Source organism: Microbispora sp. NPDC046933 (assembly GCF_040644635.1).
Lineage (GTDB): Bacteria > Actinomycetota > Actinomycetes > Streptosporangiales > Streptosporangiaceae > Microbispora.
The window spans coordinates 108,435-163,601 of the sequence record NZ_JBEYWW010000006.1 but is presented as its reverse complement, the minus strand read 5'-3'; the positions used below and the strand labels follow the sequence as shown (position 1 = coordinate 163,601).

Sequence of the window (55,167 nt, the reverse complement as noted above, 5' to 3'; positions counted from 1 at the left end):
GGTCACCACCGAGCGCCTGGGCGTGGACCGCGACTACGCCGCCTTCGCGGTGCCTTTCGGGGCAACCACCAAGATGGACGGCTGCGCCGCCATCTATCCCGCGCTCGCGGCGATCTTCGTGGCCCAGGTGTTCGGCGTTCATCTCGGCGTGGGCCACTACCTGCTGATCGCGTTCGTCTCCGTGGTCGGCTCGGCCGCGACCGCCGGCTTGACCGGCGCGATCGTCATGCTCACCCTGACCCTGAGCACGCTGGGCCTGCCCCTGGAGGGCGTCGGGCTGCTCCTGGCGATCGACCCCATCCTCGACATGATTCGTACCGCTACCAACGTCGCGGGGCAGATGGTGGTGCCTGTCCTGGTTGCCCGTTCCGAGGGCCGTCTCGACGAGGCATTGTTCAACGCTCCACCGCAGCCTCTGGACGAAGCCCCCGCCGCGGTTCGTCCCGCGTCGGGTCCCGAACCCGCTCTCACCTGAGCCTCCGTCCCGTCTGCCCGTGGCGATGACCTCGCCCACGACTCCGAGCCGTGGGCGGGGTTGGAACGCGTCCTTGTCCATGGAACGCCGAGAAGCCTCCCGCGATTATCCGATTGACAGGTCGTCGGCGTGGGGGAGATCGATGGAAGTGCTGCTCGGCAACAGACCCGTCTTCGCCAGCACCGACCTCGACGAGGTCCGTGACGAGGTAGCGAGGGTCTTCTGCCCGCATCGGCTGGACCTGACCGGGGCGGCGTCCCTGCTGTCGGCCCGGTTCAACTCCGTCCGGCTCGGCTCGGTCCGGATCAGCTATCTCGACTACGGGGCCGACGTCCGCATCGAACCCGGCGACCTCGGCACCTTCTTCCTGGTGCTGATCCCGCTGGCCGGGCGCAGCCTGATCCGCAGCGGGAGCCAGGAAATCGTCTCGACCCCGACGACGGCCGCCCTCCCCTCTCCGACGCAGCATCTCGACATGCGGTGGGCGGCGGGCACCCCCAAGCTGATCGTCAAGTTCGAGCGCACGGCGGTCGAGCGCTCGCTGGAGCAGATGCTCGGCGAGCCGCTGGACCGGCCGGTCGTCTTCGACCTGGGCGTGGACCTGACCGCGGGATGGACGCGCGCCTGGCGGGGGATGGCCGACCTGATCGTCCGCGAGGCCGAGCACGACGACGGGCTGACCGCGCAGCCGCTGGCCGTCGCCCACCTGGAGAACGCGCTGCTCACCTCCCTGCTCACGATGCAGCCCTCCAACTACCGGGAGCGGCTGGCGGCGCCTCGGCCGCCCGTGCTTCCCAAGGTGGTGCGCCGGGCACTGGAGTTCATCGAGCAGCACGCCCACCTCCCGATCACCACCGAGGACGTCGCGCGGGCCGTGGCGGTCAGCGGCCGCTCGCTCCAGGAAGGCTTCCGCGTCCACGTGGGACGCACGCCGATGGCGCAGCTCAGGGAGGTACGGCTGACCAAGGTGCACGAGGAACTCGCCGCCGGGGATCCCGCCCGCTACACCGTCACGAGCGTCGCCGCCCGCTGGGGCTTCCTCCACCAGGGCCGGTTCGCCGCGCTCTATCGCCAGAAGTACGGCCGGCACCCGTCGGAGACCCTGAGACGCGGCTGAGGCGGATCCCGCGCCAGATGGACGGAATCCGCGCTGAGCGGATGGTTCACCGGGCCGCTTCAGCCGTAGTTTCTGCTGAAACTCTCAACTTTCAGCGAAAGGGAACACCCTCATGCGCAGAGTCCTCGTCGTCGGTGCCGGTCAGGCGGGTCTGCACCTGGCCATCGGCCTGCTGCAGAACGGCTATGACGTCACCGTGGTCTCCAACCGCACCCCGGAATCGATTCGCGACGGCCGGGTGATGTCGGGCCAGTGCATGTTCGGCACCGCCCGGGCACACGAGCGCGCGCTCGGCCTGGACTGGTGGGCGGACGTCTGCCCGCCCATCGAGGGCATCGAGTTATCCGTCTCGAGCCCCGCGGGTGGCAAGGCTCTCGGCTGGGCGGCCCGGCTGAGGACTCCCGCCCTCTCGGTCGACCAGCGGGTGAAGATGCCGGCCTGGCTGGACGAGGTCGAACGGCTCGGCGGCAAGCTCGTCATCCACGACGCCACTCCGGAGGATCTGGAGACCTACGCGGCCCAGCACGACCTGATCCTGGTCGCCGCGGGGAAGGGGGAGATCGCCTCGCTGTTCGAGCGGGACGCGGCGCGCTCGGCATACAGCACCCCGCAGCGGGCGCTGGCGCTCACCTACGTCAACGGTCTCACCCCCCGGCCCGAGCACTCCGCGGTCTGCTTCAACCTGCTGCCCGGCGTCGGCGAGTACTTCGTCTTCCCCGCTCTGACGCACAGCGGCCCGTGCGAGATCATGGTGTTCGAGGGTGTGCCGGGCGGGCCGATGGACTGCTGGGGCGACGTGCGCGGCCCCGCCGAGCACCTGGCGCGCAGCCGCCGGATCCTGGAGAGCTTCTTCCCCTGGGAGGCGGAGCGCTGCTCCGGGATCGAGCTCACCGACGCCAACGGGGTGCTGACCGGGCGCTTCAGCCCCACCGTGCGCCGCCCGGTCGCCGTCCTGCCGTCGGGCGCACCGGTGCTCGGGGTCGCCGACGTGGTGGTGCTCAACGACCCGATCACCGGGCAGGGCAGCAACAACGCCGCCAAGTGCGCCGCCACCTACCTCCAGGCCATCCTGGAGCGCGGCGAGCAGCCGTTCGACGCGGCCTGGATGCGGCAGACCTTCGATCGCTTCTGGGCGCAGGCCCAGCACGTCACCCGCTGGACCAACGCGCTGCTGGCCCCGGCCGAACCGCACCACCTGGCGATCCTGGGCGCCGCCGGCCAGGTGCCGGAGATCGCCTCCCGCTTCGTCAACGGTTTCGACGACCCCGCCGACTACGCCGAGTGGTTCATGGACGCCGACAAGGCCCAGGCCTACCTCGACCGGGTCGCGTCATGAGATCGCTGCGCGAGGCGTTGGGGCAGTTCGCCACCGGGGTCGCGGTGGTGACCACCGCGACCGCGAGCGGGGAGCGGGCAGGGGTGACGGTGAACTCCTTCAGCTCGGTCTCGCTCAATCCGCCGCTGGTGCTGTGGTGCCTGTCGGACCGCGCTCCCAGCGCGCCCGTCTTCCTGCGCGCGGGGCGTTTCGCGGTCAACATCCTGGCCGCAGGCCAGGACGAGCTGTCGCGGCGGTTCGCGACGCCGGCGCCGGACAAGTTCGCCGGCGTGGACGTGCTCGCCACTCCCACCGGGCTGCCCATGCTCGCCGGAACCCTGGCCACCTTCTCCTGCCGTACGGTGACCGTCCACGCCGGCGGCGACCACCACATCTTCGTCGGCGAGGTGGAGCACCACCAGCGGTCAGGAGGGGAGCCGCTGCTCTTCCACTCCGGCCGCTACCGCGAGTTCGCCTCCTCCATCGCTCGGTGAGCCACCGGTCGTCGTAGTCGCGCCAAGCGTAGATCGAATCAAGCTGTGTCCGAGGGTGGGTGTAGCGTTCGCGGCGCTGACGAGCTCACCGACCTGGCCGGCAGCCCGTCGTGCGCGCCTCTCGATGAGCCTCCGGTTCGATGAGCCTCAGTTCCGGATCGCCCGCCCTGCGCTCCCTGGAACGCGTCCCCGGGACGAGCGAGCGGCGGAGCACCGATGTGCTCCGCCGCTCGCCCTGCCGGGTGACCTGGATCTATAGAGAACCGTGCAGACTCATATGGGCCTGTGCGGGGCGGCCTTGCATGGGTGCCGGGACCGTCAGAAGCGCTGCCAGGTGTTCTTGGTGCGCTGCTGGGACACCCCGGGCTTGGAGTAGTCGCACACCCCCCGAGGGAAAATCTTCCGCAGCCGTTCCCACTGCTCGTCCGTCCACTGCACCCCGTAACCGTCACGCTTCGGCTCGGTCAGCCGGCACGTGATGATGTCGGCGGTGACGTCTTCCCCCGCCACCTCCCGGGGGAAGGACGCGGTCGGGTACAGCCGCTCGCACTCGCTCGCCGGATCGCGCTCGAGCGTCTCGGCCACGAACCGCGGCTTCTCGTCGCGGGTGTTGCAGCCCTCGACCAGGGTGTTCGGCCGCGCGGTGGTGATCCGCTGAATCGGCTTGCCCCCGGGGCGGAGGCCGGCGAGGTTCGTCAGCCAGTGGTCCATCTGGGTCACCGCGTGCCGCACCAGCGAGCTCTCGGTGCTGAACAGCCCGTATCGGGCGTCCTCCAGCAGGCTGACGTGGTTGGCCGCCGTCCCGTTGGCCTCCTTCAGCCGTTCCCGCATGGAGAAGGTGTGGTAGCGGACGTGGATGTCGCCCCAGGACACGTCGTCCCAGTACGAGCGGTAGTCGATGATCGGCGTCCGGGCCAGCCCGCGACCGCCGCTGATAACCCGCCCGGTGCGGTAGGCGATCTTGGTGGCCGCCGGGTCGGCCTTGGTCCGCTGCGGCACGACGTTCGCGTCGGCGTCGAGGCCGCCGATGTGCTCGTTGAGGTCGAGGAACTGCTCCGGCGTGATGCCGCCGTCCTTCAGGGCGCCGAGCCCGTACTGGATGCCGACGTTGTCCAGCGGCCTGCGGGCGAAGCCGGTGGCCGGATCGGTGCCGTAGATGTTGATCATGTGGTCGTAGACGCCGCAGCGAACGCCGGTCGGGTTGGAGGCCGGGTTGTAGCGCTGCTGCTCGGGGACGACGTCGCAGTCCAGCCGCGGGTCGATCCGGTTGGCGCCCCGCGACATGGCGGACACCATGGCCGCGGTCGCGAAGCCGGAGGCCCGGCGCTTCTGCTCGTCCGTCCACGGAACCGTCGTACCGGAGGTGAAGTAGGTGTCGAGCAGCCGCGCGTCGGTGAGGAAGTTGACCGTGCTGATGCCGACCTCGGGGAAGGAGCAGCCGACGACGATGCCGTCGAAGATGCCCGGATAGTTGTCCGCGATCTGGTGGGCCTGGTACGACCCGCCCGAGCAGCCGTAGCCGATCGTGTGCTCGACCGGCCCGTGCCTCTCGACGAACAGTTCCTTCGTCATCATCGCCGTCTCGGCCGCCGTGACGTCGTTGCAGTTGTTGCCGAAGACGTTCAGCGAGGACGACATCAGCGCGAACCCGCGGCCGAGCATGAACGCGTCGGTGACGGTGCCGGTGCCGCTGCCCGACCGGTACCACCCGCCCGCGCAGCCGCCGCCGAGGGTGAACACGGCCCGGCCGTTCCAGCCGGCGGGACGCACCGTGGGGGATGGCACGGGCTCGGCCAGCGGGTCGTGCAGCATGCTCATCTGGACCACCGCACGGTTCACGGTGGCCGTCTCCATCCGGACGATGAACTTGACCGAGACGCCGAGCGAGTTCGTCGTTGTGGCCAGGTCGGAGGGGTAGGCGGTGGCGCCGGCCGGCCAGCGCTTGAACGCGTCGGCGGTGGTCCGGTAGAAGTAGTCGACCCGGGGGGCGATCGTGCAGTCCGCGTCGAGCGGCTCGCCGAGCCTGCCGCCGATCACCGGGATCGCGAACGCCGTGGTCTCGCAGGCGAACGGCCGCTCGTGCGGGCCGGAGAACACCGGGCCCTGCGCCGGGTAGTTGACCAGCGTTGTCGAGGCGTGCGGCCCGTCGGGCGTCCGCGTCGTGACCTCGACCGTGTTCTCGCCCTCACGCAGTCCGGTCACCAGCCCGAGGAGCTCGCCGGTGCCCGGCCCGGGTCGGAAGGCCGGCGTGACGTCGGTCTGGCCGTTCAACGTCACCTGGAGGCTCTCGCGCGAGACGGCGCGGGGCAGCTCGATCCGGAGCAGCGAGTCGCCTCCGGTCACCATGTCGGGCCTGCCGGAGATCGCGGAGATCCGGAGCTCGTCCGGCCTCGACTCGTCCGGCTTGGCGGTCACGGTGACCGTGACGGTCGCGGTTGAGCGCTCGGACTCGTCGCCGATCCCGTAGGTGAACGTGTCGACGCCGACGTACCCGCGGTCGGGCTTGTAGCGGAACGACCCGTCCGCGGACGTCGTCAGGGTGCCGTGGGCCGGCTCGGACCACGCCGCCACCGCGGGTGTGACGTCGTCGGGGAAGCTGTCGTTGCCGAGCACGCCGGGCGCGTCGGCCACCAGCTCGGTCCCCTCTGTGACGGTGCGGAAGTCGTCGGTGGCGATGGGACGCGGCGTGGGCGGTCCCTCGCCGGGTGCCCGGACGACCATCTCGTACAGGCGGGCCACGTTCGTGCTGTGCCGCGACTTCTTTGTGATCACCAACCGGAGCGTGTCGGTCACGAGGTCGGTGCCGAACGTGACCACCGGCTTGGTGTTGTCGACCGCGGTCCCGACGGTCACCCAGCCGTCGTCGGTCCGGGCCTCGACGGTGAAGTCCACCAGGACCGTGTCGGCGAACGGGTTGGGCCAGCCGGAACCGCTGTAGATCCCGACCGTGCCGACCCGGGTCCTGACCGGGAACTTGATCGTCAGCGTGGGAGTGGCGTCCGTCGCCGACGACATCCAGCGGGAGGACTCCGCGCACAGGCCGTCGATGGCGTTCTTCGCGCCGTAACTGGAGCTGAAGGTCGAGGACGCCGTGACGGTCGCCCCCATCGCCCGATGGCCGGTGCATTCGATGTCCGATGCCTGGGCGGAGTTCTGGATGGTGGTCTCGGCCGACAGCGGTGGGGCGGTCAGATTGCCCGCTGCCAGCAGGGCGGTGGTCAGCAGCGCGATGACCGAGGACCTCAGGTGCATCCTCGCGGACACGACGTCTCCTCGTCTCAGGGGGGTGGGGATGAGGGGCCCGCCGGCCGCGTGGGCCGGCGGGCCTGCGATCGCTCAGGGGCCGTCGGGGTAGACGAGGTGGACCCGGATGTTGGTCCAGTTCTGCGGGCAGTTCGCCGCCTGGCAGGTGCTGGGGTCGTGCACTCCGGTGAACTCCGGGGTCACCTGCCAGGTCTTGCCGTAGTCGTAGGAGACCTCGAAGTACGTGGACTCGCCGAGGTTGGCCGGGTCGAACGTGGTCCGGGCGTACATGCCGAACACCGGCGCGATCGCCTCCCAGCCGGGGGAGAACGAGGTCTTGCCGTCGATGATGTACCGCTTGTCGAACAGCCGCTTCGGGTCGGCGCCGACCGGGCCGACGATGAGCCACTGGGGCCGGCCCATGAACGAGTTCTGGCCGAGGTCGTTGCTGAGGAACTTCACGTGGTTCGCCGGGACGATCTGGAAGCCGCCGCGGACGTTCTCGTTCCAGCTGAAGCCGACGTACGGCGAGGTCGAGAAGGTCATCGCGCCGGGGTGGTTGGTGTCCATCTGGCCGATGTGGGCGAACTCCGTGCCGCCGAAGCGCCCGGTGCCCTGGACCCGCTGGACGACGTCGGCGACCCGGCGCTTCGCACCCTGGGCGTAGCCGACGTAGATCCCGCCGTTCTCCTCGTGGGTCTTCCCCGCGACCGTGTCGCCCGCGGCCCAGTTCTCGAACTCGAGGTAGGTCGGCGAGGCGTTGCGCACCAGGGGCCGGTAGGCGGTGAAGCGCAGCTTACGCGGGGGCGCCGCGTCCGGGTTGGCGCGGAAATGCTCGGCGATGGGGCGCCAGGCCTGCTTCGCCTCGTCGAAGTACGACAGCGGCGCGCCGGTGGGCAGCGAGCTCTTCCCCCCGAAGATGCCCGAGCCGCCCGGGATGTCGGTGTAGATGGTGTCGGCCAGCCAGTTGCCCCAGTCCGCGCCGATGTACCGGTCGGGCCGGATGTTGAGCAGGCTGGTGGTCCAGTCGCGCTCGCCGGTGGCCGGGTCGAAGTTCTCGTAGCGCAGCGGGTCGTAGCTCTCCTCCGGCCAGACCTTGGAGCGCAGCACGTAGACCGACGTGGCGAGCAGGTGTCCCGCGGTGCCGTCGATGGCGCGCGAGTACTTCGACGCCCAGAAACCGTCGTTGGCCTTGACGGTGGCGGTCGCCGGCCGCTGCACGTGCCCGAGCACGGTACGCGTGCCGTCCAGCGCGACGTGCTCGATGGCGCCGCCGGTGGAGTTGTCGATCTCGACGTGGAACTGCGCGACGAAGCGCGGGTTGTTCTCCGGCGTGGCGTGCGGGGGGATCGGCGTTCCCACCATGTTGCTGATGCCCACGGGGGGGCCGCCGAGGTTGTCCCCGACGGGCGACGCGCCGGCCGCGGTGGCGGGGGCGAGCAGTGCCACCGTCGCGAGGCTCACCCACCACAGCCGGGCGCTACCGCGTCGGAGGTTTGTCGTGACGTGGGGGATGGCGTGCGTTTTGTCCGAGCGAGCTGCTCGGCGAGCGGGAACCATGGGTTGGTCCCTCCTCTTCTGGTTTTGCGCATTATCGCGGCTGCAAGTGCGGTCAGTGTTGCGACCCGATTCAGCCTCTGTCAAGGTCTGGTATTGACTGATAATGCGTATCACCATCATGATGATGCGCATTATCGACCCGGGGGCAGCCCCTGAGGAGGTACGGATGATCACAAAATGGCGTGGTGCATCGCGCCTGGCGGCGGGTCTCATCGCGGTGATGGTTCTGAGCGGATGCGGCGGCGGCACCGCCGCCGGCAGCGGTGGCTCCGGCGACGGCGCGAGCACTCTGCGGGTCTGGTTCCCCGGCAATCTCGCCGAGGAGGTCTCCTGGGTGAACGAGAAACTGGTCCCCGCGTTCGAGGCGGAGCACAAGGTCGACGTCCAGGTCGAGTTCGTCGACTGGGCCAACCTGGCCACGCGGCTGTCGACCGCCTTCGCCGGCGGCACCGCGCCCGACGTCTTCGGGCACGGCAACGCCGCGGCGGCCGGATACGCCGCCAACGGCCGCGTGATCGCGCTGGACGACTACCTCGCCAAGATGCCCGCTTCGGACGTGGCGGATTTGACGTTCCTCGACCAGGGCAAGGTGGGCGGCAAGCAGATCATCATGCCGCTGCGCGGATTCGGCCACCTGCTCGCCTACCGCACCGACCTGTTCCAGGAGGCGGGCCTCGACCCGGCCTCCCCGCCCTCGACGTGGCAGGAGTTGCGTTCAGCGGCGGACCGGCTTGTCGTCCGCGACGGCGACACCATCACCCGCTCCGGTGTGATCTTCCCCGCAGACGACGCGACCAGCATGTCGCAGGCGTTCGGCAGCTTCCTGTTCCAGGCCGGCGGGACCTTCGTCGACGAGAGCGGCACGAAGATCACCTGGAACTCCGAGGCGGGCAAGCGCGCGCTCGGGTTCCTCGCCGACTTCTACAACGGCCCGAAGGCGGTGTCCACCGGCCTGGGCGAGGCGACGAGCGGGGCGGGGGCACAGCACCCGCTGGTCACCGGACGTGCGGCCATGGCCGTGATCGACGAGGCGACGTTCAAGAGCATCTACGAGCAGGCTCCCGACGTCGCCGCGAAGATCAAGCTGGCCCCGCCGCTGAAGGACACCACCGCGGCGTCGTTCGGCGGAGCCGGCAACGGGCTGTTCGTCAGCGCCGACTCCCGCCACAAGGATCAGGCGTGGGAGTTCATCGAGTTCATGCTCACGCCGGCGAACGCCAAGGCGTACGTCCAGGCCGTCGGAGGCATCCCGGCGCGCACCTCCCTGGCCGCCGATTCCGAGCTCTCCGCCCAGCCGTACATCAAGCCCTACATGGACGCCGCCGACCAGTTCCGCGGGAACCCCAACATCGAGACGTGGACGCAGCAGCGCGAGGTGCTGGCCAAGGAGATCGAGGCCGTGCTGCGCGGCAAGACGTCCGCCGGTGAGGCGCTCGACCGCGCGGCGTCGGAGGCCGCGAGCCTGGCGAAGCACAACTGATCGGCCGATGCGAACGGAACTCGAACGGATGAAGCTCCATCATGGTGACTGAGACCCGGCCGCCGGGAACCTCCCCCGGGCCCGATCTCGTGGCGGTAGGCCGGCCGAGGCGGAGCCCGCTCCGCTCGGCCCAGCGCAGGGCGGGCTGGATCCTGGTCCTGCCCGCCGCCCTCGCGCTGTCGCTGGTCACGATCGTCCCGATCGGATACGGCTTCTACCTGAGCCTGACCTCGTACAACCCCGTCGAACGCGGCGGGCCCAGGTTCCACGGCCTGGACGGCTACCTCGCCGTGCTCCAGTCCGGCGAGTTCTGGCACGCCATCTGGATCACCGTCCAGTACTCCTTCGGCACGCTGATCCTGGCCGTGCCGGCGGCCCTCGCCCTGGCGCTCCTGGTGAACGGCCGGTTTCCGGGTGTGGCTCTGTTCCGTGCGGTGCTCTACCTGCCGCGTGTGGTGCCCCTGGTGGCGGTGAGCATGATCTGGCTGTGGCTGTACTCCCACGACGGGCTGTTCAACTACGTGCTGGATCTGGTCGGGCTGCCACCGGTGGACTTCCTCACCGACGAGGACACCGCCCTGGTGTCGCTGATCGGGATGCGAGCCTGGAAGGCGCTCGGAGGCAGTATGATCATCTTCCTGGCGGGGCTCCAGGCAGTGCCGGTCTCGTTGCTGGAGGCAGCGTCCGTGGACGGCTGCGGGCGCTGGCGGACGCTGCGGCACGTGATCCTGCCGCTGCTCGTGCCGATCACGACGTATGTGGTCGTGGTCGACCTCATCTACCTCGCCCAGTCCTTCTCCGAGATCTACGTCCTGACCTCCGGAGGTCCGCTGTCCTCCACGACCGTCCTGAACATGCTGATCTACAACGAGGCCTTCGAGCACTACCGGCTCGGCAACGCGAGCGCCATGGCGTTCCTGCTGTTCTGCCTGATCTTCGGCCTCGCCTACCTCAGCATCCGCACGATGGCGAGAGGAGGCCGGCGGTGAACGTGCAAACGGCCCGGACGGCACAACCCGGCTGGCGCAGGACGCTCCTCGCCGGGGTGGTCACCCTGCTGGTGGCGATGCCGTTCGTCTGGATGGTATCCCTGGCCTTCAAACCGAAGACAGAGGCGTTCAGCTACCCGCCGAAGCTGCTGCCTGACCAGCCGACGCTGAGCAACTTCGCGTACGTCTGGAACTCCACGAACATCCCCGGGGCGATGGCCAACAGCCTGATCGTGTCGACGCTCACGGTCGTGGGGAACTGCGTCGCGGCGACGGCGGCGGGCTATGCCCTGGCGCGGATCGACTTCCGCGGGTCGCGCCTGCTGTTCACCACGGTGCTGGGCAGCGCCATGGTGCCGTCCATCGTGCAGCTGATCCCGCTGTTCCTCATCGTCAAGGGCTTCCCGCTGGCCGGCGGCAACGACCTGTTCGGCCAGGGCGGCACCGGGCTGCTGGACTCGCACATCGGGCTCGTGCTGCCGATGCTGGTGCAGCCGCTGAACATCTACCTCGCCCGGCAGTACTTCCTCGACATGCCGGGCGAGCTGGCGGAGGCCGGCCGGCTGGACGGCGCCGGAGAACTGCGCATCTTCTGGCAGATCTACATGCCGCTGGCCCGGCCGATCGTCGCCACCATCGCCATCCTCTCCTTCACCGGCGCCTGGGAGGACTTCCTGTGGCCGCTGGTGGCGGTGTCGTCGCCGCAGATGCAGACGCTGCCGCTGGCGCTCAGCTCGTTCGCGGGCAGCGGCGTGACCCAGTACGGCCCCCTGATGGCCGGGACGTTCATCGCGATCGTGCCCGTCCTGGTGATCTTCGTCGCAGGTCAGCGGCACTTCGTGCAGGGGCTGGGAGCGGGAGGGGTGAAGGGATGAGTCACAACAGACCGGTCGTGACGCTGCTCCCGCTCGACGACCGGCCGGTGAACACCGGTCACGTCGCCGGGCTGGCCGCCACCGCGGGAACCTGGCTGCGGCTCCCACCGGCCGGGCTCCTGCCGGCACGTGGCGTACCCGCGGACATGGACGGCACGGCCCGGTGGCTGGAGGATGCGGCCGGCGACAGCGACGCCGTCGTGGTCAGCGTCAACCAGCTCGTCCACGGCGGGTTCGTCGCCTCGCGGCGCACCACCGAGCGGCTGGCCCGGACGCTGGCCCGCCTGGACGTGCTGCGCCGGATCCGGGCGGGCCGGCCAGATCTCTCCGTTCATGCCTTCGTGACCCTGATGCGGACCAAGAAGTCCGACGGCGCCGGGGCCGAGCCGGAGTACTGGGACCGGTACGGGCGGCGGTTCTTCGCCCTGTCCGAGGAGCTCTACCGGGCCGAACACGGAGGCACGGACGCGGCGGCGCACGCCAGGGCGAAGATCCCCGAGCCGTTCGTCGCGGACTTCTTCACCCGGCGCATGCGCCTGCACGCCATGCAACTGGCCTGCGTCGAGCTGGTGGCGGAGGGGGTCGTCGACACGCTGTCCATCCTGGTGGAGGACAGCACGGTCGAGAGCGTGTCCACGAGCGAGCGGGAGTGGCTGGAGGCCTGGATCGGCCGTCTCGGCCTGGGCGACCGGATCAGCTGCCTCCCGGGCGCCGACGAGGCCGGCGCCGTGCTGACCGCGCGGGCCGCGCTGGAGCACGCCGGCCTGCGCCCGAGGGTGGCCGTCGCCTGCCTCGACCCGGACGCCCTCGGACGGATCGCGGCGTACGAGGACGTGCCCGTCCGCGACACGATCACCGACCAGGTCGCCGCCATCGGCGCGGTCCTGGTCGAGGACGCCGCCCAGGCCGACCTGGTGCTCGCGGTGCACCCCCCGGGCCTGCCGCCGCGCGACTGGTGCTCCGGGCCGGACCAGCCGGAGCGGCCGGGCGATGACGCGGTGCGCCTCGCCGGACGGGTGCGCGACCTGCTGGACGCAGGGCACCCGGTCGCCGTGGCGGACGTCGCCGACGCGAACGGCGCCGATCCCGCGCTGGTCATGGCGTTGCGCGACGCCGGCTTGCTCCGGCGCCTCGCCGGGTACGCGGCGTGGAACACCGCGGGCAACACGATCGGCAGCGCGCTGGCCCAGGGGTGCAGCCGTCTGCTGGCCACCGGCGACCGGCAACTGGCCGAGCACGCCCGCACCCTCACCCATCGTCTGCTCGACGACTGGGGGTACCAGACCTCCGTGCGGTGCCGGGTTCTCGCCGCCGGGACGGCCGTCCGGCCGGACCTGGTAGAGCGGGAACTGGGCGATCTGCTCGCGGATCTCGGCCCGCCGGCCGACAAGTTCCGCCTTGTGCCCGGCAGCGTGTGCTTCCCGTGGGATCGTCCGTTCGAGATTTCCTTTGAGTTGGAGCACCTCCTGGAAGGGAATGATCACCGGTGAAGGATGCACCAGCACCCCGCCGCAGGCCCCGCCAGTCCGACATCGCCAAGCTGGCCGGCGTCTCGCAGACCACGGTCTCCATAGTGATCAACGGCAGGGAGTCGGACACCATACGGATCCCCCCGGAGACCAGGCAGCACGTCTTGGAGGTGGCCCGATCCCTGGGCTACGTCGTCGATCCGGTGGCACGCAGCCTGGCCGGCGGGATGAACCGCCTGATCGGTGTCTACACGTTCGAGTCGCTGTTCCCGATGGACCATCACGACTTCTACTACCCGTTCCTGGTGGGCATCGAGGCCGCGGCCGAGGAGCTCGGCTACGACATGCTGATGTTCACCAGTGCCACCGGCTCGGACGGCGGCAGGTCGATCTACCGCGACGGCGTCAACCGGCTGGGGCTCGCCGACGGGTGCGTGCTGCTCGGCAAGGAGACCAACCGGGACGACATCGTCCGGCTGCGGGACGAGGGGTTCAACTTCGCGCTGATCGGCCGTCGTGACGTGCCCGGCCCCATCACCTACGTCACCGCGGACTACGCGACCGCGACCGGGGAGGTCGTCAACCACCTGGTGGGCCTCGGGCACAAGCGCATCGCCTACCTGACGGCGGCCGATCCGAGCGAACCGTCCGCCGACCGTGACGCCGGGTTCCAGGCCGCCCGGAGCAGGCACGGGCTCGACACCGGCGGGCTCGTCCTGTCGGTACGCAAGGAGGAGGGACCGTCGGCCGAGGAGGTACGGCGGCTGCTGAAGGCCGGAGCCACCGCGTTCATCGCCCACGAGTCGGTGGTCGCGCTCCGGCTGCTCGACCTCCTCGGCGGGATGGGCGTCGACGTGCCCGGCGCGTGCTCGGTGGCCGCGCTCAGCGACCCGCCGGACGACGTACCCGGTCCTGAGCTCACCTGCTTCCGGATACCGCGGCGCGAGATGGGGATGCGCGCGGTCGAGCTGCTGGTCCAGCAGCTCGAGTCGGAGGAAGAGGTCGAGCCGCAGGCCGTCGTCCTGCCATGCGCCTTCGTCGCTGGACAGACCAGCGGCCCGAATCGAAAGGAATCGTGAGTGACCGAGTTCCGCGCAGACGTACTGGTGGTCGGCGGGGGGTTGGGCGGCGTCGCGGCCGCTCTGGCCGCGGCCAGAAACGGCGCGCAGGTGGTGCTCACCGAGGAGTCGGCCTGGCTGGGCGGGCAGCTCACGACGCAGCTCGTCCCGCCCGACGAACATCCCTGGATCGAGGCCTTCGGAAGCACCGCGAGCTATCGGCGGCTACGCGACGGCATCCGTGAGTACTACCGGCGCGAGTACCCGCTGCGGTCCGAGTCAAGGTCGCTGCCGCACCTGAACCCCGGCGCGGGCCGGGTCGGCCCGCTGTGCCACGAGCCGCGGGTGGCCCTGGCGGTGATCGACGCCATGCTCGCTCCGTGGCAGGCGGGTGGGCGGATCACCGTGCTGCGCCGGCACGTCCCGGCGACCGCCCAGATCGAGGGCGACCACGTGACGGCGATGGGCTTCCACGACCTGGAGACGGGCGGCGACGTCACCGTCACGGCCAGGTTCGTCCTGGACGCCACGGAGACCGGCGACGTGCTGCCGATCACCGGCACCGAGTTCGCTGCCGGCGCCGAGTCGCGGGCCGACACGGGCGAGCCGCACGCCGCGGCGATCGCGCGGCCGGACAACATGCAGGCGGTTTCGGTGTGCTTCGCCCTCTCGCACCATGCAGGGGAGAACCACACGATCGACAAGCCGGACGACTACGCCGCATGGCGGGCGCTGGCTCCCGAGTGGTGGCATGGCCCCCAGTTCGGCTGGGTCGCCCCGCACCCGCACACGCTGGAACCCCGGCGCTATCGCTTCACCCCCAACCCGGATGACGACCCGACGGGCATCATCGCCGACCAGAGCAAGGATCCGGGGTCGGACGAGCTCTGGACGTTCCGGCGGATCCTGGCCCGAAACCACTTCCGGCCGGGCGCGTTCGACAGTGACATCACCATCGTGAACTGGCCGATGATCGACTACCTGGGCGGGCCGGTCATCGGCGGCACCGCCGAGCAGAACGCGGCCCACACCGCCGCGGCGCGGGCGCAGAGCCTGAGCTTCCTCTACTGGCTGCAGACCGAGGCGCCCCGGCCCGACGGCGGCACCGGCTGGCCCGGCCTGCGGCTGCGTCCCGACGTCACCGGCACCGCCGACGGCCTGGCGATGCGTCCGTACATCAGGGAGTCGCGGCGGATCCGCGGGCAGTACCGGATCGTGGAGCAGGACCTTGCGGTGGCCGTACGCCCCGAGGGGGCTGTCTCCTATCACGACAGCGTCGGGATCGGCTCGTACCGGATCGACCTGCACCCATCGACCGGCGGGGACAACTACATCGACGTACCGGCCTGGCCGTTCCAGATCCCGATGCGAGCGCTGGTTCCCGAGCGCGTGCGGAACGTGATCGCCGCAGGCAAGAACATCAGCACCACGCACATCACCAACGGGTGCTACCGGGTCCACCCGGTCGAGTGGAGCGTGGGCGAGGCGGCCGGTCACCTGGCGTCGTTCTGCGTGGCCCGGGACACCGAGCCGCACCAGGTCACCGCGACGCCGGGCTTGCTGGCCGAGGTCCAGGAATCGATGGCCGCCCAAGGCATGGAGCTGGGCTGGCCGAATGTCACCTACTACTGATGCGGGGTTCTCAAATGCGTTTGCCCGAATCGCGGCTGGCCGTCCTGGTCAGTCTGCCGCGCAATGAGACCGCTCTCGCGCAGGCGGCGTTGCGTGCGGGAGCCGACGGCCTGAAGGTGCACACCAACGTGCGGCACCGGGCCTCGGGGACGGCTTTCGGCCCGCTGGACGCCGAGCGTGAGCGGCTGCGCGGCATCCTCGCGCTCGGCATCCCGACGGGCCTCGTCGTCGGCGCGGCCGGATCAGTGTCGATCGCGGAGATGGTCGCGGCGCGGGAGATGGGGTTCGACTACTTCGACGTCTACGCCGCCGACGCGCCCGCACGCTACGTCGAGGCGTGCGGGCCGGTGACGCCCATGGTGGCGCTGGGGCCGGGCGACGGCCCATCCCAGGCGCGGGCCCTGGCGCGGCGAGGGAGCCGGGCGCTCGAACTGTCCACGCTCGAACCCGAGAGGTACGGCACGCCGCTGACGCTGGCGACCCTGGCGAGGCTGGAGGCGGTGGCATCGGCGGTCGACATCCCCGTCATCGTGCCGACCCAGCACGCGCTGCTGCCGGACGACCTCGCGCTCCTCCGGGAGGCGGGCGCGGCCGCGGTGTTGCTGGGAGCCGTGGTGACGGGCGCCGACACGGCGGAGTTCGGTGCGCGAATCGCGCCGTACGTCGCCGCCGCCCTCTAGTACTACAGCCTGATTTCGTGATGTTGGAGCCAGCTTTTCAGTAGTGGCTGGCTCGGGCTGCGGGCTTGGTGGTGTCGTCGGTGTCGGGACCAGGCGAGGGCGTGGCTGAGGGGAAGGGTGATCGTGGCGGTCAGGCGTGCCAGCAGACGGCGGATTTCTGCTGGTGTGAGGGGGACCAGGCCGCTTGGGCTTTTTGGGGCGGGCGCGGCGGTGACGGCGAGATAGGCGTGGGCGAGCATCGCCAAGGTGATGTGGCGGTGCCAGGCGTCGAACCGCCGGACCTGATAGTGGTCCAGTCCGGTCTCGTTCTTGGCGGACTGGAAACACTCCTCGATCGCCCAGCGGGAACCGGCGACGGCGATGAGGTCCTCCAAGGTGGTGCCGACCGGTGCGTAACACAGGTAGTAGGCCAGCTCAAGCTCGCCCTTGGCATTGGGAGTGAGGCTGCGCCGGACGAGCAGCCACCGCTGGTAGCCGGGCTCGGCCTCGAAGGTCACCGTGGCCAGCGCCCAGTCATACAGACGCTCGCCCTTGGCGCCGTCGCCGCAGGAGCGGCGCTTCCACGCCTCGGGCGGAGCTTGTGCGGTCGCGGTGTCGGCCCGGATTTCCCCGCCCCATCCCGTGCCGATCCATTGGCTCTTGGGCACCGCCACCACATAGCTCAGGCGGTGCTCTTCCAGGAAGCGCCGGAACTTGTTGTCCATGCCATAGGCCTCATCATCGCTCACCCAGGACGCCGGCACCCCCCGCCTGCACGGCCCGGGCCAGCATCGCCTGGGCCAGCACCGGTTTGGTGGCGAACGCCACCTCCTCCCCGATGCCGGCCCGGACGCACCGCTCCCGGTCTTCAGTCCAGGACTTCGGCAGATACAGCTCGGCGTCGATCAGCGTCCGGCCCAGCGGCGAGGCGTAGGCGAGGAACACACCCAGCTGGCAGTTCTCAATGCGACCCGCCGTGCCGGAGTACTGGCGCTGCACCCCGGCCGACTTGTCGCCCTTCTTCAGGAAGCCGGTGTCATCCACGATCAATACGCCATCGCGGTGACCGAGGTTGTCCATCACGTAATCGCGCAGGTCGACCCGCACCTGGCGGGGTCCCAGCGGGCACTGTTCAACAAGCGCTGCATGCGATCAGGAGCCGCATCCCCGGCCGCCTCCGCCAGCTGCCAACCGTTCTTACGCTCGATCGGAGCCAGCAGCCCCAGCAGATAGGCCCGCGCCTGCATGCGCGGTTCCACCCGCCCGAACCGTCCCGCCACTCCTGAAGGTCGCCCGCGGTCAGCTCATCGGACATGATCCAGAACTATAGATCACAAAACCTGGCTGTAGTTCTAGAGCCTGTCTGTTGAGTGATCACGTGGAGCCAGCTACCGGTGAGAGGCCGACCCGCCGATCCCCCGAGCGCGAAGGGCCCGTCGCCGGTGGGCCTATCTTGGGCGGACGCCCACAATCGTCTCTCCAGTGCCGGCCCGAGTCGGATCGGCCACGATCGTGTACGTGCCGGTCGCCGGCAGCGAACGCAGGTCGTAGGAGGTGTCGTAGGTCACCACTTGATTGGCGATATAGCCGCCGTCGGGCCTGAGAACGCTGACCTTGAGCGCACGTTCCGGGAAGGAGGTCACGCCGGAGATGGGCACGCGCACGTTCTCGCCCGCCGTGGCGGAGAAGGTGTAAACGCTGTTCTGACCGGGGCGGTCGATCCGCACGGACACGGACGGCTCGCCGGAAGTGAGGTGGCCGCCGGACACGCGTTCGGAGAGGGTGACCGTCACGGCGCCCGTCCCGGAGCGATCCGGCGCAACGATCAGCCGGTACGCCCCCGTCTGCGGTAGCCGGTCAATGTCGATGTCTCCCGGTGTGCCCGGCGCCAGGTAGGAATCGAACATCGGGACCTGGACGCCGTTGGGCCCGTATAGCGTGACCCGCGCGGCCTGGTTCAGGGAGTTGGGCGCGAATCCCAGGCTGATCGGGGTGTCCGCGACGCCGGTGAAGGTGAACTCGGCGTTCTGGCCCGGCCGGTCGACGCTGACCGGGATGCCCGGGTCTGTGGGGGTGAGGGTGCCGCCTTGGAGTGCGGTGGAGAGCGTGGCGCGCAACGTACCGGTAACCGGATTGACGGGATCGACGATGACCCGGTAAGTGCCGGTGGAGGTCAGCCTGGCGATGTTGAGTTCCGTGGTGTTCTGGTCGATGGTGCCGGTCACGCCGTCGGCCGGGCCCTGGACGGTGACCTTGCTGCCGGAGGGCAGGGTGGAGTCGCTGAAGCCGATGGTGACGGGGTTGCCGGCCGTGCCCTTGAAGGTGAAGGCGGCATCCTGGCCCGGGCGGTCGATGGTGAGGACGGCGCCGTCACCGGTGGTCGTGATCGTGCCGACGTCGTTCACCTGGGACAGGGTGAGGGTCAGCGAGCCGGTGCCCGCCCGTTGCGGGTCCACGATGACGCGGTATGTGGATGCGGTCGGAGACCTCGTGTCAAGCTCGGCGCTCTGTCCGGCGGCGATGTCCACGGGGGCCGTGATGCCGAGGTCGACTCCCGCGAAGAGCATGATCCGCACCGGAACGGTGAACGAGTTGCCGGTCACGCCGAGGGAGAAGTGCCCGGAGACGGGGAAGGTGAAGTCGGCGATCTGCCGGTGCGCGCGATGGTGATCGTCTCGCCCGGGCCGGTGGATGCGAGGGTTCCGGTGATCGGCACGGACAGGGTCGCGGTGGCCGAGCCGATGGCTCCCTGCTCTGGGTCGAAGACGACCCGGTATGCGCCCGTCTGGGGAAGCTTGAGGATGTCGGTGCCGTCGGTGCTTGCCCCACCGACCGGGTGGTTGGCGATGAGCGTGTTGTCGGGAGTGAAGATCTGCGTGTACGTCATCTCCGGGAAGGTGTTGTCGCCGAGGGCAAGCGAGATGGCGGCCCCTGCGGTGCCCGTGAATGTGGCGGTGGCGGTCTGGCCGGGCCGGGTGACGGTGAAGGGGAGTTCGGAGGTCGTTGTGAGTACGCCGAGGTCCAGCGGTGTTGACGCCACGTTCACGCCGCGTCCGCGGCATGGCCCTCGCGCCAAGGCAGAGGGACGGGGCGCGAGCCGCACCCACGTGCCGCGCCCCGGCGGTCCTGAAGGCACGGGGGCGCCTACCTGCGAATGCGGAACCTAGTAGCGCTCGTCGAACGAATCGAAGATCGTGACGACATCGAACTGGTCGGGATTGTCGGCGGGTCGTCCGTCCACATCCGCACCAGGACGAACAATCCCTGGCATACGGCGCGAGGGGTGCTTACTTGGCTTGGACCGCCCCGTGCACCTGACATAGGCGCGGTCCGCCGATTGCTGGTGGTCAAGACCAAGCCTATGCGCCCGGCTGTCTCCGCGGCGATAGGGATTTACCCCGCTCGGGCGGATCATGCGCAGTGACGCCGGGCGGTTGTGGGCGACGCGCGAGCGGCCGGTCCCTCGGCGGTGGAGGAGGCGGGCGCGCACCGTACGGTCGACGCCGACGACCTGGTGGAGCTGTGCCAGGTGATCGCAGATATCTGAGAAATTTGAAATCCGGAGACACGGCTCCGTTTCGGGGGATGCCGACTCTGCCATAGTTTCCCCCGTTCGTCCGCACGTTTGCGCTGTTTCCTGTAATCCAAAGTAACGCGTAGCCTGTCATCTGGGGTAGAGCACTGCCGTACCCTGGAAAGAGCAAGAGCCGGTGGGACCGCACGCCCGACACGGGCGGTGTGATCAGAATTCCGTCGAGGTCGACCCTGCTCGGCCCCGCGCCTTGGCGTCTGCAGGGTTTGTCGCGGATCGGGCTCCCGGGCGGCCAGGACATCCAGCCTTTTGAACCTCGGATGTTCCGTCACCTTAGGCGTGTGCTACCATTCATGCAGTTGCAGTTGTGGTACCCATAAAACTTGTGTGCGCCTGGCGGGATGTGACCTTCAGGCGCATTTTGTTTTTCCGGCCATCTCCGGAGGGGCCTCATCCGGCGACGCGGAATCTGTGCAGTGCGGATTCCGGTTCGGCCCCTGCTTAAGGAGATTCAACATGGCTGTCGGAACCGTGAAGTGGTTCAACGCGGAAAAGGGCTTCGGCTTCATCGAGCAGGAGGGTGGCGGCCCCGACGTCTTCGCCCACTACTCGAACATCGCCGCCCGGGGGTTCCGCGAGCTGCACGAGGGCCAGAAGGTGTCGTTCGACATCACCCAGGGCCAGAAGGGTCCCCAGGCCGAGAACATCGTTCTCGTCTGACCCAGGTCCGCATCGTGATTCGGGGTCCGCGCTCGACAAGCGCGGGCCCCGGCTCATGTCCGGACAGGCGCTCCCTCATGCCGCACCTCGTCGATCCTGCAAGCGCCGCTGCCCGGCCTGGGCAGGTGAGCTTCTGACGAGGGCGGATGAAGATCCAGGTCCTGCCCGCGCGGGAGGGCGCCGGCGCGTGGACGCCCGCCGAGGTGGCCGCCGACGGAGCTGGACTCGCGCGACGCGCTTCCCCTACGGGACATCTGTCTCAGAGTTTGTGCAGCTTCTTGTATGGGGTCGTGATTCGTTCCTGCTGTGATCCGAAGTCGACGATCACACCAACCCCATCCTCTACAGCCAAGACCACGCCGAGACCGTACCGATCATGGGTTACCTGGTCGTTCACACTGAACTGCTCGACAGGCGGGGCGGGAGGCGGAGGCTTGAAGGGACTGGTGGGCAGGTGACGGCGGGACGCGCCGCTGGCTGGCTTCATTCCCTCCAGTATGCGCTGCTCGCCGAGCCGCTCACAACCAACCTGTGGCCTTGAGACGCTGTCTTCGTCCCGTGCAACGGTCTGCTTCGGTGACCTGTGGTGGCGCGAGGAAGCTCACCGCAGGTGCCGGCGAAGCGATCCAAACTCCCCACCGGCCCGCGGGGAAGCCCCTGAAAACATTTGCCCCTCGCGGACGGCTGCGGTCGGCATGCGCTCGCTGCTCACGCTCGCCCGAGCGGCGGGCGGACCAGGAGATCGGCCGTCACTCAGGGCTGCCGGTCGTGCTGGTAGTCGGCGACGTTCGTCCAGGAGTTCGGCCTTGATCGTGGCGAAGAACGACTCGGCCAGCGCGTTGTCCCAGCACTGACCCCGGCGGCCGGCCGACAACCGGACTCCGAGCCGCTCCGCCAGGCGGGTGTAGGCGGTGCTGGTGTATTGGCAGCCGCGGTCCGAGTGCAAAATCACCGGCGTGGTGGGGCGGCGGTTGCGCCACGCCTGCTGTAAAGCGTCCGCGACGAGCTCGGTGCGCAGGTGGTCGGCGGTGGCCCAGCCGACCACCCGGCGTGAGGCGATGCCGATGACCGTGGCCAGATACAACCAGCCCGCATAAGTGGCGATATACGTGATGTCGCCACACCAGCGAGTGTCGACCCCGTCAGGTTCCGGCTGGAAGTCGCGACTGATCAGGTCCGGCCGCTTGGCGGCGTCCGGATCCGGGGATCGTGGTGGTCTGCCGGCGGCGCCGATACCGGCCCTCTAATCCCAGCGTGCGCATCAGCCGGGCGACGCGACGGCGTCCGCATCGTTCGCCTTCGTGCTGAAGGGCCGCGTGGATGCGTGGCGCGCCGTAGGTTCCACGCGATTCACGGTGGACGCCGCCGATGCGTTCTCAACTGTTTGTCGCGGACAGCGCGGGGGCCGGGTGTGGGGTTGCGGCGAGCGTAGAAGGCGGCGCGGGAGACTTCCAGCAGTTCACACGCCCGTTTGACGTTGTGACCGCTCTGCTTCTCCGCCTCGGTGAACGGGTCCACGCTCACCGGGTCTCCTTCGCGAAGAAGGCCGTCTTAGATTCAGACGATCAACGCAACGCTGCTGGCCCGTCGCTGAACACCGCCTGCTCGCCCCGGTTGTCGACGACCGTGGCCGCGTCGGTGTCCGCGAGTCCGCCCGCGAAAACCCAGTAGCCCTCGGCGATGAGTCGTTCGTTGAACGCGCTGATGGCAGGCTGCCTGTCCGTGCTGCCGGGATTGCTCTTGTCATCGATCACGGAAACCAGGTACCGCATCTGAAGATCATCTCCTGTGGTGTCAAGACGTGGTTCGGTGGTCAGGGACTTCAAGCCGTTGGCGCATACTGCGGGCGCCCGGCCGGGCGGTAGACCTGGATCGTCACGCCCTTGGAGTCGACGCGCGACTCGACCAGGTCGAGCGCAAGATCCGGGCCCGCATCGGGAAACAGCCGCGCCCCCTGGCCGACGACCACCGGGACGGTGATCAGAGTCATCTCGTCGACCAGATTGTTCTCCAGCAGCCACCGGGTCAGGGTGCCACTGCCGTGCACCTGCAGCTCACCCCCCGGCGTGGCCTTCAGCTCACTGATGGCCGCCGTGAGGTCGCCGCCGTGGAGAACGGTCGTGTCCTCCCAACGCGGCGCGGTGAGCGTGGTCGAGGCAACGTACTTGGGGGCCTCGTTCAAGGCCACGCCGATGGGATGTGCGCGCATCTGGTCGATTGATCCCCAGGAACCGGCGAACAGCTCGTAGGTGTGCCGGCCGAACAGGAACGCCTCTGCGCGCTGGTAGGTCTGCGTGATGAACGTCCTGGTCTCGTCGTCGCCCTTCCCGCGGGCCCATCCACCGCGCTCGAATCCGTTCCTGCGGTCATCCGACGCGGCGCCGTTTCCCTGCATCACTCCATCTATGGTGATCTGAGTCATGGTCGTCAGCTTCATGATCGCGTTCCTTCACCTTGGCGCCGCCCCTTGTGGACGGCCTCACCCCTGCTACGAACACCACCACCCCGATCCGACACCCCCTCCGGACTTCTTCGAAGAAATTTCCGGGACGCCGGTCGTCCGCGATCACGACAGTTTCGCGGCGACTGCGCTCCGCCTCCTCCTCGTCCGGACCGAAGGCGTCGCCGAAGGGTTCCGCCCGGCCAAGGGGGTGCTGTTCTTCGAGGACCCGGCGATTACCTCCAAGATCCTGGCGCTGGAGCGGCCGGCGTTCGCGCATCCCGGCGACGTCCTGACAGTGTCGGAGCTGTTCCGGCTGCGCCGCGACCTAGTTGTATGTACTCCCCAGGGATGTTGGTGACGCGGCTGATGGGTGGCTGGCCTTTCAGGGCGGTGTGTCCGCGGTGATGGTTGTACATGTGTAGCCAGGGATCAAGCGCGGCGCGGCGTTCGGCCTGTGAGGTGTACGGGCGGGCGTAGGCCCATTCGTCGGCCAGGGTGCGGTGGAAGCGTTCGACCTTGCCGTTGGTCTGCGGCCGGTAGGGGCGGGTGCGCTTATGGGTGATGCCCAGCTCGATGCAGGTCGCAGCTCACGGCGCCGAGCGGTAGCAGGCGCCGTTGTCGGTGAGCACGCGCTGGATGGTCATGTTGTGGGCGGCGAACCAGGCGGTGGCGCGGGCCAGGAAGCCGGCCGCGGTGTCTTTGCGCTCGTCGCCCAGGATCTCGATGTAGGCCAGGGCGGGAGTGGTCGTCCAGGGCGGTGTGCAGGTAGCTGTAGCCGATCACGGGTTTGCTGTTGCGCCGCCGGGTCGTGGTGGCCTGCTTGTTCTTGTCGCCCTGGGCGCGGCCGACGACGCGGTGGCCGCCGCCGTCGGGGATGTTGCCCAGCTTCTTGACGTCGATGTGCACCAGCTCGCCTGGGCGCTCACGCTCGTAGCGGCGGATCGGCCGTCCGCTGGCCCGGTCCAGATGGGCCAGCGGGGGCACCCTGTACCGGCGTAGTACGGCGTAGGCGGTGGAGGGGGCGATGCCCAGACGGGCGGCGATCCGGGTTGGCCCCCACCGGCGGGTCACCCGCAGCTTCACGATCCGCCGCTCGGTGTGCTGGTCGGTGCGGTGGGGCTGTGGTGGGGTCGGCTGGGCCGGTCGGCCATCCCGGCTGCGCCGTGGGTGCGGTAGCGGTGCGCCCAGCGGGCGGCGGTGGTGTGGGAGACCTGGAAGCGCTCGGCTGCGCGGCGGATGCTCCAGCCGTCCTCGACGATGCAGCGGGCCAGGCGAAGTCGGCCGATCTCGGTCAGTGGGACGTTACGGTGGGGCATTGAGGGCTTTCTGGTCGGCGCTGCGGTTTGGTCGCTACACACCGAGCCATGAAAGCCCTCACCCACGGGAGACGGGCTCCGCGATTCGTCCACAGGGAAGAGATCAGACAGAGCGCACCAGCGTCGCCACATAGGACGGACCTTCGGACGGCAGCACCTCCTCGACACGCCAGCCCGCGGTTTCCGCGAGCTCTCCCAGCTCAGCGGGTGAGCAGTACAGGTAGTCGAACCACGGCGTCGTCATTGTCTTGTGGCGCACGCGCATGCGCGCCTGCCCGGGCATGCGCCCGCGCCGCCGGTTGAGCTCGGCGTAAGCGGCGTGGGTGGGGTCGAGCCGACCGAGCACGTCCGGGTCCAGGCTGTCGGCGATGATCCGGGCGCCCTGCGCGGACATCGCCGCGAGCGCGCCGAGGAGCTCCGGGGCGTGCTCGCGGCCCTGGAGCAGGCCGACGTTCCCGCCGAGCAACAGGAAGGTGTCGTACCGGGCGCCGCCGCCGTCCGCGGCCGTGTGGTCGGCGACCGTGGCGAGCAGCACCGAGCGCAACCCGCGCCGTCGGCACAGCCGTACGGCGCCGGGCGAGGTGTCCAGGCCGGTGACCTCGGCCCCCCGCTCCTGCAGCGGCAGCGCGTGGCGCCCGGCTCCGCACCCCACGTCGAGCACCCGCCCGCGTGCCTTGTCCACCCCGGCCGCGACGTGCGCAGGCCAGCGGGCGGGCGGCTCGAACCAGTACGTCCCCGGCATGACCAGGAAGTCACCGTCGTCCCGTTCGACGATGTCGTAGGTCCAGCGCGCGTCAGGGTCGATGGTCATCTCGTAGAAGGCGGCCTGCAGCATCTCCCCGAACGCGTCGCCGACCCGCAGCGCGGCCTCGGCCAGCAGCGTGTCCCGCGTCATGCGGCTCACCGGTCCTTCAGCGCGACTATGCAGGTGTCGTGCTCGCCGAGCGGGAAGGAGGAGACCGATTGGAATCCCGCGTCGTGCAGCCAGCCCCGGCATTCGGCCAGGGTGTACTCCGAGCCGCCGGGCGAGAGCAACTGCATGTTCAGGCTGATGATCTCGTTCCACGGGTCGTCGTGGCCCTGCCCGGTGAGCTGGTCGTAGATGAGCAGCGCGCCGCCCGGCTGGACGGCGGAGTACGCCTTCTTGATGAGCCGTGCCCGCTCGCCGGGCGCCCAGTCGTGCAGCACATGCCCGATGATCAGCACGTCGCCCTGGGGGAGGGCGTCCTTGAAGAAGTCGCCGCCGACGAAGCGGGCCCGGTCCTTCAGGCCGAGCGCCTCCATGTGCGCGCCGAAGGCCGACTCGATGCCCTGCAGGTCGAAGACGTACCCGCTCAGGTGCCCGTGGGCACCGAGGATCTGGGAGAGCAGGTTGCCGCGGGCCCCTCCGATGTCCCCGGGGAGTTGGCGTAGCGGCCGTCGTGGACCTCGATCAGCCCGAGCGCGGCCAGCGCGGCCAGGAAATCCGGCACGGCGCGTGGGTGCATGCCCAGCCGAGCGCACAGCTCGGGCGCGGTCGCGGCCCCCTTGCCGAGTTCGGTGAACAATCCCAGCTCGATCGCGCTGAGGACGGCCTTCGCGCGGCAGAAGGCCGTGCCCAGGCGGTTGATGTCTGCCAGCGTCGCGATCTCGCGGCTCGGCGCTGCGGTTTTCGTCACGTCGGGCGTCCTTCGCTGTGGGGGTCGACGGGAGTCCTCTCCGGACGCTGACAGCAGCTCCTCGAGATCCGCTCGAGTACGGCTTCCCCACGTCGCCGGCACCCGGGTCCAGCGGGGTTCGAGTGGGGTCCGAGCGGGCGGCGGCAGGCTCCGGGCATGACGATCGAGATCCCGCGACCGCGGTCCGCCGCCCCGGCGGAGACGACGGCGCTGCGTGACTACGGGCGCCTGGGGTGGTTCAGGACGTTGTTCCTGACCGACATCTGGGAGCGTTTCAGCTTCTTCGGGATGGCCGAGCGGTTCGGCGATGGGCGGGTGTTCCTGGCGGGCGACGCCGCCCACGTCCATCCGCCCGCGGGCGGGTTGGGCGCCAACACCGGCATCCACGACGCCCACAACCTGGCCTGGTAACTCGCGGCCGTCCTCAACGGCTGGGCAGGGCCGGGGCTGCTGGACACCTACGACGCCGAGCGGCGGCCCCTCGGCACCGCCATGGCCGAGCAGGCCATGATCCGCTTCCGCGCCCGGCACGGCCAGGCCGCCCCCGGGGACCGGCTGGTGGACGACATCATCGTCACGCTGGGGTATCGCTACGCCTCCACCGCCGTGCCCGGAGGCGTCGAGACCGACCCGCTGCCGGCGCGCCTGGAGCTGAACGGCGAGCCGGGCACCCGCGCCCCGCACGTGTGGCTACGCCGGGGCGAGCGGCCCGCTTCCACGCTCGACCTGTTCACCGGCGGGTTCGTCCTGCTGACCGCGCCCGGCGGGGAGTCCTGGGCGGACGCGGCGGAGTGGCACACCGGGCAGTGGCCGCAGGTGCCCCTGCGCGCCGTGCCGGTGAGCGCGGAGGTCGCCGCGGCCTACGGCCTAGGGGACGGGGGCGCGGCACTGGTCAGGCCGGACGCCTTCGTGGCCTGGCGCTCGGCGGGTCGCACCGGGGATCCCCGCAGCGTACTCGTGGACATCATCGGGAGGACGCTGTCACGGGTGGGCTACGCTCGGCCGGGGCTCTCGTCCCATCCCGCTCACCTCTGACAGGAGTGCGCGCACATGTCCGATACGCCGTTACAGGTGGTCATCGTCGGTGGTGGGCTCGGAGGCCTGTGCACGGCCCACGGCCTGCGTGCAGCCGGCATCGGCGTCACCGTCTACGAGCGTGATCCGTCACTGGAGCACCGGCCGCAGGGCTACCGGATCCACCTCGACTCCCGGGGCGCGGGCGCGCTGCGCGAGTGCCTGCCCGTCCGGCTGTACGAGCTGTTCACCGCCACCTCCGGGCAGCCGAGCAGGCGGGTCACCATAGTGGACGAGCGGCTCCGGGAGTTGCACGCCGTCGAGTTCGACGGCGTGTCGGCGGACGGGGACCCGGCGTCGTTCAGCGCCTCGGTCGACCGCATGACGCTGCGCCGGATCCTGCTGGCCGGCCTGGAGGACGTGGTGCGCTTCGGTGCGGAGTTCACCCGCTACGAGCCCGAGGGCGAGCGGGTGCGCGCCTGGTTCGCCGACGGCACGAGTGCCGGGTGCGATCTGCTCGTGGGCGCCGACGGCGTCGGCTCACGGGTGCGCCGCGAGCTGCTCCCGCACGCGCGGATCAAGGACCTCGGCACCCGATGCGTCTATGGGAAGACACCGCTGACCGAGGACGTCGCCGAGCTGCTGCCACCTCGGCTCTCCGAGGGGTTCATGTCCGTGCGGGCGGGCCGGCTGGGCCTGGCGCTCGGGCTGATGCGCCCGCGAGAGGACCCGGCGCGGGCGGCGGCCCGGTTGTGGCCGGATCTGGACCCACGCTGGCGGGGCGACTACGTGATGTGGTCCCTGGCCGTGCCCGCCGCCCTGCTGCCCGGCTCCGACGCCGAGTTGTCGTCCTGCGGCGCCGAACACCTGCACCGGTTGGTGGCCGAGCGCGTCGCAGGCTGGCACCCGGCTCTGGTGCGGCTGATCGAGGCCGCCGACGTGGACCAGACCTCCTACGTCCCGATCAGGAGCTCGGTGCCCGTCCCGTCGTGGGAGCCGTCCGCCGTCACGGTGCTCGGCGACGCCATCCACGCGATGAGCCCCGCCCAGGGCTCCGGGGCGAACTGCGCGCTGCTGGACGCGGCGCTGCTCTGCCGGACGCTCTCCGCAGCCGTGGCCTCGGGCGGGTCGCTGACGGCCGCGATCGGGGAGTACGAGCGGCGGATGACCGAGTACGGCTTCGCCGCGGTGCGCGCTTCCGAGCAGGCGGCGTCGTCCTTCGGCGGAGGCCCGCTCGGCCGCGTTCTCCAATGGATCGGTCGGCTGTCGCCCTAGCCGTATTCAAGTGGAATTCCATGCGGCATTCGCACCATGGGGTCATGTTTGACACGCCGGTCACGGCCGATGCCACCGGAATTCCGAAATCGATGACGATCGCATTCTCCGGAACTCCTTTCCGGGAATGGTTCGAAGAACGGTGCGGGGCGCACGACTTCCGGGTCTCGCGCATTCCGCTCGCGGAGCTGCGGCACTGGGGCTTCGAGACGGGGACGGGCAACATCGTCCACGACAGCGGGCGGTTCTTCCGGATCGAGGGGCTGCGCGTGCGCTCGGACTACGGCGCCTTCCCCACCTGGGACCAGCCGATCATCAACCAGCCCGAGATCGGCCTGCTCGGCATCATCGTCCGGAGAGTCGACGGGGTGCTGCACTGCCTGATGCAGGCGAAGATGGAGCCCGGCAACGTCAACACGCTGCAGCTCTCGCCGACCGTGCAGGCCACGCGCAGCAACTACACCCGCGTCCACCGGGGCACCGGCATCCGCTACCTGGAGTATTTCGCCCCGGCGCGGACGCGTCCTGGTGGACGTCCTGCAGTCCGAGCACGGCGCCTGGTTCCTGCGCAAGCGCAACCGCAACATGGTCGTCGAGGTGGACGAGGACGTCCCCGTCGGCGACGACTTCTGCTGGCTGTCCCTGGACGACACCCGCGCGCTGCTGGCCGCCGACAACATCGTCAACATGGACGCCCGTTCCGTGCTGTCGTGCCTGCCGGGCCGGCCGGCGCCGACGGGGACGGTTTCCAGGCGGCGCTGGCGCGCTCCTACGGGCGCGGGGCGGCGCTGCACGAGCTCGGCGACGTCCTGAGCTGGTTCACCGAGACCAAGGCGCTGCACGACGTCACCACCAGGACCGTGCCGCTGCGCGAGGTGGCCGGGTGGTGCGTCTCGGCCGCCGAGATCGCCCACCGGGACGGCAGATACTTCAGCGTCGTCGGGGTGGAGGTCGAGGCCACCAGCAGGGAGGTGAGCCACTGGACCCAGCCGCTGATCGCCCCGCACGGCCTCGGCGTGGTCGCGTTCCTGCTCAAGCGGATCCGCGGCGTGCTGCACCTGCTGGTGCACGCCCGGGTGGAGGCCGGCTACCTGGACGTGGTGGAGCTCGGCCCGACCGTGCAGTGCGTGCCGGGCAACTATCCCGATGCGGCGACCCGCCCGCTCTTCCTGGACTACGTGGAGGCCGCCGGCGCGGCGCAGGTGCGCTACTCGGCGATCCTCTCGGAGGAGGGGGGCCGGTTCTACCAGGCGCAGAGCCGCTATTCCCTGATCGAGACCGGTGAGGAGTTCCCGCTGGAGGTGCCGCCCGGCTACCGGTGGATGACCGCGGACCAGCTGGAGGGGCTGCTCAAGCACAACAACTACCTCAACGTGCAGGCGCGCACTCTCCTCGTGGCGCTCGCCGCGCTCGGATCCCGGCGATAGGAGAGACCGATGGAGATCGTCGGACACGGGTTCCTCGCCCGCAACCTCCGCCCGGTGGCCGAGCGGCATCCGGACGTCGTCGCCGTCGCCAGTGGGGTCTCCTCCACCGCCACCGTCTCGGACGCGGAGTTCCTGCGGGAGGCCACGCAGCTGTACGAGATCGTCCAGCGGTGCCGAAGCGCGCAGCGCAAGGTGGTGTTCTTCTCCACCGCCGCGGCGGCGATGTACGGCGCGCCCGGCGTGGACGGGCGCGAGGACGGCCCCGTGTACCCGTACTCGCCCTACGGGCGGCACAAGCTCGCGCTGGAGGCGGTGCTCGCCGCCTCGGGCGTGGACTACCTGGTGTTGCGGCTGTCGCACGTCGTCGGCGCCGACCAGCCTCCGCATCAGTTGCTGCCCGCGCTGGTCAGGCAGATCATGTCCGGCGCCGTCCGCCTCTACCGCGGCGCCCGCCGGGACCTGGTCGACGTCGAGGACGTCGTCGCCGTCCTGGACGGCCTGCTGGCCGCCGGGGTGTCCCGGGAGGTCGTCAACGTGGCCTCCGGCATGGCCACCCCCGTGGAGCTCGTCGCCGAGCACATCGAACGGCGGCTCGGCCGCGTCGCCCGCAAGGAGCTTGTCGAGATCGGCGGCAACCACTCGGCCGCCCCCATTTCGATCGAGAAGATCAGCCGCCTGGCGCCGGGGGCCCCGAGCGCCCGGGACTTCCGCGCCGTCCTGGACAAGTACATTCCCGCCACGGTCGGCGCGGCCACCTGAGCCGTGCGTCCACCACAACCAAGGGATCGAACATGGTGCGAAAAGTTGTCGTCGTCGGCGGTGGCACCGCAGGGTGGATGACCGCCACCTATCTTCAGGCCACTCTGCGGGACAAGATCTCCATCACCGTCGTGGAGTCCGATCGCGTGCCCACCGTGGGGGTGGGGGAGGCCACCTTCAGCACGGTCCGCGGCTTCTTCAGGAGCATCGGCCTGGAGGAACAGGAGTGGAATGCCCGCCTGCAACGCGACCTACAAGCTCGCCATCCGCTTCGAGAACTGGCGCGAGCCCGGCCACCACTTCTACCACCCCTTCGAGCGGCTGCGCGTCGCCGACGGCTTCACCCTTGCCGAGTGGTGGCAGCGGCTCGGCAGCACCGGGCGCTTCGACCGGGAGCGCTTCCTGACCCCCCGCCCTCTGCGAAGCCAAGCGCTCGCCCCGCTTCCTGGACGGAACCCTGTTCGAGGACGCCGAACGCGACGCGGGCGAGGGCCGCGCGACGCTGAGCGAGCAGGTCACCCAGTTCCCCTACGCCTACCACTTCGACGCCGCCCTGCTGGCCGATCACCTCATGCGGGTCGGCATCGGGCGCGGCGTCACGCGCGTCGTTGACGACGTCCTCGAGACCCGCCTCGACGAGCGAGGCTGGATCAGCCACCTCGTCACCCGTGAGCACGGGGACGTCCACGGCGACCTGTTCGTCGACTGCACCGGCTTCCGGGGCCTGCTGATCAACCAGGCGCTCGGCGAGCCATTCGTCTCCTACGCCCGTGACCTGCCCAACGACCGCGCCGTGGCGCTGCGCGTCCCCACCGACATCGAACGCGAGGGCATCAGGCCGTACACGACCGCCACCGCGATGGTCGCCGGCTGGATCTGGACCATCCCGCTGTACGGCAGGCTGGGGATGGGTTACGTCTACGCGAGCGACCACGCCTCGCCAGAGGAGGCGGAGCGGACGCTGCGGGCGTTCGCCGGCCCGGCGGCGGCCGACCTGGAGGCCAACCACATCCGGATGCGCATCGGCAGGAACCGGAACTCCTGGGTCGGCAACTGCGTCGCCATCGGCCTGTCCAGCGGTTTCGTCGAGCCGCTGGAGTCGACCGGGATCTTCTTCATCCAGCACGGCGTCGAGCAGCTGGTCAAGCACTTCCCCGCCGAGGGGCACAGCGAGGAGCTGCGGCGCGACTACAACCGTCTCGTCGCGCGGTGCATGGACGGAGTGCGGGAGTTCCTGTTCCTGCACTACTACTGGGCGGCGCGGGCCGACACGCCGTACTGGAAGGCCGCCAAGACCCGAGACCTGCCGGACGGCTTGGCCGAGCGGCTGGAGGCCTGGCGGCACCGGCTTCCCGACAGCGAGAGCACCTGGCCGTACTACCACGGCTTCGAGCCGTACTCCTGGGCGTCGATGATGCTCGGCCTCGGCGGTGTCGTCCCCCGTCCGCGGCCCGTCCTGGACCTGCTGGAGCCCGCGGCCGCCCAGCGGGAGTTCGCCGAGCTGCGGCGGCGGGCGGAGCGGCTGGTCGCAAAACTTCCCAGCCAGTACGAGTACTTCGCGGCCCGGCACTGAGGATGGGGGGCGACATGTCAGCCGACCAGATCGTCGAGCATCTGTGCGTCGCCCTCGTGGCCATCTGGGTGGCGGCGGCGGTTCTCGCCCGGGTCGCCGCCCGCCTGGGTCAGCCGCCGGTGCTCGGCGAGATCGTCGCCGGGATCCTGCTCGGGCCGGTGGCCCTCGGCCGGTTCGCGCCCGGCCTGCACGCGTGGCTCCTGCCCGCGGACGTCATGCCCTACCTGTCGGTGCTCGCCTCGATCGGTCTGGCGCTCTACCTCGGCGCTCTGGCCTACGGCATGGATCCGAGCCCGCTCGTGGGCCGGGCCGGGCTGGTGGCCAAGGTCGCGGTGGGCGCGTTCGGGCTGCCGCTGCTCCTGGGGTTCGGAACGGGCGCCGCGCTGCTGGCCTGGGGCCCGGTCACCGAGGCGGCGAGCGGGCACCCGGCCGCGTTCGTCGTGTTCATCGGAGTCGCCCTCGCCACCACCGCGATCCCCGTGCTGGTCCGCGTCCTGGCCGACCTGCGCCTCACGGAGACCGTCCCCGCCATGATCGGCATCGCCGGGGCGACGGCCACCGACGTGCCGGCCTGGGTGCTGCTCGGCGTGGCCTGCGCACTCGCCCAGCCCGGTGCGTCCTCGTGGGCGGCGGCTGTGGTCGGCACCCTGCCCCTGCTGATCGGCCTGCTGCTGGTGCGCAGGGTGGTGCGCGGACGCGTCGGCCGGTTCCTGCGCGACTTCGACACCGGGCCGGCCGCCGCGCTGGTGCTGGTCGGCGCGGCCGGCAGCCTGGCGGTCGGCCTGCACGTGGTGTTCGGCGCGCTGTGCGCGGGGGCGATCCTGCCAAGACGCGATGACGGAAGCTGCGACCCGCGCATCCTCGCTCCCATGCGCACGGTCGGCAACGCGCTCATCCCGATCTTCTTCGTCGTGTCGGGGGCCTCGGTCGATTTTTCCGGGCTGCCGCCCAGCGCGTTGCTCTGGCTCGCGCCGATCCTGGTGGCGGCCGTCGCAGGGAAGATCGGCGGCGGCTACCTGGGGTCCCGCCTGGCCGGTCTGCACGGCAACGACGCGCTCATCGTCGGAGTCCTGCTGAACACGCGCGGCCTGACGGAGATCGTGGTGCTCACCGTCGGCCTGCGGGCCGGGCTGCTCGGCACGCAGATGTACTCCGTGTTCGTCCTGATGGCGCTGGTCACCACCGCCATGACCGGTCCGCTGCTCGGGCGGCTCAACCGCGCGGCGCCACGCGAGCCCGCGCCGGCCGAGCCGCCCGCGGCCGTGTCGGAGGTCCAGGCGCTGAAGGACATGATGAGCATGTTCCCGACCGGCGTCTCCGTCGTCACCACCCTCGACGGCAAGGGCGTCCCGCACGGCCTGACCTGCTCGTCGCTGTGCAGCCTCTCGCTGGACCCGCCGTTGCTGCTCGTCTGCGTGCACAACCGCAGCGGCACCCTGGCGGCGATCCGCGCCGGCGGCGCCTTCGCGGTCAACCTGCTCCACGACGAGGGATCGCGAGGACGTTCCCGGCCTGCACGAGGCGGCGGTGTGTGGGCTGGTCCGCGCGGCGCGGTCCGAGAGCCCGGACCGTTTCCTGATCGTCGACCTCGACGGCGCGCGGACGCCCGCCGGTCTCCTGACGGCGGCCGCCGCGACCGGCGAACCGGAGCTGGCCGTACGCGATGGCCAGCTGCTCGTGCCCCGCCTGGTCAGGACCTCGCCGGCGTCCGGGACGGAGCCGGGCGGAGCGGACCCGGTCGGGCGGCGGGCGTTCGGGCCGGAGGGAACGGTGATGATCACGGGTGGGAGCGGAGCCCTGGCCCGGGTGATCGCGCGGCATCTGGTCCGCATGCACGGGGTGCGGCACCTCCTCCTCGTCAGCCGTTCCGGGCGGGACGGCCGCGGCGCCGGGGAACTGGAGGCCGAGCTGGCCGGCCTGGGCGCCCGGGTGGCCCACGCGGCATGCGACGTGGCCGACCGGCGGCGGCTCGCCGCACTGCTGGCGGACCTCCCCGCCGGCCGTCCGCTCACCGCCCTCGTCCACGCGGCGGGGGTCCTCGCCGACGGCACACTGGGGTCGCTCGACCAGGAGCGGCTGGACGCCGTCCTGCGGCCGAAGGTGGACGGCGCCTGGAACCTGCACCTGCTCACCCGGCACCTCGATCTGTCGGCGTTCGTGCTGTTCTCCTCCGTGGCGGGGATCACCGGCAATCCCGGCCAGGCGAACTACGCCGCGGCCAACACCTTCCTGGACGCGCTGGCGCACCACCGCAGGGCGCGCGGGCTGGCCGCCACCTCGCTGGCCTGGGGCCTGTGGGAGCTGGACACGGGAATGACCGGGCACCTCGGCAGGGCCGACCGGGCGAGGCTGGCTCGCGGGGGGCTCGCGCCGTTGCCCACCGATGTGGGCCTCGCGCTCTTCGACGCCGCGCTCGGGCTCGGCTCGCCGCTGGTCGTGCCCGCCCGGCTGGACCCGGCGGCGCTGCGCGGGCCGGCGGCCGGCCGGGGGTCCCCGCTGTTCGACGCCCTGGTCCGTCCGCTGCCGCCCACGCCGCGCGCGGCGTCCTCGTCGTCCCCGCGCACCGGCCTGCCCGATGTACGTGACGAGCAGGCGCTGAGGGAACTGGTCCGCGGCGCCGTGGCGGCAGTGCTCGGGTATTCCACGGGCCACCGGCTCGACCTTGGCCGGGCGTTCCGCGAGCTGGGCGTGGATTCGCTGACCGGGCTGGAACTGCGCAACCGGCTGAGTGACGAGACGGGGGTGCGCCTGGCGGCCACGGCGGTGTTCGACCACCCCACTCCCGAGGCGCTGGCGCGGCACCTGTCCCTGCGGCTCTGGGGCGAGCCGGCCACGGACGCGCCGGCCGACCGGGAGCTGGCCGCCGCCTCCGACAGCGAGCTGTTCGCCATCATCGACGGAATTCTCGGACGGCCTGGCGAGTCGTGACGCAGGCGGCGGGCAAAACGGCAGGTCATCGCCGTACTGGAGCCGTCAGCACATGGCACATTGCCGTGGCCTGTCAGTGAGGGATACGCGGCAATCCACGCGCGGGCTGGCGGTCGAAGCCCACCAACACCGACGTCATCACCTGTGTGGACCCGTGCACGGGGACGATGACGCGGCCAGGCGCGTACCGTGACTCCAGCTCGCGATCGGGGCTATGACCTGCGTAAACGGTCTACAAGCGACGGAGGAGCAACACCACGGCGCACCCTTCAGCAGCTGATCTTGCTGACACCTCATGGCACATCCACTGACCACTCACGGCAAAAGCCAGGACAACTTGGTGGCAATTCGCAAGCTGGCGACGCGGAGGGTCGACACGGACCAGGCTGCGGCGACACCTCTTCGATAGCTTGCGAGAATTATCCATCTCCCAAGTTATCCGAGCGGTGACGTGACGCAACGGATGAATATTTTCTATTTTCTATTTCCAGAAATTCAGAAATTCGGTACGCTGGGCCGCCGTGACGACCTCCGTGACCATCACCGCGTGCAAGCACTGCGGCGCTCCCATCGAGCAGCCGGTACGGCGGGGCAGGCCGCGGGAGTACTGCCCGGACGGCGACTGCCAGGCGGCGGCCAAGCGGGAGCGGGAGCTCCGCCGCGCCACACCGGGTCTGGAGGGCGCGCTGGCACGCGTGGAGGACCTGTACGAACGCATGGAGAAGGGCCTCGCGGCGGCGATCGAGCCGCTGGCGCAGGTGCTCGCCCAGGAGCTGAGCCCGGCGGGAGTCGAGGCGAAGCTGAGCGCGATCCAGGCCGAGGCGCACACGAGCGTCGCCATCGCCCGCGCCGAGCGCGAGCAGGCGCTCGAGCAGGTACGGCTGGCCCGCGAGGCCGCCGAGGAGGCCCGCCGGGAGGCGGAGGAGGCCCGCCACCGGACGGAGGAGGCCTACGCCGAGCGGGACACGGCCTTCGCCGACGCGGAAACCGCCCGCGAGCAGGCCCTGGCCGCGCTCCGGGAGGCGGCGAGCACCGAACGCCGGGCCCGGCAGGAGGCCGACCAGGCCGTCCGCCGGGCCGAGATCGCCGAGGCCGCCCGCGAGCAGGCCGTACGCGAACTGGCCGACCGAGTGGATCGGGCCGCGGCCGAGGTCCGCCTGGCGCGGGAGGAGGCGGAGCTTGCCGTTCGGGAACGCGACGAGGCGCAGGCCGACGCGCGGGCGGCGCGGGCGGAGGCGGAGCTGGCCCGCCGAGCGCATCGTGAGGCCGAGCAGTCCAGCGCCGCCGCGCTGGCCCGCGCCCAGGCGGCCGAGGCCGAACGCGACCGCGCGGTCGCCCGTGCGGAGGCCGAGCGGGACCGCGCGGTGGCGCAGGCCCACGACGAGCGTGACCGGGCGCTGGCCCGGGCCGAGGCGGCGGAGGCGGCCCGCGAGCAGGCCGTCGCGGACGCCGCCCGGCTGCGGGCCGAAACGGCGCAGGCCGAGGCGCGCGCCGGCGCCGCGGACGCGGAGGCCGCCCGGGCGGAGCAGGACGCCCGGGCCGCCGCCGCGGAGCGGGAGCGGATCCAGGCGGAGCTGTCCCTGGAACGGGCCCGGCTGGCCGACCTGCGCGCACAGCTCGACGTGGCCCGGGCCGAGGCGGCCCAGTTGCGCGAACGCGCGGTCGCCGCCGAGCTGCGGCTGCGCCAGGGGACCGCCGGGCCCCCGCCGGCGTCGTGACGACGCCCGGTCATCTCCTCCGGTGGCCTGGAACGGCGATCACCGGGAGCCGATCCGTGGGGCGGGCGTGAGCAGCGGGCAGGCCGGCGACGGAGGCACGGCCGGAGTAGGCCAGAAGCATGCCGGTGTTGGCGCCGTTCTCGGCGGCGTGGGTGAGGGCGGAGTGCCGCAGGTCGTGCAGGGTCCACCCGGGCGCGGCCGCTCTCGCGGGCCAGGTCCACGGCCCGCGAGAGTTCGGGCCGCCTGGTGACGCGGCTGGAGATCTTCTCGGAGAAGATCCGGGTCGCCCCGGCACCCTTGAGGGAGTCGAGCTGGATGTCCAGCGGCTGTCGCGGCGTCGAGGCGCGGGCGTAGCCGATCTTGGCGTGCCCGGTCGTCTGGGTGCCGCTGGCGGGGCGGGGCAGTTCCATCCAAGCCGAGCCCGGTTTGCGCAGCGCCGGGATCGGCACGTTGAGCACCTTGGCCAGGGCAGGCACGAGCCGGAAGCGGGCGGTGTGGCACTGGGCGGCGACCTTGCCCTTGCCGGTGCGGCAGGGGGAGCCGGCCGGGACGGCGGGCAGGAGGACATCGGGCAGTCGTGCACGCGGACGAAGTCGTCGTCGTGCACTCCGAGGTCGTTTCATGGGTGCGTTTCACCGCCCAGGTTTTGCACCGACCTATGAAACAGCGGAAGTCCAGCACGTTCCCGGCCGGAGTGGCTGTTTCACAGGCGAGGGCCTGTGAAACAGCGATGATGTCGGCTTGCTGTTGCTGGGCGACTCGGGGCGCTCATGCCAGGGCTCACTCGCCTGCGGAGCGGCTGACCGCTCAGGACATGGGGCCGGACTGCGCCGCAGGACCATAGATGATCTGTTCCAGACAATCGCGGAACAGATCGTCGACGGTGCGGCCAGACTGGAAGTACTCGGTCACACCGGCCATCACGGTGGGGTACGCCGCGGCGTAGGCGGCCATGTCGAAGCCGTCCAGGGCGTCCGCGTCGGGACGGCCGGCCTGTTCCTCCAGGACGTAGCCGACGGTGAAGCGCAACACCGTCAGCACGATCAGGCGAGCCTGCCGCAAGGGAATGCCCCGCCCGACCAGTGTGCTCATTGCCAGTTCGGAGATGGCGGCCATCTTGAGGGACAGCTGGGAGGCCGCGATGATCCGGGCTCCGTCCGGGTGGGCCAGCAACGCGCGCCGCAGCCGCCCGGCCAGGCCGATCAGCCAGTCCTGCCAGCACTCCTCCGGCGCGGGCGACGCCGGCTCGGGGAACTGCTGCTCAAGAATCGCCTCGGCGATCGCGGTGACCAACGCCGCCTTGTTCGGGATGTGCCAGTAAAGGGTCGGCGACTGTACGCCGAGCCGGGCGGCCAGTTTGCGCGTGGTCACGCCGTCGAGACCCTCGGCGTCTAGTAGCGCGACGGCCTCGGTGACGATCCGCTGCTTGTCCAGAGCCAATTTACGGCACCTCCCTTCCGGACTCTATCAGTGATAGAGTTCTCTATCGGTGATAGAGGCTTATGTGCCAGAGGAGGCAACGATGAGACACCGGCACTCGCGCCGCGACCTGCTCCACTGGGCGACCCATCGCATTCCGGGGGTTCCCGCGCACACCGAGAGGACGGCCGGACACCAGGGCCAGGCCCACCACGGCCATGGGTGGCGGCACTCGCTCACGCACTACCGTTCGCACCACCACGGGTTCAACCACTCGCCGGCCCGTCCACCTCGCGTCCTGGTGGCGTGGCAGACGCGGATCGCCCGCTTGTTCGGCCAGGAGCTGGGATGAAGGCAGCAGTGCTCCACGAGGCCGGCGGCATCCCACGCTATGAGGACTTCCCCGATCCGGTGGCCGGCGCCGGCGAGGTGATCATCGAGGTCAAGGCGGTCGCCGTCGAGAACGTCGACAAGGCGATCGCGGCCGGTACGCACTACGCCAGCGAGAGGTACATCGGCCGGTTTCCGGTGATCCCCGCCTTCGACGGCATCGGCGCCCTCCCGGACGGCAGGCTCGTCGGGTTCGGCAATATCCGCCTGCCCTACGGCGCGCTCGCCGAGAAGGCCGTGGTGCCCCAGGGGTCCTACGTGCCGATCCCTGACGGCATCGACCCGGCCGTGGTGACCGTGATGGCCTCGGCCATCACCGCAATGTCGATGAAAGCGGCCGCGGGGTTCGTTCCGGGGGAGACGGTGCTGGTGCAGGGCGCCACCGGGGTGGCCGGGCGGCTCGCGGTCAAGGTGGCCCGGCTGCTGGGCGCCGGGCGGATCGTCGCCACGGGCCGCGACGACAACCAGTTGCGCGAGGTGCAGGCCATCGGGGCCGACACGGTGATCAACACAGCGGTCTCCGACGAGGCGCTGGCGCAGGCGTACCTCGACGCCAGGGGGGACGGCTACGACGTTGTAGTGGACTACCTGTGGGGCAGGCCCAGCGAGATCCTGCTGCGCGCGCTGGTGCCGCGGTCGTTCGCGTTTGGCAAGCCGACCCGGGTGGTCCAGATCGGCGAGTCGGCCGGCGCTGAGCTCGCCCTCGCCGGGTCGAGCCTGCGCACCTCCGGCGTGGAGATCTACGGTGCGGCCAAGGGGCTCGACCCGCAAACCATGGACGAGGTGTACCAGCAGATCGTGACGTGGACGCGGTCCGGCGAGCTCACCTTCGACGTGGAGAAGGTCCCGCTGAGCGACATCGAGACCGCCTGGCAGCGAACCGACCTCAAAGGCAGGCGACTCGTCGTGATGCCATGACCGGCCCGCGCCCACGACACACCAGCGGCGAGGGGTAATCCTGCTTTCCTGAATCAGCGTGCACAGCGCCGGCAGCAGCGACAGTCGCCGGAGCGCACCTCGCAGCGCAGCCCCGCGGCCTCCGGCCCGCTCGTATGCCGCAGCGCGGCGCCCAGCGGCCCGGCGTCCAGGGGGTTGAGCCGGTCCATCCCTCGCCCGACGCTGATGACCTGTCCGCCCAGATGCGCGACCAGCGGGTTTAGTCGGGTTTGGTGCCGCCGAGAATCAACGCCGTGGAGCCGAACGCGACCGCGCCGACGACCATGCGCTTGACGAGGGTGGATTTTCCGGTGCCGGGCTGGCCGAGCACGAACACGCCGGGGTTGGTTTACCAGGCGGCGCGCAGCCAGGTGAGCAGGTCCAGGCAGACGACCTCACCGGACAGCTGATGCCGCCCGATCGGCGCGCCGATCGACGGGGCTCCCGCGCCGACGACGAACGGGTACAGCCCGCACACCTGCGTGGTCGTCGCCTGATACTCCACCCCCGACGCGACATGCACCGCCGCCGTACGGCCTGCGCCATCCCCGCGCAGGCGCCACCAAGCGCCTCCTCCCCGGGCTATGCATTTGGCATGGCTCTCGCCTCTTCGAGGCCACCAGGACTGGTCGCCGACAGTAGGAGTTCGCTGCGAGGACGAAGCTGCACCGCGGTCACGACATGCCTCCCCATGGGTCGATGGCCGCAGTACGTCACACGAGGGTTGCTCACGCCGTGACGTGGCTCGGTCCTACCGCGACGGCTCTCGCGGGCGAGCGCCGACCTCACCCTCGCCCACTTCTTCGGGGCCGACCCGGACGTGGACCAGGACCTGACCCGCCAGCCGGCTTCCGGCTTCTACGGCGTCAGGCTCACCGCTGCCGTCGCGTTGGCCTTCAGGCTGGACGACCACCTGCCGGAGGCCGCGCTGCAACCTCTCGCCGAGGCGCGCGACCGTGCTTCCGAGATCTCCGCGGACGTCCTCGCGCTGTCCTGGGACCGGTCCGTGCTCGGCTTCGCCTCGCTGGCGTTGGGCTGGATCGGGCTCGCCCCGTGCCCGGCATTACTGGTCCTGGTTGTTCTCCGCCTGACGCTGCTGCTCGCGGTAGGCGCGGCGCTGTTCCTCGGCCCGCTCCCGGCAGCGGCGGAGGAACTCCTCGTCGTCGTCCGGATTGGAGGGGACGAACCGGCCCGGCCGGTCGTACTCGGGGAAGCGCCCGGTGTTGCCCTTGTACGGCAGCCCCCCGGCCCGCGTCACGGTCTGCGGCCGGCCCGCGACCAGCCAAAGGATCGACCCGACCTCGGGGAGGAACAGGACGATCAGGATCCACAACCCCTTGGGCAGGTTGCGGCAGTCCTCCTCCGCCGTGACGATCACATCGAACAGGCAGAAGATCCATAAGGCGAGCAGAACCAGACCGAACCCGCCGTAGATGAGGGGCATCGCCAATCCTCCCAGTTTCAGACGCGCAGAGCGTAGTGGATCCGATCTTCGTCTGACGGGATTTTCCCGGTAGGCGATCTTTCCCCATCGGCGGCCGCCGACTCCGGCGGCTCCCAGCCCGAGGGGGAATCCCGGGATGCCGTGGCGGTAGTCCGCCTCGCTCGCCCAGTGCACGATGTCGTACACCCGGGTCCCGTCGGTGCTCACATGGAAACGAGCCGAGCGATAGCCGGGATAGAAGCGCACCCAGCGCTCCTGGATCTCCGCGAACGCCTCCGGGTGTGAGTAGTTGGCGTACAGGAAATCCAGGTGAGATTGATCTTGGTCAACCAGCACACCGTCCGGGGGCTTCGCTGAGGTTCACGGGAAGATCGTCGAGCGGGTGCCGGCGCTCGCTACGGTCCGGTCGTGCCGGTGGAGTTTCTGACCGATGAGCAGGCCGAGGCGTACGGGACGTTCACCGAGGTGCCCACGCGCCCGGAGCTGGAGCGGTTCTTCTTCCTCGACGATGACGATCGTGATCTGATCGCGCTGCGTCGTACGGACGCGCACCGGCTCGGAATGGCGGTGCAGATCTGCACGGTCCGCTATGTCGGCCGGTTCTTGGGCGAGGACCCGCTCGCGGTGCCGCGGGAGGCCGTGGAGTACCTGGCCGGGCAGCTCGGCATCGTGGACGCCTCGTGCGTGAAGCGGTACGCCGAGCGGCGCTCGACGGTGTACGAGCACGCTGACGAGATCCAGAAGCGTTTCCAGTACCGCGACTTCACCGACCGGAAGTGGGGGCGGGAGTTCCGTAGCTTCCTGTACGGGCGGGCGTGGACGCACGCCGAGGGGCCGGTGGCGCTGTTCAACCACGCGGTGACGTGGCTACGCAAGAACCGGGTGCTGCTGCCCGGTGTCTCGGTGCTGGCCCGGCAGGTGTCGGAGGCCCGGACGGCGGCCGAGCGGCGCCTGTACGAGGCGGGTGGCCAGGGTGCTGTCCGCGCTGGCCCGGTACGGGCAGCTGAGCAAGGCGCAGACGATCGAGCGGGCGCCGGAGCCGCGGCGGACTGCGCTGCTGACGGCGGTGGTGCGTCAGCTGGAGGCGCAGGCAATCGACGACGCCCTGATCTGTTCGCGGTGCTGATGGCGAACCGGCTACAGCCCGGCCCGCCGGGCGTCGGACCGGGAGCGGCTGGCGATGCTGCCGCAGTCGGAGAAGGCGGCCCGGATCCTGGCGAAGGCATCGAAGATCCTCATCGAGGAGCTGGACCTGGTCGCCGAGCACGAGGCGGACCTGGACGCGGCCGCGCTGTGGGCCGCGGTGGAGGAGGCCGTGCCGCGTACGGCGGTGGCCGGGGCGGTCGCTACCGTCGAGGTCCTGGTGCCGGAGGACGACGCGTCGGCCGAGGCGGTGATGCGCGAGAAGCTGGCCCTGCGCTACAACACCGTGCGCCCGCTCCTGTCACTGCTCGGCGAGTCGGACGCGCTGGGCGCCCGGCCGGGCGCGCATCCTCAAGGCCGTGCGTCGCCTGCCCGCGCTCTCCCGGCGCCGGGTCAAGGACCTGCCGCTGCTGCCCCGCGAGGTCGACGCCGAGCTGGTGCCGGCGATGTGGAAGCGCGCGGTGTTCTCCAACGCCAAGCTGCCGCAGGGCGCGGTCGACCGCGACGCGTACGTGGTGTGCATCCTGGAGCAGTTGCATCGGGCCTTGAACCGGCGCGACGTGTTCGCCTCCCTGTCGAATCGGTGGGCGGACCGCGCGCGAGGCTACTGGACGGTCCGCAGTGGGAGGCGATGCGCGCGGACGTGCTCGCGGGCGTGTCCCTGACCGAGGACGCCTATGAGCACCTGTCCCAGCTCACCCGGGGTCTGGACGCGGCATTCAGATGGCCGACCGCTTGGAGGAGGCTGGCGACGACGCGAAGGTGGAGATCGTCGTCCCCGAGGGCGGCGGACGCGCCTGTCTGTGGGTGGACAAGCTCGGCGCCGTGGGTGAACCGGAGTCGCTGACCTGGCTCAAGGCAACTACGGAGGCGATACTTCCCCGGATCGACCTGCCCGATCTTGCTGTTCGAGGGCCGCTCCCGGACCGGGTTCCTCGACGCCTTCGGCCACGTCTCCGAGCAGCGCACCCGCATGGAGGGCCTGCTCGTTGGGATCGGCGCGATGGTCGTACACGGCACCCCGCGCGACAGCCTCTACACGCTGGACACCCTGCTGAACCTCGACGGCGGGGTGAAGCCGGAGCTGGTCGCGACAGACAACGCCTCGTACTCCGAGACGCGGCCGTCACCCAGCTGCGCGCGGAGGGCCACGACATCAAGGACGAGGATGTCGCCCGGCTCTCCCCGCTCAAGGACCGGCACATCAACGTCCTGGGCCGCTACCTGTTCAACATCAGATCCAGCGGCCCCGGGCATGGCCTGCGCCCGCTGCGCGACCCGACACCGCCGAGGAGGCCGGCGGCGGGTAAGCCTGAGGCCGCCCTGCGAGTCAGCGCATGGTCAGGCCGCAGCCTCTTTTCTTGAGCGAGCGATCCAGATAGGCTACGGTGGGGTCATGGCAAGGACCCGGGAGTTCGACACTGAGGCGGCGGTGAGCCGCGCCATGGAACTGTTCTGGACGCGCGGCTACGAGGCGACCTCGGTGCGCGATCTGACCCAGCACCTGGGGATCGGGCAGGGGTCCCTGTACGCCGCGTTCGGTGACAAGGATGGCTTGTACCGGGCCGCGCTGGAGCACTACCGCACCACCCTCGCGGCGGCCGCCCTGCGCAGTCTGGAGGAGGGGGCGGACGCCCGCGCGGCGATCCGTACGCTGCTGACGGAGCGGATCCGCATCGCCGTCAGGAGCGGCGGCCAGGGCTGCCTGGCCGTCAACGCCGCCTGCGAGCGACTGCCTCAGGACGCGGCGACCCGGCGCGCCGTGCGCGACATGCAGGACGCGAGCCGGGAGGCGTTGACCGAGGTGCTGCGGGCCGCGATGGAGCGAGGCGACATCGCGGCGCGGCACGACCCGCACACGGTCGCCGCGTTCCTGGTCACCTTCCTCAACGGGCTGCTGGTCTCCTCGAAGATCACACCGGACGCGTCCGCCCTCGAACCCCTCGTGGACGTCGCGCTGACCGCTCTCGGCTGAGGGGCCCCGCGGCCTCGGCCGGACGTTTCTCATGCCCCGAATCTGTAACGGCCGATCAAGAAAATGAGCACCCGTCCCGGCCGCGACGACAGCGCTCCCAACAGCGCTGCCGGTGCGAGCCGCCTGCTGACCTCATCGACCCACCGCACCCAAGACAGGAAGCACCACGTCATGATGTACGACCACACCACAACGCCCCTGCGCACCGGCCGTGCCGCCGTCAACGGAACGAGTCTGCACTACCGGACGGCCGGGTCCGGCCCCGCCGTGGTGCTGCTGCACGGCGTGCCCAAGACCGGCTACCACTGGCGTCACCTCGTCCCGAAGCTGACGCCCCACCACACCGTCGTCGTGCCCGACCTGCGCGGTCTCGGCGACTCCGCCCGCCCCGCGGACGGCTACGACTCCGCAACGATGAGCGACGACATCGCCGAGCTGATGGCCCACCTCGGACACCAGACCTACGCGGTGATCGGCGAGGACTGGGGCGCGGTGATCGGCTACCAGCTCGCCGCCCGCCACCGCTCCCACGCCACCTCCCTCGTCTTCGCCGAGGCCCTGTTCCCCGGCTTCGGCTTCGAGGACCACACGGCCCTCACCCCTGAGAACGTCTCCAGTGGCATGCACCTGTGGCACCTCGGCTTCTACTTCCAGCCCGACGTCCCCGAGATGCTGATCGCCGGACACGAACGCGAACTGATCACCTACATGATCAAGAACGAGCGCAGCCACCCCGACACCGCCACCCCCGACGCGATCGAGGAGTACGTGCGCTGCTACTCCATGCCCGGCGGCATCCGCGCGATGCTCGCCGTCTACCGGGCGATGCTCACCGACGCCGAACAGAACCGGCAGGCCGCACGGCAGAAGCTGGACATCCCGGTCCTGGCGCTCGGCGGCTCCGCCTTCATCGGCCAACGCAACGAGTCCCAGGCACGGCTCGTGGCCCACCACGTCACCGGACACGTCTTCGACGCGGGCCACGACCTCGCGGAGGAAGTACCCGACGAGATGGCCGACGTCGTCCTGCCGTTCCTGGCCGCACACCGGTAGCCGACGTCCGTCCGCCGGGGCCGGAAGGCTCCGGCGGACGGCCCTTCAGGTGCCCGTACACCGTCGAGCGCGGCACCCCGAACAAGTCCGCGATCTGCTGGACGGTCTTGTCCCGCGTGTCGTACAGCTCCTGGGCGAGGGCGGCCTGGTCAGCGGTGAGCTTCGGCCGGCGTCCGCCGACCCGACCGCGGGCACGGGCACGGGCACGGGCGGAGGCCAGGCCATCCATCGTGTCGGCGTCAATGCCCTGTTCGATCACATGCAGCCCGACTCCTCGTTCGCGCAGATCCGCCCCGAGGGTGACCAAGTGCAGGACCGAGCGTGACAACCGGCCCAGCCGGGTGACCTTCAGCGTGTCACCCTCGCGCAGCAGCTTGAGGACCAGGTCGAGGCTGGGCCGGGGAGGCCTTGGGCGCCACTGGCCTTGTCCAGATGGATGTCATCGCGATCGACGCCCGCGCGCAGCAACGCGTCGATCTGGTGGGTCGGGACCCAAGCCTCCTCCTCTTCCAGAAGGACCTAAGCTCGGAGACGCGGGATAGCCGTGATGACGTGCGGAAATCGGCCCTAGACCACGTCGAACTCGTTCCCCTCGGGATCCACCATCGCCACCGCATAGTGATCAACCCCGGACTGCGACAGCACCCGCACAACGGACGCCCCCGCCTGGACAAGCCGCTCCACCTCGGCATCCACCCGCGCCTTCCGGGTCTCCAGCGGTACGTCCTCCCGATTGCCGCCCACCTTCACATCCAGGTGGAACCGGTTCTTGACCGCCTTGCCCTCAGGCACCTGCTGAAACCAGATCCTCGGCCCGTACCCCTCGGGATCGATGATGCTGTCGCTGCCGTCCCCCTCGCCCAGCTCGTCCTCGGGCACTCCGACACTGCGCCAGTAATCCCGCCACGTGTCGAATCCACCAGGCGGCGGCTCCACCGTGTACCGCAGCGCGCCCGCCCAGAACCGGGCCATCCGCTCGGGTGCCGCACAGTCGATGACCAGCTGATAAGAAACCATGGCAGCCATCCTGCCGGACCCATCCGACAATTCTTGGCTCACGGTCCCGACGGGTCACGGTCCGGACGGGAGGGGGCTCCCGGCTCTCTAAGGTATCCGGGGTCAGCTCGGGTTCATGAACTGCCGTCAGGGGTCGCCCAGGCCGGCTCGGCGGGCCTGGATGATGGCTGCGGCGCGGTCGGGGGCCTGGAGTTTGGCCAGGATGTTGGAGATGTGGTTGGCGACGGTCTTGGGGCTCAGGACCAGGTGGCGGGCGATCCTGCCGTTGGACCAGCCGTTGGCGACGAGGGCCAGGATCTCCCGTTCCCGCTCGGTGAGCTGGGGGAAGGGGACGCTGGGAGGCAGCGGGTCGGTGAAGGCGCGCAGGACGCGGTGCGCGACATCCTGGCCGAAGACGGCGTCGCCGCGGGCCATGGCCTCGATGGTACGGACGACGTCGGCCTGCTGGGCGCCCTTGAGCAGGTAACCGCGGGCGCCGGCGCGCAGGGCGGCGAAGACGAACTCGTCCTCGCCGTACATGGTCAGCATGATGACCGCGGTCGACGGGCGGCCGGCCGTGATGCGACGGGTGGCCTCGACGCCGCCGATCCCCGGCATCTCGATGTCCATGAGGACGACGTCGGGCTCCAGCTCGGCGGCGAGCGTGACGGCCTGTTCCCCGCACGTCGCCTCCCCTACGACCTCGATGTCGTCCACCGAGTCGAGCAGGACGGTCAGCCCGTCCAGGACGATGCGGTGGTCGTCCACGATGAGGACACGGACTGTCACAGGGCACCCGCCAGGTTGAGAGGGAGTTCGACGCGGACCCGCCCGCCCGAGGGAGTCGGGCCGGCCGTACATGTGCCGCCGAGCACGGTGGCGCGCTCGCGCATCGAGGTCAGGCCGACGCCGGGAGCCCAGCTGTCGCGGTGGCGGCCGTCGTCACGGATCTCCAGGGTGAGTCGCCCGTCGCAGCCGATCTCGACCGAGCAGGTGGCGGCTCCGGCATGCCGGGTCACGTTGGTCACGGCCTCGGTGACGATGCGGTAGGCGGCGATCTCCACGGCGGCGGGGAGGTCCGGCAGTTCCTCCGGTGCTCGCAGGCTGACGGGTACCGCGGTGTGCCGCAGGTACTCGCGCAGTGCGTCGAACAGGCCGAGCTCGTCCAGTACGGGTGGGCGCAGCGCGTACACCAGGCGGCGCAGGTCCTCCAGCGCGGCGGTCAGGTCCTTGCGGACCGCCGCGAGAACCGTCGTGGCCTTGCCGGTGTCGCGCGCCAGCAGGTTCGCCACCGCGTCCACCTTGGTGGCGGCGGCGGTGAGCACCGGGCCGAGGCCGTCGTGCAGGTCGTGCCGCAGGCGGCGACGCTCCTCCTCGGCCGCGTGGACGATCCGCTCGCGCGATCGCATCACCTCCTCGGTCAGCAGGACGTTTCTCGCGGCGACCGCGACCTGGCGGGCGATGTCGGCCATGAGCCGGGTTTCCCGCAGATCGAGCGCGTTCTGCCCCGATCGCAGGCCGATGACGAGCGCACCGATGTTGTCGCCCTGGTAGACGAGGGGGAAGCGGACGACGGGCCCGTCCGCCGGAGGACCGAACCGCCGCGATCCGTGCAGTTCGACCGCGGCCAGCGGGAGTTTGAGCGCGCCGGCGATGGCCTCCAGCAGATCGGGCAGCACCTGTTCGACCCTGCCCGCGGTCTCCAGGCGGGCGCCGATGCGGGCGACCAGCGCGTACGGCTCGTCGCGCTCGCCGTACAGGAAGCGGTTGATCAGCCGCTGGAACCGCTCGCGCGCCGGAGCGAGGCTGAAGGCCGCGCCGACCGCGGCCGCGATCGTCCACGGGCCGCCGACGCGCTGTCCGGCCAGGGCCAGTACGGCGGTGCCCGCCCCGTACACGGCCGCGACGAACGCGGTGAGCAGTGTGTAGACGAGCGTCCGGTTGAGCACGACGTCCAGGCCGTAGACCTGGTTGCGCAGGACGACGGCCACCACGACGATCAGGACCACGATCGTGCCGGCCGAGCTGATCAGCTCTCCGGCGGGCAGCGCGACGATCAGCGGGGTGGCCAGGATGCTGCAGAGGTTGACGACGGCAAGCCAGCGCAGCACCTGCCGTTCCTGCCCGCGAGCGCGCAACCAGCGCACGACGATCACGATCGAGGCGAGCATCATGGCCGCGGCGAAGAACCCGACCGGCTGCATCGCGGGCAGCACGCCGACGTCCAGCGGGTTGACGATTCCGTCCGGCAGCGACGGGTCGAACGGCGCGAAGATCCCGTACAGCCAGCCGCACGCGCCCAGGGCGATACTCACGCCGGCCAGCCCGCCGATCCAGCCCCGAGGGTACCGGCCGTCGGGGAACAGCGCGTAGGTGAGGGTGAAGACGAGCACCTCCAGCGGCCCCAGCACGACGCTGACCAGCGCCGTCCACGAGGCGCCCGGCAATCCGTGCACGGACGCGTACAGCGACCACTCTTGGGCGGCCAGGCCGGCGCCGTAACCGAAGGCGGCGGCAAGGGCCAGCCAGCCGATCATCACCTGGGGACGGCGCGAGGCCAGTAGCCATCCGGCGAACCCGTAGGCCACGGCCAGGACGACCTGCCCCCACGACGTCAGGCCATCGCCGTAGCCGGGCAGCAGCACGGCGGCTGCCGCTGTCGTCACCGCCACCGACGCCGCCGCCAGATGAGGCCATTTCACGCCTGAATTGTGCACCAGCCACCTTCCCGTGTGACCCCGGGAAATTCTCCCGAACAGCTCGTGAAACGGACCCCGTCACGAGAGGAACGGCCCGGGCGCACGATCGCAGCCATCCACTCGATCCCTTGGAGGGCAAGGTGCGTTCACTGATCCTCGCCGGCGTCGCGGGGGTGCTGGCCCTCGGCCTGGTCGGCACCGCATCGGCCGAATCGTCCACGACGTTGCGCTACTTCGAGAAGCAGACCCAGTTCACCTACACCCCCGCCGGGGGCAGGCCGACCCACACCCCGCCGAACGGCCCGGTCAAGCCCGGGGACCGCATCGAACTGGCCGGCGACCTGTACGCGGGCGACCACAAGCACCACAGCGGGAAGCCGGTCGGTTCCGACCACACGATCTGCGTCTTCGACGCGCAGGCCAAGCCGCACTGCGACGCCCAGGCCGCGATCGGCGGCTCGATGCTGTTCATCACCAGCCAGGGCGGTGACGGCGACTTCACCTCGAAGATCACCGGAGGGACCGGCCGGTTCCTCGGCGCCCGCGGCACGGTGCTGACGCACCCGATCAAGGACAACGCCGACATCACCGTCCGGCTGCGCTAGCCGGACCGCGCACGTTCCTGGGGGACTGCCCCCACGCCGACGGGAAACCTCCCGGCCGGCGTGCCGGACGCCCTCATGCCCCGTCCCCGCCACCGGCGGACATTGGAGGGGCCCGAGCACCACTAGATCAGGTCAAGGAGCGAACATGTCTCACGCAGCGATCCGCCGTATCGGCACCGTCGCGGCGGCTGCAGCCGCCGGTCTCGTCCTGGCCGGTGCCACCGCCGCCCACGCCGACCCCGTCTACTACCGGCTCGTCGCCAAGCACAGCGGCAAGTGCCTGGACATCCAGGGCGGCAGCACCCGGCACGCGACTCCCGCACACCAGTGGCAGTGCCTGGACGGCATCCGCAGCCAGCAGTGGGAGCTGCGCAGGCTCGACGACGGCGCCTACGCCCTCATCAACCGCAACAGCCGCAGGTGCCTGGACGTGTCCGGCGCCAGCACCCGCGACGCCGCCGGGGTCGTGCAGGCGAACTGCCGCTTCACCGACAACCAGCGCTGGTGGTTGAAGAGGAACGCCGACGGCACCCGGTCGGTCATCGCCAAGCACAGCGGCAAGTGCCTGGACGTCGCCTGGGTCGGGCAGGACGACGGCACCGCGGTGGTTCAGTCCGGCTGCTGGGGTGGCAAGAACCAGAAGTGGACCTTCAGCAGGATCGCTTAGAACCGGAGAAGCGATGACGCCCCGTCCCCCGTCCTGCCGCCTGTACGTGCTCCTGGCGGCAGCCGCGCCGACGGCCCTGATCATGCGTCGCGGGCCGTCGGCCTGGTGGCACCTGCTGACCTGGGATCTGCAGGCCGGTGAGGTGAGCTCCGGCGCGTGGCTGCGGGGGACGCTCTACCCCGGCCGTAGTGCCATCTCGCCCGACGGGAAGCTGCTCGGGTATTTCGCGCTCGGTCATGGCCGGCACCCGTGGGACACCTACTTCGCGGTGTCGAAGACGCCGTGGCTCACCGCGCTCGCCGCCTGGCACACCCACGGCACCTGGACCGGCGGGTGCGAGTTCGCCGCGGACAACAGCCTGACGATCTCCGCCTCCATGGACAGCCGTCCCTTCCATGGCCGCTATCCGTACGGTGCCACGGTGGGAAGCCGGACCCACCGTCAGAACGCATGGCGCCCCTTGGCGGGAGAAGCCGAGCCGATTCCGCCGAGCCTGCGCTCAGCGGTACTCCTGCGACGCGTTCAGCCGGACGGCGAGCATGCTCTGGTCGCCGCGCGCACCGGAGGCGCCCGGCCCCACTACCTGCGCGAGGAAGCCGGCGGCGGATACACGCCGCTGCCCGAGGCGGCCTGGGCCGACTGGGACCGCCGGGGGCGGTTACTCATGGCCACTCACCAGGGCGTCGTGAAGATCGTCGAGCGGCGGTCCGGCGCCTGGGCCGAGACCTGGTCCCGCGATCTGAGCGGCCTGACCCCCGACCCGGCGCCGTCCCCTTCCTGGGCCCGGGCATGGTGACGTCGCCTACAGCGGGAGCGTGGCCGTGACCTGCCAGCCGTACGGTGTGGGCCCCGCGCTGGCGCGGCCGCCGACAGCTGCACAACTCACGCGCACCGCGCAGCCGGGCTCCCGGAAGGCACGCTAGAAGCGATTCTTGCGGGAGTGGTTGCCCAGGCGCCGCAGGAGAGTGACGGCGGAGATCCGGTTCTCCCGGATGGAGATCGCGGCGCGCAGCAGGTCGCTTCAGTGGGTCTCGATCAGCTGCCAGCCGATCAGGGGCGTCGCTCGGCGGCGAGGGGCAGACGCAGGACGAGGCGGGCACCGCCGTGGTGCTCGGCGGCGTACAGCCGGCCGCCGTGCTCCTGGGCGATCTCCCGGGCGATGGACAGGCCGAGCCCGGACCCGCCGGGATCCCGTACGCGGGCCTCCTCCCGCCGGTAGCGGCGCTCGAAGACGCGTTCGCGGTCCTCCGGCGGGATGCCCGGGCCGTCGTCGAGGATCTCCAGGACGGCGTCCGGCGGGTCGGCGGTGACGACGATCTCGATCTTGGTGTGGGTGTGCCGCTCGGCGTTGGTCATCAGGTTGCCCAGCAGGCGGGCCAGGCGGATCGCCGACGCGCGCACGCAGACGTGCGGGTCGAGACGGGTGAGGACGGCGGCGCACGGGCTGCGGCGCTCCAGTTCCTCGCCGACGAACTCGGAAAGGTCGATCAGGCGGCCGTCCTCGTGCGTCTCTCTGTCCAGCCGGGCGAGGTCGAGCAGGTCGGCCACGATGTCGTTGAGCCGTTCTGCGTCGCGCAGCAGCTTGCGCAGGATCCTCTGCAGGTCGATGCCGGGTTCGGACAGCGCGACCTCCAGTTCGGTCAGCAGGCCGGTGATCGGGTTGCGCAGGTCGTGGGAGGCGTCGCAGACCAGCCGCCGCTGCCGTTCGATGGCCTCGCGCAGCGCGGAGGTCGTCTCACGCTGCTCCCGGTGCGCCTTCCTGAGCTGGTCGTTGAGGGCCTGCAGTTGCAGGGCCAGGGAGTCGTGCTCGCCGCCCATGCCGGAGCACCGCAGCGCGCGGACGAAGTCGGTGACCTCCTCGCTGCTGAGGACGATCCACCGGAGCTCGCCATGCGGGCCGAACACGGGCGTGTTGACCGTGCTCCAGTACCGCTCCTCGAACACGCCGGGCCGGTCCGCCGCCTCGACGTCGTACCTCTGCAGCGGCATGAAGTCCCGGCGGCGGGTGGCCAGCACCTGCTCCAGGGAGTCGCGCAGCATCCGCGCCCCCTGATGCTCGGCGTCCTGCGGCGCCGCGGGGTTGGGCGGGAAGACCTCGAACAGGTCGCGGCCCAGCATGTCCTGCGCGCTGCGCCCGGCCACCTCGAGGCAGGCGTCGTTGGCGGCGAGCACCACGAAATCGGGGGTGAGCACCATCGACGGGGCCTGGCCGGCCTCGAACACCGCCTCGTAGTCGATCTGTGAGCTCATGACCACGGTGCCCTTCTCACACCCGTCTTCCAGCCCCCGCAGTCGGCATGACTCCCGGCCGGCCGTCCCACGGCCGTGCTTCTCCCTTTCCCGCGAGGCCGCAGGTCAACGGCGCGCAGCGCCGAAGGGACGACGGAAATGGAGATGAACGCGCCCGCGGCCATCACGACGATCGTCCATCGAGGCGGCACCGCCTCATGCGGCCGGCCGCCGGGCCGCCCGTGCGACGGCGGCGGCCGCCGCGGCGCAGACCACGGCCGGCGCGACCAGCGCGTACGCCGCGCCGTGATGTCCCTGATCGGGAACGCCGACGGTCACGAACGCGCCCGTCACGGCGACGCCGATCGTGGCGCCGCACTGCCGGGCCGCGTTGAGCAGCCCACCGGCCGCGCCGGCGGCGCCCTTGGGAGCCGCGGTCACGACCAGGGTGGCCAGGGCAGGCAGCGTGAACGACACACCGAAGCCGGTCGCCACCAGCCCGGCCAGCAGGAACGGGTAGGAGGCGCCCGCCCAGACGGCCGCGCCGAACGCGACGCCGCCCGCCGCGAGCAGGCCGAGCCCCGCCAGTACCGGCGGCCGTGGCCCGGACCTGGCGACGATCCTGCCGGTCAGCAGCGGATTGACGGCGAAGGGCAGCGTCATGGGCAGGAGCGCCGTCCCGATCCGCCCCGGCGTCAGGCCCAGCGCCTGCTGGAAGAGCAGCGGCAGCACGAAAAGCACCCCGCTCATCGCGAAGTTGACCGCCGCGCCCGCCAGCAGCGCGGCGGGGATCCCGGGTGTCCGCAGCACGGCGGGCGCCAGGACCGGGGCGTGGCCGCGCCGCTCCCGTACGGCGAAGGCGCACACCGCCACGGCCGTCGCGCCCGCCGACCAGGCGGCGTGGACGAGGGAGCGGGCGCCGAGCGCGATCAGCGTGTCCGTCAGCAGCGCCACCGCTGCGCAGGCCAGGATCTGGCCGGCCCAGTCGATGCGCCGGTCGCCGCGCGGGCAGCGTACGGCGGCTCCGGCGGTGAGCGCGAGGGTGACGGCGGCGAGCGGCACGTTGATCAGGAAGATCGCCCGCCAGCCCGCCAGGTCGGTCAGCGCCCCTCCGGCCACCGGTCCGGCCACGAGCGCGCCGCCGCTGGTCGCCGCCCAGACGGCCACCGCCCTGGCCCGTTCGGCGGGCACCGGGAACAACCGGGCGATCATCGCCATCGACGCGGGGACGCAGCCCGCCGCGGCCAGGCCGAGCAGCGCCCGCAACCCGACGAGCGCCCACAGCGACGGCGCGAGCGCGCTCAGCAGGCTGCCCAGGCCGAAGGCGGCGACGGCCACCCGGAACACGCGGTGCGCGCCGTACCGGTCGGCCACCGACCCGGCCGTCAGCAGCGCCGCGCCGAACACGAGGGTGTAGCCGGTCACGGCCCACTGCAGCCCCGCGACACCCGCGCCGCCGAAGGACCGGGCGAGGTCGGGCTCGGCGACCGACAGCACGGTGGTGTCGAGCAGCACCATGAAATAGCCGAGGGCGATCCCGGCCAGGGCCCAGGTCCGGGCGGGCGCCGCCGGGGGAGCGGCGGAAACAGTCGATGTCACGGGGATCTCCAGGAAGGTGGACAACCTGGGGGCCACTGTGGCGGCGGCCGCCGTACGGCTCCACCGGCCCGGCCGCAGGGAGGGTTCGGAATAACCGAACGCTCCGGGCCCGTTCAGCGCGGCATGGAACTGCGGCAGTTGCGCACCTTCGAGGCGGTCGTGACACATCGGACGGTCACCGACGCCGCCGTCGCCCTCGATCTCGCGCCGTCGTCGGTGTCGGAGCAGATCAGGACGCTGGAACGGGACCTCGGAGTCGCGCTGTTCGAGCGGGGTCCCCGGGGCATGCGCCCCACCGAGGCGGGCGAGCGACTGCGCGGCTGGGCGCGCCGCCTGCTCGACCAGGCCGACCAGGCCCGGCGCGAGGTGTCGGGGGTCCGCCCGGTGCTGCGTCTGGGCGCCCTGGAGACGATCGCGGCCGTGCACGTGCCCGCGGTGCTGGCCCGGCTGGCCGAGCGCCGTCCCGACCTCGTGGTGGAGGTGCGGTCGGACGGCGCCCGCGACCGTCTCCTGGACGCGGTCGCCGCCGCGGACCTCGACGCGGCGCTGCTGCTCGACATTGGGCAGGATCTCGGAGGGCTCGGTTTCGGCGCGCCGGCCGCGCCGCTGGCCTTCCTCGACCTCGATCCCGTGCCGCTCGCGCTGGTCGCCGCGCCGGACCATCCGCTGGCCGCCGCGCCGCGGCTGCGCGAGGAGGACCTGTACGGCCAGCGACTGCTGGTCAACGTGCCCGCCTGCTCCTTCTGGCTGGCGGGGGAGCGCCTTCTGGGCGACCGGGTGGAGCGGGTGCGGGCGGGCGGCGTGCCCGTCATGCGGGCGTGGGCCGAGCGCGGCCTCGGGATCACGCTGCTGCCGTGGTTCGCGGTGGCCGATCAGGTCGCCGCCGGCGCCCTCGCCAGGCTCGCGTTCGACGTCCCCGGCCTGAGCCTGCGCCTGGTGTGGCGGGCCGACCGCGAGGCCCTCCCCGGCATGCGCGAGGTCCTGTACGCGAGCGCCGCCTCCGGGGCGGCCGGCCGCCGTCACCGGACGGACTGATCGTTCACGGGTGCGCTGACCCTGATCAAGCCGCAGCGGTTTCCTTCAGCTCCACGGCGGGACGGCGGGGCGCGCGGGGAACCGCCGGGCCGTAGCCCAGCCGGATGATCATTTGGATGTGCCCGCACCGATGGCGGGGATCGCTGCGGCGCCGCATGTCGCGGAGGTCGAGCGGCTGGTTCAGGAACGACGCCGAGATCCCGTGGACGGTCGCGGTCAGCAGCACGCGTTGCAACGCCTGGCCCGCG

Annotated in this window: 57 protein-coding genes and 9 pseudogenes (2 of these 66 running past the window's edge); 37 read left to right on the top strand and 29 right to left on the bottom strand. The window is 70.7% G+C overall.

The window, feature by feature from the left end; genetic code table 11:
- The 4 genes from ABZ857_RS10465 to ABZ857_RS10450 all read left to right on the top strand — a co-directional run.
- On the top strand, positions 1–475 hold the 3' portion of the coding sequence (locus ABZ857_RS10465; protein ID WP_357040649.1) for a dicarboxylate/amino acid:cation symporter. Its footprint begins 824 nt before the window's first position; only the last 475 of its 1,299 coding nucleotides appear in the window; the start codon falls outside the window, past its left edge; the stop codon is at positions 473–475.
- A 142-nt stretch (positions 476–617) separates the two neighbouring features.
- Positions 618–1,592, top strand: coding sequence for an AraC family transcriptional regulator (locus ABZ857_RS10460; protein ID WP_357040646.1), 975 nt, complete (start codon positions 618–620; stop codon positions 1,590–1,592).
- 112 nt (positions 1,593–1,704) lie between these two features.
- Entirely contained in the window at positions 1,705–2,928 is a 1,224-nt protein-coding gene (locus ABZ857_RS10455) for a styrene monooxygenase/indole monooxygenase family protein (protein ID WP_357040643.1), read from the top strand.
- Positions 2,925–3,401: a flavin reductase family protein gene (locus tag ABZ857_RS10450; RefSeq protein ID WP_357040640.1), complete on the top strand. Its 477-nt coding sequence runs from the start codon at positions 2,925–2,927 to the stop codon at positions 3,399–3,401. Before ABZ857_RS10455 ends, ABZ857_RS10450 begins: the two co-directional genes overlap by 4 nt.
- Positions 3,402–3,719: 318 nt before the next feature.
- On the opposite strand, the gene ABZ857_RS10445 is transcribed toward ABZ857_RS10450, so the two are convergent.
- Positions 3,720–6,665 (bottom strand): DUF6351 family protein, encoded by a 2,946-nt coding sequence (locus ABZ857_RS10445; protein ID WP_357040637.1) that lies wholly within the window; start codon positions 6,663–6,665, stop codon positions 3,720–3,722.
- 72 nt (positions 6,666–6,737) lie between these two features.
- Positions 6,738–8,108 carry a hypothetical protein gene (locus ABZ857_RS10440; RefSeq protein WP_357040634.1) on the bottom strand — a complete coding sequence of 457 codons (1,371 nt, stop codon included), beginning with the start codon at positions 8,106–8,108 and terminating at the stop codon, positions 6,738–6,740.
- 262 nt (positions 8,109–8,370) lie between these two features.
- On the opposite strand from ABZ857_RS10440, the gene ABZ857_RS10435 reads away from it, so the two are divergent.
- From ABZ857_RS10435 to ABZ857_RS10405, 7 genes are read left to right on the top strand one after another with little or no spacing between them, the layout of a single operon-like run.
- Positions 8,371–9,684 carry an ABC transporter substrate-binding protein gene (locus tag ABZ857_RS10435; RefSeq protein ID WP_357040631.1) on the top strand — a complete coding sequence of 438 codons (1,314 nt, stop codon included), beginning with the start codon at positions 8,371–8,373 and terminating at the stop codon, positions 9,682–9,684.
- A 41-nt stretch (positions 9,685–9,725) separates the two neighbouring features.
- Positions 9,726–10,673 (top strand): sugar ABC transporter permease, encoded by a 948-nt coding sequence (locus ABZ857_RS10430; protein WP_357040628.1) that lies wholly within the window; start codon positions 9,726–9,728, stop codon positions 10,671–10,673.
- Entirely contained in the window at positions 10,670–11,548 is an 879-nt protein-coding gene (locus tag ABZ857_RS10425) for a carbohydrate ABC transporter permease (RefSeq protein ID WP_357040625.1), read from the top strand. Before ABZ857_RS10430 ends, ABZ857_RS10425 begins: the two co-directional genes overlap by 4 nt.
- Positions 11,545–13,038 carry a DUF4127 family protein gene (locus ABZ857_RS10420; protein WP_357040622.1) on the top strand — a complete coding sequence of 498 codons (1,494 nt, stop codon included), beginning with the start codon at positions 11,545–11,547 and terminating at the stop codon, positions 13,036–13,038. The genes ABZ857_RS10425 and ABZ857_RS10420 overlap by 4 nt, the downstream gene beginning before the upstream one ends.
- The gene (locus ABZ857_RS10415; protein WP_357040619.1) at positions 13,035–14,096 is read left to right on the top strand and encodes a LacI family DNA-binding transcriptional regulator; all 1,062 of its coding nucleotides are present in this window, start codon (positions 13,035–13,037) and stop codon (positions 14,094–14,096) included. The genes ABZ857_RS10420 and ABZ857_RS10415 overlap by 4 nt, the downstream gene beginning before the upstream one ends.
- Entirely contained in the window at positions 14,097–15,707 is a 1,611-nt protein-coding gene (locus ABZ857_RS10410; protein ID WP_357040616.1) for an FAD-dependent oxidoreductase, read from the top strand.
- A 14-nt stretch (positions 15,708–15,721) separates the two neighbouring features.
- On the top strand, positions 15,722–16,387 hold the full coding sequence (locus ABZ857_RS10405) for a hypothetical protein (RefSeq protein ID WP_357040613.1): 666 nt from the start codon (positions 15,722–15,724) through the stop codon (positions 16,385–16,387).
- Between the two features lie 209 nt (positions 16,388–16,596).
- Here the strand turns inward: ABZ857_RS10405 and ABZ857_RS10400 are convergent.
- From ABZ857_RS10400 to ABZ857_RS10390, 3 genes and pseudogenes are all read right to left on the bottom strand, one after another.
- Positions 16,597–17,646: pseudogene (locus ABZ857_RS10400) on the bottom strand (IS701 family transposase); the annotation flags it as partial.
- 168 nt (positions 17,647–17,814) lie between these two features.
- Complete coding sequence (locus tag ABZ857_RS10395; protein WP_357040610.1) at positions 17,815–18,894, bottom strand: hypothetical protein; 1,080 nt, start codon at positions 18,892–18,894, stop codon at positions 17,815–17,817.
- A gap of 71 nt (positions 18,895–18,965) precedes the next feature.
- On the bottom strand, positions 18,966–19,412 hold the full coding sequence (locus tag ABZ857_RS10390) for a hypothetical protein (RefSeq protein ID WP_357040607.1): 447 nt from the start codon (positions 19,410–19,412) through the stop codon (positions 18,966–18,968).
- A 1,002-nt stretch (positions 19,413–20,414) separates the two neighbouring features.
- On the opposite strand from ABZ857_RS10390, the gene ABZ857_RS10385 reads away from it, so the two are divergent.
- Positions 20,415–20,618, top strand: a complete 204-nt coding sequence (locus ABZ857_RS10385; protein WP_193205280.1) for a cold-shock protein — start codon at positions 20,415–20,417, stop codon at positions 20,616–20,618.
- A 259-nt stretch (positions 20,619–20,877) separates the two neighbouring features.
- Here ABZ857_RS10385 and ABZ857_RS10380 read toward each other — a convergent pair whose 3' ends face one another.
- From ABZ857_RS10380 to ABZ857_RS10355, 6 genes are all read right to left on the bottom strand, one after another.
- A complete protein-coding gene (locus ABZ857_RS10380) occupies positions 20,878–21,105 on the bottom strand; it encodes a hypothetical protein (RefSeq protein ID WP_357040604.1) in 228 nt (75 codons plus the stop codon).
- Between the two features lie 114 nt (positions 21,106–21,219).
- Entirely contained in the window at positions 21,220–21,852 is a 633-nt protein-coding gene (locus ABZ857_RS10375) for an IS3 family transposase (protein ID WP_357041086.1), read from the bottom strand.
- Positions 21,761–21,988 (bottom strand): IS3 family transposase, encoded by a 228-nt coding sequence (locus tag ABZ857_RS10370; RefSeq protein ID WP_357041083.1) that lies wholly within the window; start codon positions 21,986–21,988, stop codon positions 21,761–21,763. Before ABZ857_RS10370 ends, ABZ857_RS10375 begins: the two co-directional genes overlap by 92 nt.
- Positions 21,969–22,142 carry a hypothetical protein gene (locus ABZ857_RS10365; protein WP_357040601.1) on the bottom strand — a complete coding sequence of 58 codons (174 nt, stop codon included), beginning with the start codon at positions 22,140–22,142 and terminating at the stop codon, positions 21,969–21,971. Before ABZ857_RS10365 ends, ABZ857_RS10370 begins: the two co-directional genes overlap by 20 nt.
- Before the next feature lie 41 nt (positions 22,143–22,183).
- A complete protein-coding gene (locus tag ABZ857_RS10360; RefSeq protein WP_357040598.1) occupies positions 22,184–22,390 on the bottom strand; it encodes a hypothetical protein in 207 nt (68 codons plus the stop codon).
- Between the two features lie 50 nt (positions 22,391–22,440).
- Positions 22,441–23,055 (bottom strand): dihydrofolate reductase family protein, encoded by a 615-nt coding sequence (locus tag ABZ857_RS10355; protein WP_357040595.1) that lies wholly within the window; start codon positions 23,053–23,055, stop codon positions 22,441–22,443.
- On the opposite strand from ABZ857_RS10355, the gene ABZ857_RS10350 reads away from it, so the two are divergent.
- On the top strand, positions 23,039–23,419 hold the full coding sequence (locus ABZ857_RS10350; RefSeq protein ID WP_357041125.1) for a hypothetical protein: 381 nt from the start codon (positions 23,039–23,041) through the stop codon (positions 23,417–23,419). The genes ABZ857_RS10355 and ABZ857_RS10350 overlap by 17 nt on opposite strands.
- Here the strand turns inward: ABZ857_RS10350 and ABZ857_RS10345 are convergent.
- The 4 genes and pseudogenes from ABZ857_RS10345 to ABZ857_RS10330 all read right to left on the bottom strand — a co-directional run.
- Positions 23,397–24,377: pseudogene (locus tag ABZ857_RS10345) on the bottom strand (IS481 family transposase); the annotation flags it as partial. The gene ABZ857_RS10350 and the pseudogene ABZ857_RS10345 sit on opposite strands and share 23 nt — an antisense overlap.
- A gap of 103 nt (positions 24,378–24,480) precedes the next feature.
- Positions 24,481–25,272, bottom strand: coding sequence for a class I SAM-dependent methyltransferase (locus ABZ857_RS10340; protein WP_357040592.1), 792 nt, complete (start codon positions 25,270–25,272; stop codon positions 24,481–24,483).
- Between the two features lie 5 nt (positions 25,273–25,277).
- Positions 25,278–25,715: a methyltransferase gene (locus ABZ857_RS10335; protein ID WP_357041080.1), complete on the bottom strand. Its 438-nt coding sequence runs from the start codon at positions 25,713–25,715 to the stop codon at positions 25,278–25,280.
- A complete protein-coding gene (locus ABZ857_RS10330) occupies positions 25,712–26,035 on the bottom strand; it encodes a methyltransferase dimerization domain-containing protein (protein WP_357040589.1) in 324 nt (107 codons plus the stop codon). Before ABZ857_RS10330 ends, ABZ857_RS10335 begins: the two co-directional genes overlap by 4 nt.
- A gap of 156 nt (positions 26,036–26,191) precedes the next feature.
- Between ABZ857_RS10330 and ABZ857_RS10325 the strand changes: the two are divergent.
- From ABZ857_RS10325 to ABZ857_RS10285, 9 genes and pseudogenes are all read left to right on the top strand, one after another.
- Positions 26,192–26,527, top strand: a pseudogene (locus ABZ857_RS10325) (FAD-dependent monooxygenase); the annotation flags it as partial.
- A complete protein-coding gene (locus ABZ857_RS10320) occupies positions 26,528–27,070 on the top strand; it encodes a hypothetical protein (protein ID WP_357041077.1) in 543 nt (180 codons plus the stop codon).
- Positions 27,071–27,085: 15 nt separating this feature from the next.
- Positions 27,086–28,324, top strand: a complete 1,239-nt coding sequence (locus ABZ857_RS10315) for an NAD(P)/FAD-dependent oxidoreductase (protein WP_357040586.1) — start codon at positions 27,086–27,088, stop codon at positions 28,322–28,324.
- A pseudogene (locus ABZ857_RS10310) lies at positions 28,300–29,137 on the top strand (NDP-hexose 2,3-dehydratase family protein). Before ABZ857_RS10315 ends, ABZ857_RS10310 begins: the two are co-directional and overlap by 25 nt.
- A complete protein-coding gene (locus ABZ857_RS10305; protein WP_357040583.1) occupies positions 29,035–29,751 on the top strand; it encodes an NDP-hexose 2,3-dehydratase family protein in 717 nt (238 codons plus the stop codon). Before ABZ857_RS10310 ends, ABZ857_RS10305 begins: the two are co-directional and overlap by 103 nt.
- 9 nt (positions 29,752–29,760) lie before the next feature.
- Positions 29,761–30,510, top strand: coding sequence for an NAD-dependent epimerase/dehydratase family protein (locus ABZ857_RS10300; protein WP_357040580.1), 750 nt, complete (start codon positions 29,761–29,763; stop codon positions 30,508–30,510).
- Between the two features lie 32 nt (positions 30,511–30,542).
- Positions 30,543–30,740: pseudogene (locus ABZ857_RS10295) on the top strand (tryptophan 7-halogenase); the annotation flags it as partial.
- A gap of 1 nt (position 30,741) precedes the next feature.
- Positions 30,742–31,122 (top strand): tryptophan 7-halogenase, encoded by a 381-nt coding sequence (locus tag ABZ857_RS10290; RefSeq protein ID WP_357040577.1) that lies wholly within the window; start codon positions 30,742–30,744, stop codon positions 31,120–31,122.
- Positions 31,013–32,083 carry a tryptophan halogenase family protein gene (locus tag ABZ857_RS10285; RefSeq protein ID WP_357041074.1) on the top strand — a complete coding sequence of 357 codons (1,071 nt, stop codon included), beginning with the start codon at positions 31,013–31,015 and terminating at the stop codon, positions 32,081–32,083. The genes ABZ857_RS10290 and ABZ857_RS10285 overlap by 110 nt, the downstream gene beginning before the upstream one ends.
- Positions 32,084–32,100: 17 nt before the next feature.
- Here ABZ857_RS10285 and ABZ857_RS10280 read toward each other — a convergent pair whose 3' ends face one another.
- Positions 32,101–32,274: a hypothetical protein gene (locus tag ABZ857_RS10280; protein ID WP_357040574.1), complete on the bottom strand. Its 174-nt coding sequence runs from the start codon at positions 32,272–32,274 to the stop codon at positions 32,101–32,103.
- Between ABZ857_RS10280 and ABZ857_RS10275 the strand changes: the two are divergent.
- The 3 genes and pseudogenes from ABZ857_RS10275 to ABZ857_RS10265 form a co-directional block, all read left to right on the top strand.
- Positions 32,203–33,513, top strand: a pseudogene (locus tag ABZ857_RS10275) (cation:proton antiporter); the annotation flags it as partial. The gene ABZ857_RS10280 and the pseudogene ABZ857_RS10275 sit on opposite strands and share 72 nt — an antisense overlap.
- A gap of 97 nt (positions 33,514–33,610) precedes the next feature.
- Complete coding sequence (locus tag ABZ857_RS10270; protein WP_357040571.1) at positions 33,611–35,011, top strand: beta-ketoacyl reductase; 1,401 nt, start codon at positions 33,611–33,613, stop codon at positions 35,009–35,011.
- A gap of 521 nt (positions 35,012–35,532) precedes the next feature.
- Complete coding sequence (locus ABZ857_RS10265; RefSeq protein WP_357040569.1) at positions 35,533–36,729, top strand: hypothetical protein; 1,197 nt, start codon at positions 35,533–35,535, stop codon at positions 36,727–36,729.
- Between the two features lie 807 nt (positions 36,730–37,536).
- Here ABZ857_RS10265 and ABZ857_RS10260 read toward each other — a convergent pair.
- Positions 37,537–38,169, bottom strand: a complete 633-nt coding sequence (locus ABZ857_RS10260) for a TetR/AcrR family transcriptional regulator C-terminal domain-containing protein (protein WP_357040566.1) — start codon at positions 38,167–38,169, stop codon at positions 37,537–37,539.
- 82 nt (positions 38,170–38,251) lie between these two features.
- On the opposite strand from ABZ857_RS10260, the gene ABZ857_RS10255 reads away from it, so the two are divergent.
- On the top strand, positions 38,252–38,500 hold the full coding sequence (locus ABZ857_RS10255; protein ID WP_357040563.1) for a hypothetical protein: 249 nt from the start codon (positions 38,252–38,254) through the stop codon (positions 38,498–38,500).
- Positions 38,497–39,456, top strand: coding sequence for a zinc-binding alcohol dehydrogenase family protein (locus ABZ857_RS10250; RefSeq protein WP_357040560.1), 960 nt, complete (start codon positions 38,497–38,499; stop codon positions 39,454–39,456). Before ABZ857_RS10255 ends, ABZ857_RS10250 begins: the two co-directional genes overlap by 4 nt.
- Before the next feature lie 367 nt (positions 39,457–39,823).
- Here the strand turns inward: ABZ857_RS10250 and ABZ857_RS10245 are convergent, their stop codons facing one another.
- Together ABZ857_RS10245 and ABZ857_RS10240 are read right to left on the bottom strand one after the other, a co-directional pair.
- Positions 39,824–39,997, bottom strand: coding sequence for a hypothetical protein (locus ABZ857_RS10245; RefSeq protein ID WP_357040557.1), 174 nt, complete (start codon positions 39,995–39,997; stop codon positions 39,824–39,826).
- A 540-nt stretch (positions 39,998–40,537) separates the two neighbouring features.
- The gene (locus ABZ857_RS10240) at positions 40,538–41,254 is read right to left on the bottom strand and encodes a PLD nuclease N-terminal domain-containing protein (RefSeq protein WP_357040554.1); all 717 of its coding nucleotides are present in this window, start codon (positions 41,252–41,254) and stop codon (positions 40,538–40,540) included.
- Positions 41,255–41,326: 72 nt separating this feature from the next.
- Between ABZ857_RS10240 and ABZ857_RS10235 the strand changes: the two are divergent.
- The 3 genes and pseudogenes from ABZ857_RS10235 to ABZ857_RS10225 form a co-directional block, all read left to right on the top strand.
- Positions 41,327–41,788 (top strand): annotated as a pseudogene (locus ABZ857_RS10235) (DUF4158 domain-containing protein); the annotation flags it as partial.
- Between the two features lie 103 nt (positions 41,789–41,891).
- Positions 41,892–42,044, top strand: coding sequence for a hypothetical protein (locus tag ABZ857_RS10230; RefSeq protein WP_357041122.1), 153 nt, complete (start codon positions 41,892–41,894; stop codon positions 42,042–42,044).
- Positions 42,045–42,420: 376 nt separating this feature from the next.
- A complete protein-coding gene (locus tag ABZ857_RS10225) occupies positions 42,421–42,726 on the top strand; it encodes a hypothetical protein (protein ID WP_357041119.1) in 306 nt (101 codons plus the stop codon).
- Between the two features lie 370 nt (positions 42,727–43,096).
- Here ABZ857_RS10225 and ABZ857_RS10220 read toward each other — a convergent pair whose 3' ends face one another.
- On the bottom strand, positions 43,097–43,264 hold the full coding sequence (locus ABZ857_RS10220) for a hypothetical protein (RefSeq protein WP_357041117.1): 168 nt from the start codon (positions 43,262–43,264) through the stop codon (positions 43,097–43,099).
- Between ABZ857_RS10220 and ABZ857_RS10215 the strand changes: the two genes are divergently transcribed.
- From ABZ857_RS10215 to ABZ857_RS10205, 3 genes are all read left to right on the top strand, one after another.
- Positions 43,196–43,426: a Tn3 family transposase gene (locus ABZ857_RS10215; protein ID WP_357041071.1), complete on the top strand. Its 231-nt coding sequence runs from the start codon at positions 43,196–43,198 to the stop codon at positions 43,424–43,426. The two genes, ABZ857_RS10220 and ABZ857_RS10215, sit on opposite strands and share 69 nt — an antisense overlap.
- A gap of 31 nt (positions 43,427–43,457) precedes the next feature.
- Positions 43,458–44,036, top strand: a complete 579-nt coding sequence (locus tag ABZ857_RS10210) for a helix-turn-helix domain-containing protein (protein ID WP_357040551.1) — start codon at positions 43,458–43,460, stop codon at positions 44,034–44,036.
- A gap of 63 nt (positions 44,037–44,099) precedes the next feature.
- Entirely contained in the window at positions 44,100–45,089 is a 990-nt protein-coding gene (locus ABZ857_RS10205) for an alpha/beta hydrolase (RefSeq protein WP_357040548.1), read from the top strand.
- Here the strand turns inward: ABZ857_RS10205 and ABZ857_RS10200 are convergent.
- The 5 genes and pseudogenes from ABZ857_RS10200 to ABZ857_RS10180 all read right to left on the bottom strand — a co-directional run bounded on the left by ABZ857_RS10200 (position 44,992) and on the right by ABZ857_RS10180 (position 48,787).
- Positions 44,992–45,318 carry a helix-turn-helix domain-containing protein gene (locus tag ABZ857_RS10200; RefSeq protein ID WP_357041068.1) on the bottom strand — a complete coding sequence of 109 codons (327 nt, stop codon included), beginning with the start codon at positions 45,316–45,318 and terminating at the stop codon, positions 44,992–44,994. The two genes, ABZ857_RS10205 and ABZ857_RS10200, sit on opposite strands and share 98 nt — an antisense overlap.
- A 3-nt stretch (positions 45,319–45,321) precedes the next feature.
- Positions 45,322–45,477 (bottom strand): annotated as a pseudogene (locus ABZ857_RS10195) (recombinase family protein); the annotation flags it as partial.
- 179 nt (positions 45,478–45,656) lie between these two features.
- Entirely contained in the window at positions 45,657–46,106 is a 450-nt protein-coding gene (locus ABZ857_RS10190) for a VOC family protein (protein ID WP_357040545.1), read from the bottom strand.
- Positions 46,107–46,232: 126 nt separating this feature from the next.
- A complete protein-coding gene (locus tag ABZ857_RS10185) occupies positions 46,233–46,874 on the bottom strand; it encodes a response regulator transcription factor (protein WP_357040542.1) in 642 nt (213 codons plus the stop codon).
- Complete coding sequence (locus tag ABZ857_RS10180; RefSeq protein WP_357040539.1) at positions 46,871–48,787, bottom strand: sensor histidine kinase; 1,917 nt, start codon at positions 48,785–48,787, stop codon at positions 46,871–46,873. Before ABZ857_RS10180 ends, ABZ857_RS10185 begins: the two co-directional genes overlap by 4 nt.
- A gap of 137 nt (positions 48,788–48,924) precedes the next feature.
- Here ABZ857_RS10180 and ABZ857_RS10175 point away from each other — a divergent pair, with 137 nt between their 5' ends.
- The 3 genes from ABZ857_RS10175 to ABZ857_RS10165 all read left to right on the top strand — a co-directional run bounded on the left by ABZ857_RS10175 (position 48,925) and on the right by ABZ857_RS10165 (position 50,852).
- Positions 48,925–49,389, top strand: a complete 465-nt coding sequence (locus ABZ857_RS10175) for a hypothetical protein (protein WP_357040536.1) — start codon at positions 48,925–48,927, stop codon at positions 49,387–49,389.
- A gap of 145 nt (positions 49,390–49,534) precedes the next feature.
- Entirely contained in the window at positions 49,535–50,056 is a 522-nt protein-coding gene (locus tag ABZ857_RS10170; protein WP_357040533.1) for an RICIN domain-containing protein, read from the top strand.
- A 13-nt stretch (positions 50,057–50,069) separates the two neighbouring features.
- Positions 50,070–50,852, top strand: a complete 783-nt coding sequence (locus tag ABZ857_RS10165) for a hypothetical protein (protein ID WP_357040530.1) — start codon at positions 50,070–50,072, stop codon at positions 50,850–50,852.
- A 126-nt stretch (positions 50,853–50,978) separates the two neighbouring features.
- On the opposite strand, the pseudogene ABZ857_RS10160 reads toward ABZ857_RS10165, so the two are convergent.
- The 3 genes and pseudogenes from ABZ857_RS10160 to ABZ857_RS10150 form a co-directional block, all read right to left on the bottom strand.
- Positions 50,979–51,107, bottom strand: a pseudogene (locus ABZ857_RS10160) (Tn3 family transposase); the annotation flags it as partial.
- Positions 51,107–52,306 carry a PAS domain-containing sensor histidine kinase gene (locus ABZ857_RS10155; protein WP_357040527.1) on the bottom strand — a complete coding sequence of 400 codons (1,200 nt, stop codon included), beginning with the start codon at positions 52,304–52,306 and terminating at the stop codon, positions 51,107–51,109. The pseudogene ABZ857_RS10160 and the gene ABZ857_RS10155, both read right to left, overlap by 1 nt.
- 195 nt (positions 52,307–52,501) lie before the next feature.
- A complete protein-coding gene (locus tag ABZ857_RS10150) occupies positions 52,502–53,884 on the bottom strand; it encodes an MFS transporter (protein ID WP_357040524.1) in 1,383 nt (460 codons plus the stop codon).
- A 123-nt stretch (positions 53,885–54,007) separates the two neighbouring features.
- Here ABZ857_RS10150 and ABZ857_RS10145 point away from each other — a divergent pair, with 123 nt between their 5' ends.
- Positions 54,008–54,919, top strand: coding sequence for a LysR family transcriptional regulator (locus ABZ857_RS10145; protein ID WP_357040521.1), 912 nt, complete (start codon positions 54,008–54,010; stop codon positions 54,917–54,919).
- Positions 54,920–54,944: 25 nt separating this feature from the next.
- On the opposite strand, the gene ABZ857_RS10140 is transcribed toward ABZ857_RS10145, so the two are convergent.
- Positions 54,945–55,167 carry the end of a hypothetical protein gene (locus ABZ857_RS10140; protein ID WP_357040518.1) on the bottom strand. 743 nt of this gene lie beyond the right edge of the window, so 223 of the gene's 966 nt are visible here — the last part of the coding sequence; the start codon falls outside the window, past its right edge; the stop codon is at positions 54,945–54,947.

What these genes read in the sequence shown, in the direction of transcription:
- ABZ857_RS10360 (WP_357040598.1), bottom strand. Translation starts at nt 22,390, where the DNA reads ATGCGGTACCTGGTTTCCGTGATCGATGACAAGAGCAATCCCGGCAGC.
- ABZ857_RS10155 (WP_357040527.1), bottom strand. Translation starts at nt 52,306, where the DNA reads ATGAGCTCACAGATCGACTACGAGGCGGTGTTCGAGGCCGGCCAGGCC.
- ABZ857_RS10145 (WP_357040521.1), top strand. Translation starts at nt 54,008, where the DNA reads ATGGAACTGCGGCAGTTGCGCACCTTCGAGGCGGTCGTGACACATCGG.
- ABZ857_RS10205 (WP_357040548.1), top strand. Translation starts at nt 44,100, where the DNA reads ATGAGCACCCGTCCCGGCCGCGACGACAGCGCTCCCAACAGCGCTGCC.
- ABZ857_RS10190 (WP_357040545.1), bottom strand. Translation starts at nt 46,106, where the DNA reads ATGGTTTCTTATCAGCTGGTCATCGACTGTGCGGCACCCGAGCGGATG.
- ABZ857_RS10210 (WP_357040551.1), top strand. Translation starts at nt 43,458, where the DNA reads ATGGCAAGGACCCGGGAGTTCGACACTGAGGCGGCGGTGAGCCGCGCC.
- ABZ857_RS10320 (WP_357041077.1), top strand. Translation starts at nt 26,528, where the DNA reads ATGGCCGAGCAGGCCATGATCCGCTTCCGCGCCCGGCACGGCCAGGCC.
- ABZ857_RS10405 (WP_357040613.1), top strand. Translation starts at nt 15,722, where the DNA reads ATGCGTTTGCCCGAATCGCGGCTGGCCGTCCTGGTCAGTCTGCCGCGC.
- ABZ857_RS10435 (WP_357040631.1), top strand. Translation starts at nt 8,371, where the DNA reads ATGATCACAAAATGGCGTGGTGCATCGCGCCTGGCGGCGGGTCTCATC.
- ABZ857_RS10255 (WP_357040563.1), top strand. Translation starts at nt 38,252, where the DNA reads ATGAGACACCGGCACTCGCGCCGCGACCTGCTCCACTGGGCGACCCAT.
- ABZ857_RS10170 (WP_357040533.1), top strand. Translation starts at nt 49,535, where the DNA reads ATGTCTCACGCAGCGATCCGCCGTATCGGCACCGTCGCGGCGGCTGCA.
- ABZ857_RS10380 (WP_357040604.1), bottom strand. Translation starts at nt 21,105, where the DNA reads ATGAAGCCAGCCAGCGGCGCGTCCCGCCGTCACCTGCCCACCAGTCCC.
- ABZ857_RS10165 (WP_357040530.1), top strand. Translation starts at nt 50,070, where the DNA reads ATGACGCCCCGTCCCCCGTCCTGCCGCCTGTACGTGCTCCTGGCGGCA.
- ABZ857_RS10385 (WP_193205280.1), top strand. Translation starts at nt 20,415, where the DNA reads ATGGCTGTCGGAACCGTGAAGTGGTTCAACGCGGAAAAGGGCTTCGGC.
- ABZ857_RS10200 (WP_357041068.1), bottom strand. Translation starts at nt 45,318, where the DNA reads ATGGATGGCCTGGCCTCCGCCCGTGCCCGTGCCCGTGCCCGCGGTCGG.
- ABZ857_RS10355 (WP_357040595.1), bottom strand. Translation starts at nt 23,055, where the DNA reads ATGAAGCTGACGACCATGACTCAGATCACCATAGATGGAGTGATGCAG.
- ABZ857_RS10460 (WP_357040646.1), top strand. Translation starts at nt 618, where the DNA reads ATGGAAGTGCTGCTCGGCAACAGACCCGTCTTCGCCAGCACCGACCTC.
- ABZ857_RS10250 (WP_357040560.1), top strand. Translation starts at nt 38,497, where the DNA reads ATGAAGGCAGCAGTGCTCCACGAGGCCGGCGGCATCCCACGCTATGAG.
- ABZ857_RS10450 (WP_357040640.1), top strand. Translation starts at nt 2,925, where the DNA reads ATGAGATCGCTGCGCGAGGCGTTGGGGCAGTTCGCCACCGGGGTCGCG.
- ABZ857_RS10420 (WP_357040622.1), top strand. Translation starts at nt 11,545, where the DNA reads ATGAGTCACAACAGACCGGTCGTGACGCTGCTCCCGCTCGACGACCGG.
- ABZ857_RS10300 (WP_357040580.1), top strand. Translation starts at nt 29,761, where the DNA reads ATGGAGATCGTCGGACACGGGTTCCTCGCCCGCAACCTCCGCCCGGTG.
- ABZ857_RS10340 (WP_357040592.1), bottom strand. Translation starts at nt 25,272, where the DNA reads ATGACGCGGGACACGCTGCTGGCCGAGGCCGCGCTGCGGGTCGGCGAC.
- ABZ857_RS10430 (WP_357040628.1), top strand. Translation starts at nt 9,726, where the DNA reads ATGGTGACTGAGACCCGGCCGCCGGGAACCTCCCCCGGGCCCGATCTC.
- ABZ857_RS10350 (WP_357041125.1), top strand. Translation starts at nt 23,039, where the DNA reads ATGGTCGTCAGCTTCATGATCGCGTTCCTTCACCTTGGCGCCGCCCCT.
- ABZ857_RS10455 (WP_357040643.1), top strand. Translation starts at nt 1,705, where the DNA reads ATGCGCAGAGTCCTCGTCGTCGGTGCCGGTCAGGCGGGTCTGCACCTG.
- ABZ857_RS10315 (WP_357040586.1), top strand. Translation starts at nt 27,086, where the DNA reads ATGTCCGATACGCCGTTACAGGTGGTCATCGTCGGTGGTGGGCTCGGA.
- ABZ857_RS10290 (WP_357040577.1), top strand. Translation starts at nt 30,742, where the DNA reads ATGCCCGCCTGCAACGCGACCTACAAGCTCGCCATCCGCTTCGAGAAC.